Origin of the sequence: Pasteurella sp. XG20 (assembly GCF_018968665.1) — a bacterium.
GTDB lineage: Bacteria > Pseudomonadota > Gammaproteobacteria > Enterobacterales > Pasteurellaceae > Pasteurella > Pasteurella multocida.
In genome coordinates, this window is the sequence record NZ_CP076656.1 from 1,095,758 (window position 1) to 1,153,428 (window position 57,671).

The 57,671-nt window shown below is 39.1% G+C and carries 57 protein-coding genes, 4 tRNA genes and 3 rRNA genes (2 of these 64 running past the window's edge); 10 read left to right on the forward strand and 54 right to left on the reverse strand.

Translation table 11 applies throughout. The features are described 5' to 3' along the window. The 11 genes from recD to KPF51_RS05040 all read right to left on the reverse strand — a co-directional run. Positions 1–1,378, reverse strand: partial view of an exodeoxyribonuclease V subunit alpha gene (gene recD / locus KPF51_RS04990; RefSeq protein ID WP_061405998.1) — the 5' portion only. Its footprint begins 596 nt before the window's first position; the window shows 1,378 of its 1,974 coding nt (coding positions 1–1,378); the start codon lies at positions 1,376–1,378; its stop codon lies beyond the left edge, outside the window. Next, positions 1,378–5,067, reverse strand: coding sequence for an exodeoxyribonuclease V subunit beta (recB, locus tag KPF51_RS04995; protein ID WP_005726285.1), 3,690 nt, complete (start codon positions 5,065–5,067; stop codon positions 1,378–1,380). Before recB ends, recD begins: the two co-directional genes overlap by 1 nt. 63 nt (positions 5,068–5,130) lie before the next feature. Continuing rightward, positions 5,131–5,487: a DsrE/DsrF/TusD sulfur relay family protein gene (locus KPF51_RS05000; protein ID WP_005726284.1), complete on the reverse strand. Its 357-nt coding sequence runs from the start codon at positions 5,485–5,487 to the stop codon at positions 5,131–5,133. Between the two features lie 2 nt (positions 5,488–5,489). Then, positions 5,490–6,800, reverse strand: coding sequence for an NCS2 family permease (locus KPF51_RS05005; protein ID WP_005751392.1), 1,311 nt, complete (start codon positions 6,798–6,800; stop codon positions 5,490–5,492). A 172-nt stretch (positions 6,801–6,972) separates the two neighbouring features. Then, the gene (locus KPF51_RS05010) at positions 6,973–8,067 is read right to left on the reverse strand and encodes a lytic murein transglycosylase (RefSeq protein WP_005751391.1); all 1,095 of its coding nucleotides are present in this window, start codon (positions 8,065–8,067) and stop codon (positions 6,973–6,975) included. A gap of 10 nt (positions 8,068–8,077) precedes the next feature. After that, positions 8,078–8,878 (reverse strand): glycosyltransferase, encoded by an 801-nt coding sequence (locus KPF51_RS05015; RefSeq protein WP_061405997.1) that lies wholly within the window; start codon positions 8,876–8,878, stop codon positions 8,078–8,080. Further along, positions 8,878–9,762 carry a glycosyltransferase family 2 protein gene (locus KPF51_RS05020; RefSeq protein WP_014391000.1) on the reverse strand — a complete coding sequence of 295 codons (885 nt, stop codon included), beginning with the start codon at positions 9,760–9,762 and terminating at the stop codon, positions 8,878–8,880. Before KPF51_RS05020 ends, KPF51_RS05015 begins: the two co-directional genes overlap by 1 nt. Then, positions 9,762–10,949, reverse strand: coding sequence for a hypothetical protein (locus KPF51_RS05025; RefSeq protein WP_061405996.1), 1,188 nt, complete (start codon positions 10,947–10,949; stop codon positions 9,762–9,764). Before KPF51_RS05025 ends, KPF51_RS05020 begins: the two co-directional genes overlap by 1 nt. A 9-nt stretch (positions 10,950–10,958) precedes the next feature. Continuing rightward, positions 10,959–11,744: a glycosyltransferase family 25 protein gene (locus tag KPF51_RS05030; RefSeq protein WP_061405995.1), complete on the reverse strand. Its 786-nt coding sequence runs from the start codon at positions 11,742–11,744 to the stop codon at positions 10,959–10,961. A gap of 1 nt (position 11,745) precedes the next feature. After that, positions 11,746–12,672 carry a glycosyltransferase family 52 protein gene (locus KPF51_RS05035; protein ID WP_005726268.1) on the reverse strand — a complete coding sequence of 309 codons (927 nt, stop codon included), beginning with the start codon at positions 12,670–12,672 and terminating at the stop codon, positions 11,746–11,748. 1 nt (position 12,673) lies between these two features. Continuing rightward, complete coding sequence (locus KPF51_RS05040) at positions 12,674–13,873, reverse strand: flippase (RefSeq protein ID WP_005753890.1); 1,200 nt, start codon at positions 13,871–13,873, stop codon at positions 12,674–12,676. A 117-nt stretch (positions 13,874–13,990) separates the two neighbouring features. On the opposite strand from KPF51_RS05040, the gene KPF51_RS05045 reads away from it, so the two are divergent. Next, positions 13,991–14,734, forward strand: a complete 744-nt coding sequence (locus tag KPF51_RS05045) for a YdcF family protein (protein WP_005753889.1) — start codon at positions 13,991–13,993, stop codon at positions 14,732–14,734. Between the two features lie 80 nt (positions 14,735–14,814). Here the strand turns inward: KPF51_RS05045 and KPF51_RS05050 are convergent, their stop codons facing one another. The 19 genes from KPF51_RS05050 to KPF51_RS05135 all read right to left on the reverse strand — a co-directional run bounded on the left by KPF51_RS05050 (position 14,815) and on the right by KPF51_RS05135 (position 27,473). Continuing rightward, a complete protein-coding gene (locus KPF51_RS05050) occupies positions 14,815–15,237 on the reverse strand; it encodes a DUF5376 domain-containing protein (protein ID WP_061405994.1) in 423 nt (140 codons plus the stop codon). A gap of 138 nt (positions 15,238–15,375) precedes the next feature. Next, the gene (locus tag KPF51_RS05055) at positions 15,376–15,807 is read right to left on the reverse strand and encodes a DUF5376 domain-containing protein (RefSeq protein ID WP_061405993.1); all 432 of its coding nucleotides are present in this window, start codon (positions 15,805–15,807) and stop codon (positions 15,376–15,378) included. Between the two features lie 8 nt (positions 15,808–15,815). Beyond that, complete coding sequence (locus tag KPF51_RS05060) at positions 15,816–16,172, reverse strand: EndoU domain-containing protein (protein WP_061406428.1); 357 nt, start codon at positions 16,170–16,172, stop codon at positions 15,816–15,818. Positions 16,173–16,278: 106 nt separating this feature from the next. Further along, the gene (locus KPF51_RS05065) at positions 16,279–16,686 is read right to left on the reverse strand and encodes a hypothetical protein (protein WP_032851655.1); all 408 of its coding nucleotides are present in this window, start codon (positions 16,684–16,686) and stop codon (positions 16,279–16,281) included. Positions 16,687–16,864: 178 nt separating this feature from the next. Continuing rightward, positions 16,865–17,308, reverse strand: coding sequence for a hypothetical protein (locus KPF51_RS05070; protein ID WP_064661121.1), 444 nt, complete (start codon positions 17,306–17,308; stop codon positions 16,865–16,867). A gap of 436 nt (positions 17,309–17,744) precedes the next feature. Further along, positions 17,745–18,131 (reverse strand): Imm41 family immunity protein, encoded by a 387-nt coding sequence (locus tag KPF51_RS05075; RefSeq protein ID WP_014325945.1) that lies wholly within the window; start codon positions 18,129–18,131, stop codon positions 17,745–17,747. A gap of 248 nt (positions 18,132–18,379) precedes the next feature. Then, positions 18,380–18,892 carry an SMI1/KNR4 family protein gene (locus KPF51_RS05080; protein WP_061405992.1) on the reverse strand — a complete coding sequence of 171 codons (513 nt, stop codon included), beginning with the start codon at positions 18,890–18,892 and terminating at the stop codon, positions 18,380–18,382. Between the two features lie 110 nt (positions 18,893–19,002). Beyond that, positions 19,003–19,359: a hypothetical protein gene (locus KPF51_RS05085; protein WP_231102465.1), complete on the reverse strand. Its 357-nt coding sequence runs from the start codon at positions 19,357–19,359 to the stop codon at positions 19,003–19,005. 201 nt (positions 19,360–19,560) lie between these two features. Then, the gene (locus KPF51_RS05090) at positions 19,561–20,037 is read right to left on the reverse strand and encodes a hypothetical protein (RefSeq protein WP_061405990.1); all 477 of its coding nucleotides are present in this window, start codon (positions 20,035–20,037) and stop codon (positions 19,561–19,563) included. 261 nt (positions 20,038–20,298) lie between these two features. Next, positions 20,299–20,805, reverse strand: a complete 507-nt coding sequence (locus KPF51_RS05095; protein WP_061405989.1) for a contact-dependent growth inhibition system immunity protein — start codon at positions 20,803–20,805, stop codon at positions 20,299–20,301. 2 nt (positions 20,806–20,807) lie between these two features. Further along, positions 20,808–20,936: a hypothetical protein gene (locus KPF51_RS10885; RefSeq protein ID WP_324624142.1), complete on the reverse strand. Its 129-nt coding sequence runs from the start codon at positions 20,934–20,936 to the stop codon at positions 20,808–20,810. A 52-nt stretch (positions 20,937–20,988) separates the two neighbouring features. Continuing rightward, on the reverse strand, positions 20,989–21,495 hold the full coding sequence (locus KPF51_RS05100; RefSeq protein ID WP_061405988.1) for a contact-dependent growth inhibition system immunity protein: 507 nt from the start codon (positions 21,493–21,495) through the stop codon (positions 20,989–20,991). Positions 21,496–21,497: 2 nt separating this feature from the next. Beyond that, positions 21,498–22,463 carry a hypothetical protein gene (locus KPF51_RS05105; protein WP_064661084.1) on the reverse strand — a complete coding sequence of 322 codons (966 nt, stop codon included), beginning with the start codon at positions 22,461–22,463 and terminating at the stop codon, positions 21,498–21,500. Position 22,464: 1 nt separating this feature from the next. Then, positions 22,465–22,599, reverse strand: a complete 135-nt coding sequence (locus tag KPF51_RS05110; protein ID WP_111759143.1) for an EndoU domain-containing protein — start codon at positions 22,597–22,599, stop codon at positions 22,465–22,467. 678 nt (positions 22,600–23,277) lie between these two features. Then, positions 23,278–23,709: a DUF5376 domain-containing protein gene (locus KPF51_RS05115; protein ID WP_061405985.1), complete on the reverse strand. Its 432-nt coding sequence runs from the start codon at positions 23,707–23,709 to the stop codon at positions 23,278–23,280. An 8-nt stretch (positions 23,710–23,717) separates the two neighbouring features. Further along, positions 23,718–24,047 (reverse strand): EndoU domain-containing protein, encoded by a 330-nt coding sequence (locus KPF51_RS05120; RefSeq protein WP_081106264.1) that lies wholly within the window; start codon positions 24,045–24,047, stop codon positions 23,718–23,720. A gap of 690 nt (positions 24,048–24,737) precedes the next feature. Then, on the reverse strand, positions 24,738–25,103 hold the full coding sequence (locus tag KPF51_RS05125) for a hypothetical protein (RefSeq protein ID WP_061405983.1): 366 nt from the start codon (positions 25,101–25,103) through the stop codon (positions 24,738–24,740). Positions 25,104–25,691: 588 nt separating this feature from the next. Continuing rightward, positions 25,692–26,213 carry an SMI1/KNR4 family protein gene (locus KPF51_RS05130; protein ID WP_061405982.1) on the reverse strand — a complete coding sequence of 174 codons (522 nt, stop codon included), beginning with the start codon at positions 26,211–26,213 and terminating at the stop codon, positions 25,692–25,694. 285 nt (positions 26,214–26,498) lie between these two features. Next, the gene (locus KPF51_RS05135) at positions 26,499–27,473 is read right to left on the reverse strand and encodes an oxidoreductase (RefSeq protein WP_005726233.1); all 975 of its coding nucleotides are present in this window, start codon (positions 27,471–27,473) and stop codon (positions 26,499–26,501) included. Between the two features lie 56 nt (positions 27,474–27,529). Here KPF51_RS05135 and ybaK point away from each other — a divergent pair, with 56 nt between their 5' ends. Beyond that, a complete protein-coding gene (ybaK, locus tag KPF51_RS05140; protein WP_005721833.1) occupies positions 27,530–28,006 on the forward strand; it encodes a Cys-tRNA(Pro) deacylase in 477 nt (158 codons plus the stop codon). A gap of 68 nt (positions 28,007–28,074) precedes the next feature. On the opposite strand, the gene fabA is transcribed toward ybaK, so the two are convergent. Both fabA and KPF51_RS05150 read right to left on the reverse strand, forming a co-directional pair. Further along, complete coding sequence (gene fabA, locus KPF51_RS05145; protein WP_005721830.1) at positions 28,075–28,605, reverse strand: bifunctional 3-hydroxydecanoyl-ACP dehydratase/trans-2-decenoyl-ACP isomerase; 531 nt, start codon at positions 28,603–28,605, stop codon at positions 28,075–28,077. Positions 28,606–28,722: 117 nt separating this feature from the next. Further along, positions 28,723–30,513: a Lon protease family protein gene (locus KPF51_RS05150; RefSeq protein WP_061405981.1), complete on the reverse strand. Its 1,791-nt coding sequence runs from the start codon at positions 30,511–30,513 to the stop codon at positions 28,723–28,725. Between the two features lie 164 nt (positions 30,514–30,677). Between KPF51_RS05150 and matP the strand changes: the two genes are divergently transcribed. Continuing rightward, the gene (gene matP, locus KPF51_RS05155; protein ID WP_005726229.1) at positions 30,678–31,124 is read left to right on the forward strand and encodes a macrodomain Ter protein MatP; all 447 of its coding nucleotides are present in this window, start codon (positions 30,678–30,680) and stop codon (positions 31,122–31,124) included. Positions 31,125–31,193: 69 nt separating this feature from the next. On the opposite strand, the gene cspD is transcribed toward matP, so the two are convergent. From cspD to KPF51_RS05170, 4 genes are all read right to left on the reverse strand, one after another. Continuing rightward, on the reverse strand, positions 31,194–31,403 hold the full coding sequence (cspD, locus tag KPF51_RS05160; protein ID WP_005753860.1) for a cold shock domain-containing protein CspD: 210 nt from the start codon (positions 31,401–31,403) through the stop codon (positions 31,194–31,196). Positions 31,404–31,608: 205 nt separating this feature from the next. Continuing rightward, positions 31,609–31,773: a YoaH family protein gene (locus KPF51_RS10825; RefSeq protein WP_005726226.1), complete on the reverse strand. Its 165-nt coding sequence runs from the start codon at positions 31,771–31,773 to the stop codon at positions 31,609–31,611. A 39-nt stretch (positions 31,774–31,812) separates the two neighbouring features. Further along, positions 31,813–32,544 carry a tRNA pseudouridine(65) synthase TruC gene (gene truC / locus KPF51_RS05165; RefSeq protein ID WP_005721821.1) on the reverse strand — a complete coding sequence of 244 codons (732 nt, stop codon included), beginning with the start codon at positions 32,542–32,544 and terminating at the stop codon, positions 31,813–31,815. A 3-nt stretch (positions 32,545–32,547) separates the two neighbouring features. Continuing rightward, positions 32,548–32,859 carry a YqcC family protein gene (locus KPF51_RS05170; RefSeq protein ID WP_005726224.1) on the reverse strand — a complete coding sequence of 104 codons (312 nt, stop codon included), beginning with the start codon at positions 32,857–32,859 and terminating at the stop codon, positions 32,548–32,550. A gap of 136 nt (positions 32,860–32,995) precedes the next feature. Between KPF51_RS05170 and KPF51_RS05175 the strand changes: the two genes are divergently transcribed. Genes KPF51_RS05175 through ppnN form a run of 3 tightly spaced genes read left to right on the forward strand, consistent with a single transcriptional unit; the run spans position 32,996 to position 36,040 of the window. Then, the gene (locus KPF51_RS05175) at positions 32,996–33,781 is read left to right on the forward strand and encodes a Zn-ribbon-containing protein (protein ID WP_005726223.1); all 786 of its coding nucleotides are present in this window, start codon (positions 32,996–32,998) and stop codon (positions 33,779–33,781) included. Positions 33,782–33,824: 43 nt separating this feature from the next. Next, a complete protein-coding gene (gene queF, locus KPF51_RS05180) occupies positions 33,825–34,664 on the forward strand; it encodes an NADPH-dependent 7-cyano-7-deazaguanine reductase QueF (RefSeq protein ID WP_130562011.1) in 840 nt (279 codons plus the stop codon). Positions 34,665–34,672: 8 nt separating this feature from the next. Next, positions 34,673–36,040, forward strand: coding sequence for a nucleotide 5'-monophosphate nucleosidase PpnN (ppnN, locus tag KPF51_RS05185; RefSeq protein WP_005753854.1), 1,368 nt, complete (start codon positions 34,673–34,675; stop codon positions 36,038–36,040). A 70-nt stretch (positions 36,041–36,110) separates the two neighbouring features. Here the strand turns inward: ppnN and KPF51_RS05190 are convergent, their stop codons facing one another. The 9 genes from KPF51_RS05190 to KPF51_RS05230 form a co-directional block, all read right to left on the reverse strand. After that, a complete protein-coding gene (locus tag KPF51_RS05190) occupies positions 36,111–36,533 on the reverse strand; it encodes a universal stress protein (RefSeq protein ID WP_005721812.1) in 423 nt (140 codons plus the stop codon). 9 nt (positions 36,534–36,542) lie between these two features. Continuing rightward, positions 36,543–39,173, reverse strand: a complete 2,631-nt coding sequence (locus tag KPF51_RS05195; protein WP_061405980.1) for a TRAP transporter permease — start codon at positions 39,171–39,173, stop codon at positions 36,543–36,545. 64 nt (positions 39,174–39,237) lie between these two features. Further along, positions 39,238–40,197, reverse strand: a complete 960-nt coding sequence (locus KPF51_RS05200) for a TAXI family TRAP transporter solute-binding subunit (RefSeq protein WP_064661082.1) — start codon at positions 40,195–40,197, stop codon at positions 39,238–39,240. Positions 40,198–40,356: 159 nt separating this feature from the next. Then, entirely contained in the window at positions 40,357–41,124 is a 768-nt protein-coding gene (locus KPF51_RS05205; protein ID WP_005753849.1) for an ABC transporter permease, read from the reverse strand. Further along, positions 41,121–42,059 carry an ABC transporter ATP-binding protein gene (locus tag KPF51_RS05210; RefSeq protein WP_061405979.1) on the reverse strand — a complete coding sequence of 313 codons (939 nt, stop codon included), beginning with the start codon at positions 42,057–42,059 and terminating at the stop codon, positions 41,121–41,123. The genes KPF51_RS05205 and KPF51_RS05210 overlap by 4 nt, the downstream gene beginning before the upstream one ends. Positions 42,060–42,072: 13 nt before the next feature. After that, positions 42,073–42,609 (reverse strand): elongation factor P hydroxylase, encoded by a 537-nt coding sequence (locus KPF51_RS05215; RefSeq protein WP_211599583.1) that lies wholly within the window; start codon positions 42,607–42,609, stop codon positions 42,073–42,075. Between the two features lie 94 nt (positions 42,610–42,703). After that, positions 42,704–43,564, reverse strand: coding sequence for a protease HtpX (gene htpX / locus KPF51_RS05220; protein ID WP_005756315.1), 861 nt, complete (start codon positions 43,562–43,564; stop codon positions 42,704–42,706). A gap of 86 nt (positions 43,565–43,650) precedes the next feature. Beyond that, the gene (gene dinB, locus KPF51_RS05225; RefSeq protein ID WP_005756313.1) at positions 43,651–44,727 is read right to left on the reverse strand and encodes a DNA polymerase IV; all 1,077 of its coding nucleotides are present in this window, start codon (positions 44,725–44,727) and stop codon (positions 43,651–43,653) included. A gap of 78 nt (positions 44,728–44,805) precedes the next feature. Beyond that, positions 44,806–46,368 carry an ATP-dependent endonuclease gene (locus KPF51_RS05230; RefSeq protein ID WP_061405977.1) on the reverse strand — a complete coding sequence of 521 codons (1,563 nt, stop codon included), beginning with the start codon at positions 46,366–46,368 and terminating at the stop codon, positions 44,806–44,808. A gap of 68 nt (positions 46,369–46,436) precedes the next feature. On the opposite strand from KPF51_RS05230, the gene KPF51_RS05235 reads away from it, so the two are divergent. Together KPF51_RS05235 and KPF51_RS05240 are read left to right on the forward strand one after the other, a co-directional pair. After that, positions 46,437–47,345, forward strand: coding sequence for a lysine exporter LysO family protein (locus KPF51_RS05235; RefSeq protein ID WP_005756310.1), 909 nt, complete (start codon positions 46,437–46,439; stop codon positions 47,343–47,345). 397 nt (positions 47,346–47,742) lie between these two features. Next, positions 47,743–47,925 carry a hypothetical protein gene (locus tag KPF51_RS05240; RefSeq protein WP_231113975.1) on the forward strand — a complete coding sequence of 61 codons (183 nt, stop codon included), beginning with the start codon at positions 47,743–47,745 and terminating at the stop codon, positions 47,923–47,925. 247 nt (positions 47,926–48,172) lie between these two features. On the opposite strand, the gene rrf is transcribed toward KPF51_RS05240, so the two are convergent. The 9 genes from rrf to wecA all read right to left on the reverse strand — a co-directional run bounded on the left by rrf (position 48,173) and on the right by wecA (position 55,788). Further along, a 5S ribosomal RNA gene (gene rrf, locus KPF51_RS05245) occupies positions 48,173–48,288 on the reverse strand. A 164-nt stretch (positions 48,289–48,452) separates the two neighbouring features. Further along, a 23S ribosomal RNA gene (locus KPF51_RS05250) occupies positions 48,453–51,352 on the reverse strand. Positions 51,353–51,577: 225 nt separating this feature from the next. Next, positions 51,578–51,653: transfer RNA gene (locus tag KPF51_RS05255), tRNA-Glu, on the reverse strand. 93 nt (positions 51,654–51,746) lie between these two features. Beyond that, positions 51,747–53,287, reverse strand: a 16S ribosomal RNA gene (locus tag KPF51_RS05260). The 16S, 23S and 5S rRNA genes sit together here with 4 tRNA genes alongside, the layout of an rRNA operon. Before the next feature lie 172 nt (positions 53,288–53,459). Then, positions 53,460–53,536, reverse strand: a tRNA-Pro gene (locus KPF51_RS05265). A 14-nt stretch (positions 53,537–53,550) separates the two neighbouring features. Continuing rightward, positions 53,551–53,626: transfer RNA gene (locus KPF51_RS05270), tRNA-His, on the reverse strand. A 35-nt stretch (positions 53,627–53,661) separates the two neighbouring features. After that, positions 53,662–53,738 (reverse strand) — tRNA-Arg (locus KPF51_RS05275). A 137-nt stretch (positions 53,739–53,875) separates the two neighbouring features. Beyond that, entirely contained in the window at positions 53,876–54,709 is an 834-nt protein-coding gene (locus KPF51_RS05280) for an LPS O-antigen chain length determinant protein WzzB (protein WP_005726193.1), read from the reverse strand. A gap of 5 nt (positions 54,710–54,714) precedes the next feature. After that, on the reverse strand, positions 54,715–55,788 hold the full coding sequence (gene wecA / locus KPF51_RS05285; protein WP_005751351.1) for a UDP-N-acetylglucosamine--undecaprenyl-phosphate N-acetylglucosaminephosphotransferase: 1,074 nt from the start codon (positions 55,786–55,788) through the stop codon (positions 54,715–54,717). Positions 55,789–55,920: 132 nt separating this feature from the next. On the opposite strand from wecA, the gene hemL reads away from it, so the two are divergent. Continuing rightward, a complete protein-coding gene (hemL, locus tag KPF51_RS05290; RefSeq protein ID WP_061405976.1) occupies positions 55,921–57,204 on the forward strand; it encodes a glutamate-1-semialdehyde 2,1-aminomutase in 1,284 nt (427 codons plus the stop codon). A 9-nt stretch (positions 57,205–57,213) separates the two neighbouring features. Then, positions 57,214–57,671, forward strand: the 5' portion of a protein-coding gene (locus KPF51_RS05295) for a DMT family transporter (protein WP_005726183.1). The gene runs 403 nt beyond the window's last position; only the first 458 of its 861 coding nucleotides appear in the window; its start codon is at positions 57,214–57,216; its stop codon lies off the right edge, out of view.

Below are 57,671 nucleotides of genomic sequence, written 5' to 3' on the forward strand. Positions count from 1 at the left end.
TCACTAAATAATCTGTGTATTTTTCAACCGCACTTTTTACCACTAACGCTACACACGCTTGGCTATATAAACTCGGGTTATCTCCTTTTAATAAGGTAACCTGATCAAAATCCACCATTTCGATATCATTAAAATGGGTAAATGCGTTCCAACTTACCTCAACATTGCCTTGATTAATCGCCTGCGCTAATTGTCCAATCCCAGAATCCCCCGAAAAACGATGACTATGATGCAAACGGCATAAATGATCACGCAACGGGGAACCTTGATCTGACGAAATTAACTCAATATCCGCCACTGCTTTTAAATACTGGGTTAACGTAGGACTATAGGCGTGTTGAGAAAATTCAGACAACGCTCCCAACATTTCCCCTGCTTCCACAGGAGACAATTGATTTTCATCTCCAAGCAAAATTAATTTGGTATTCGGTTTGAGTGCCTGTAATAATTTCGCCATTAATGGCAAGTCAATCATAGACGCCTCATCGACCACCAACACATCCAATGGCAATGGATTGTTTGGATGAAAGGTGGGTGTTTCTTCAAAAAAACGTATGCCCAATAAACGATGTAAGGTCTGTGCTGTAGTCGGAATAGAGGCAATTAAATCGGCACTGATCGCCATATTTTCTTGTGCTAAACGCGTTAACGCACCATTAATTGACTCCGTCAAGCGTGCTGCCGCTTTGCCTGTAGGTGCAACTAACTTAATCTTAAGCTGACACGCAGAAAGTGTCTGTAACGCCAAGAGTAAACGTGCGACAGTAGTGGTTTTCCCTGTTCCTGGACCACCTGTAATCAAACAAAATGGTTGTTTTAACGCGGTCGCTACTGCTACTTTTTGCCAATTCACCCCTTCTATTTGCTGTACCGCAGGAAAATAGTGCATTAAGATCGCGTTGATTTGCTCATAAGCAATAGGCGCTGTCTCAGCCCCCCGCTGTACTGCACGTTGAAGATAATGAGCAACTCGGTATTCATCTTGCCAGATACGATAAAAATAAAGCGCATTAAACTGAAACACTAAAGGGGCGACTTTTTCCAGCGGCGTTGCTGTAAACGCTATATGATCCGCCAAGCTTGATTGCCAACATTCAATCGGTAGAAAAGCAATTTTTTCTTGAATAATATGGAGATAATGCTGCTCTGCTGTTCGATAAGCCAAATTAAAATAATTAGATTCCAGCCCTTTCTCTAGAAATAAGCAAGTATTGCCTTGTTGATAGCTGTAACTACAAAGTGCGGCAAGCAATATGGCTAAATTTTTCTGTTCCCGCGACAGTTCATCTGGTTGCTTACCCGCGATCAATTGCGCAAAGTAGTAATCTCCTTCACTGATCACCTTGTGTTGTTTTAATTCTTTTAAGGTAGCAAGCATTAAAAAAGCTCCTCTAATTCTTGAATCAAATTAGCATCTGGCTTATGAAAAGAGATCCCCTGTTGATCCTTTCCATTCATGCCACGTAAAAAGGTGTACAAGACACCACCAAAATGGGTTGCATACTGATAATGAGGATCACGCAAGGTTAAATAACGATGTAGCGCCAAAGTATAAAATAAATACTGCCAGTCATAATGTTGTTCCAGCATGACCTGCTGTAAATGCGCAGGTGCATAGTCCGAAGGAGAAGTTCCCAATTTATTCGATTTATAATCCAACAGATAATACTGTCCATCATAGCGGAAAACCAGATCAATAAAGCCACGCAACAACCCTTTTATACCTTGTTTAAGGGTGTGTAATTGTAATGGTGCTGAAATAAAACGGTATTTTTGTAACAACTGATTAAATTTATGTGCTTGAAATTCATGTTCAAATTTCAAATAAAATTCCATTTCTTTTATGCAATCCTGTGCACTGAGAGCAGATAAAGTTACTGGGTGTTCGCGTAATAATGGCGTGTTTAAAATGGTTGTGAACCATGTCTGCAAGGGTTCAAGCCATGTCTCCTCTAATTGCAACGCCTGACACATTTGAGCCACCGCTGCCCTGTCCACGGGTTGATCTAAAGGGAACTTTTCAAAATAACGATGCAGTACTTTACCAACCATTGTACCTGCTGGAAAATCAAAAGGCGTATAGCCTTTGCTATACCCCGCCATCTCCGCCACAGGTGCGAGTGCAACATTGCGTCCTAACGAAACATCATAATCTTTATGATCGAGCAAGAATGACACATCCGGCGTTTTTTCTTCTTCTGCCTGTGTAAGTAACTGCATTGTTTTTTCATGCAATGCACTGATCGCGCTAAAGCTAGTCACTTGCCAATTACGTTCAATATTACCATGAAATTCTGCACATTGTAGCACCTGATCCGCGCTATTCTCTTTTATGCTAGTGCTCAGATGAATCGGTAATGCCTCAAATTCCTCCACCTGAATCTTAACATCGGGATAGACAACACGTTGCTGGAATGCAGTCAGTGCCGCACGGACATCAGTTTGTGTCATTGCGCCTTGGGTTAACACATATTGTAAGCAATTCCAATGACTGACAAAGGTTTCAGGTAGCGCCATAACAACTTGGTATTTTGCGCGAGTTAAGGCAACATAAAACAAACGCATAGCTTCCGCACGTTGTTCTTGTTCAATCTCAGTTTGATGTGTTTCGTTGAGATCCCAAAGTACCTGTCGTTTTTCGTGATGGTAATAAGTATCAAGCAACGCGCGATTCGGTTTTGGTGCATCCGCAATAAATGGCAACCAGACTAAATCATATTCCAACCCTTTCGACTTATGGATCGTCACAATTTTGACAAGCTGACGCTCACTTTCCAAGCGAATTTGTTGCTCTTCTTGGCGATTTTCACCTTGAATTTGCTTCTCAAACCAGCGCAATAAACTCGCCGCACTTTCATTCAAAGTACTCGCTTCTTGCAACAATTCGGCAAGATGCAATAAATCCGTTGTTTGACGCTCACCGCCTACTTGACTTAACAATTTTTCCATGATTTTTTCATCTAGGAAAAGGCGATGTAACATCACTAAAATCCCTTGCCATTGCCAAATCCGTTGGTAATTCACAAATCGCTCAACGACCTGTGTCCAACGTTGCTCATCTTGTTTAATCTCACTGATTTCACGTGTGGTTAAGGCAAAAATACGCGTCGCAATGGCGTTTAAAATATTGCGCTCACTAAAAGGATGTAAACATGCGGTTAAAATCAAGGCTAATTCTTGAGCCTCATGGCAATCAAATACGTTACTTTTATCCGATAAATAAACCGACGCAATACCTACTTTTTGTAACGCCTCGCTGACAAATGACGCTTCTTTCCAATCTTTTACCAACACTGCAATTTTTTCCGCGCGCAAAGGTTGTCTTTTTTCTTCCTCTTGTTTTGCCTCGGCAGAATAAAAAATTGCGTCATGTTGAACCGCACTTTGTAACCACTGTTGAATCGAACGAGCACAAATCGTCGCTAACGTTTGCTTTTGGGCTGAAGTCAGGTTCCCACTGGCTTTTTTGGCAACCCCAACATCCCCCACATAACAACGGAATGGAGGTTCTTGTTGCCCATTTAACCAGAATGTTGGTTTATTTTGGCAAGCTGCGACAGGCAGAAATTGAATTTGCGGATATAAAAAAGGTAAGCCTTGTTCAAACTGAAATAAACTGTTGACGGCATTCACTAAACGTTGTTCCGAACGCCAGTTCGTGCCTAATGTAAATCGTGCATCCGCTTGTTCAGCCGCTTGAAAATAAGTGAAAATATCCGCACCACGGAATTTGTAAATGGCCTGCTTAGGATCGCCAATCATAATGAAACCATTTTCTGTGGTTTGTTGGTGCAAGTAAATCTTGGAGAAAATGTGATATTGCTGAGCATCGGTGTCTTGGAACTCATCGATCATCGCAAAGGGATACTGCACGCGAATAAACTGTGCAAGTTCTTCGCCTTGCGCTGAATAAAGTGCGTCACGTAACAAACGCAATAAATCGTCAAAATTTTTCTCTGTATGCTGCGCTTTATACGCAATCAAGGTCTGTTGCACACCACGTAAATAATAATAGCGTAATAATTTCGCGTAAAAAGGCTGAACGTCAAGTTGTGCATTGACTTCTTCGACTAACGCAAAAACAGGATGGCTCAACGGTGTTGCCCCTTCTTCTGCGTAAGTATTTAACGCACTTTGGCTAAAATATTTACTTAACTTATCATTTAATCCACTGACCAATGGCGAGGTTGCCCACTCATGAATGACCTTAAACCAATTGAGGACATTTGGCTTTTTAAAAGTGGTACGTTTGAGTCTTTTCTTTTCCCCTTTCGGATAGGTTTTCTCTAACTCCGCCAATATCAATGCTTGAATTTCTGCTTCCTGTGCAAGCCATTGTTGTTTTAATCGCTGGATATTTTGTTGTTGTGGTGCGATATGTTGTTGTAAAAAATCTTGCAATGGCATCGCCAGCCACGCTTGATATGCCGGTTCAACCTGTAAATCTTGTGCAATATATTGGCGTAGCTCAGAAAATACTGCTTGGGGGGAACCTAGCGTTTGGTGAATATAATTGGCAACCAAAAACGGCTGTGAATAAAAATGTTCACGCCAAAACGCTTTAAACAAACGCTCAAGTAACGCTGTTTCATCTTTGTTTAAAGTAAGATTGAAATGAACTCGCGAATGAAAGGCATATTGCATCAACATACGACGACAAAAACCATGAATCGTATAAATCGCCGCAAGATCCATGGTCTGTTCTGCGATAGTTAAACGTTGAATCGCTAGATCAAGATCGGAAATTGAAGCAAGACATGCTAACAGAAAAGGATCATCTTGCAAGGCTTGTTCACCTTGCTCTTGATACGCGATCAAGGCTTTTTTGGCTTGATGAATACGCTCTCGAATTCGCCCTTTCAGTTCTTCCGTCGCGGCTTCCGTGAAAGTGACCACTAAAATCTGTTCAACCGTTAACGGCTGGGAAAAGCTGTTTTCCCCGGCTTGCAATAATAAGCGCAAATAAAGCGAACCAATCGTATAAGTTTTCCCTGTCCCTGCGGAAGCTTCAATCAAACACACTTTATTTAACGGTAGAGTTACGGGGTTGAGAACAGCTGTATCCATCATATTTTCTCGCTATCAATCAAAGATAAGAAAAGTGCGGTCTAGTTTACCGCACTTTTTCACTTAAAAGTTTAAGACGTTATCCGCCGCAAAGGTCCAATCTGCAAGCTCAGATAAGGTACCAATTTCTACTCCTTCGGCTAAAGGGAGTTCCGAGATCCCCCTCGTATTAGTACAAGTTTTACACAACTTCACTTGTGCACCTTGTGCTGTGAGAATTTCCAACGCTTGTTGTAAATGGTAGCCTTCTGCTGGATTTTGTTTTGCCAGACCTCCAGTTACCGCATCGGACATTAAAAATAATTTAATCTCAACCGCACTTTTGTGTTGCTCTTGTAACTGTAAGGCTAAACGTAAGGCACTAAAAAAATTTTCATTGCCATAAGGGGCAGCACTAATAATAAAAAGGAATTTTTTCATCATTAACCTACCCAAATAAATTTAATCAAAAACAGTAAAGATACCACCCAAACTGGCGCATTGATTTCTTTCACACGACCGGTACAGGCTTTCATGACACAATAGCTAATAAAACCAAATGCAATCCCTTCTGTAATCGAATAGGTAAACGGCATCATGGCAGCCGTAATAAAAGCAGGCGTCGCTTCTGTTAAATCTTCCCATTTAACACGAATCAGGCTAGATGCCATTAAAATTCCAACATACACCAATGCCCCTGCTGTAGCATAAGCTGGCACCACACTGGCTAAAGGCGAAAAGAAAATGGTTAATAAAAATAATACGCCAACGGTAATTGCAGTTAATCCGGTACGTCCTCCGACTGACACACCGGCGCCACTTTCAATATAAGTACTGATGGCGGAAGTCCCCATATAAGACCCTGCTACAGCACTTACACTATCCACATAAAGCGCTTGTTTCATTTTAGGGAAACGCCCACGTTCATCACTAAAGCCCGCTTTATCGGTTACACCGAGTAATGTGCCTGATGAGTCAAATAAATTGACCAGCAAGAAAGAGAAAATAATGCCCAGTAACGCTGTATCTAATGCTCCCGCAATATCCACTTTACCAACGACCGTACTTAAACTTGGTGGCATAGACATGATCCCATTAAATGTCACATTAGGGTCAATAAAAAAGGCTAAACCGGTCACAACCGCAATCGACACTAACACACCAGAATAAATATTACGTGCAGCTAAGACCACGATAATAAAGAAACCTAAAATACCGAGAAGGACTTTAGGATCATGTAAATGACCTAATGCAACTAATGTGACAGGGTTAGCGATCACCAGTCCCATATTTTTAAAACCAATCAGAGCAATGAATAAACCAATTCCTGCACCAATTCCCACACGCAATCCCAACGGAATCGATGCCATGAGCCAATAACGAATTTGGAAAATAGTTAATACCAATAGACCGAGCGATCCCCAAAAAATAGTACCCATACCAATTTGCCAAGAATAGCCTAATTTTCCCACAACAACATAAGCAAAAAATGCATTTAAGCCCATGGCGGGTGCGAGTGCAATAGGAAGATTGCTAAACAATCCCATAGCAATAGTACCCAATGCGGCAATTAAACAGGTCGTGACAAATACGACTTGTTTATCCATGCCTGCGTCGCCCAAAATAGACGGGTTAACAAAAACAATATACACCATAGTAAAAAAGGTGGTGATACCGGCAATAATTTCTGTTTTTAAGGTTGTTTTTTTCTCAGTCAATTTAAAAAAACGATGAAGAAAAGATTGATTTTCCATTATGATTCCTAAGTGATGATGAAAATGAAATGCTGAAAAACAGGATAAAATGAGAGGTGTTTTTCCACCGAATTTTAACAAAAGAAAAGCCTTGATGCATTGTTTTTTCACTCAAAAATCAACACATCAAAGCAAATGATGACGGGGAGGCAATCGTTTTACATCAATCGCGTTACAAACCTAACTGATGTTTAATGCGATCAGCAAACATGCCAATACTCACCGCAAAATAATTTGAGCGATTCCAATCGAGTAATGTGCGGTAATTATTTGACACTAAAAAGGCGCGCCCTACTTCACGATCAGGTTGCACAAGCCATAAATCTGCACCAGAAAGTGCACTCAGCTTTTCTTGATTTTGAAGGCTATTTGACTTGAGTGCGACGCCTAAATGTTGCCAAGCTGTTAAGGGGCGTTTTTTCTGATGCTCAATACCAGACAAGGCGATATCGAGAGGTTTGGTCAACTGCACTTCTACCCCCCATGGTAATTGTTTATCCCAACCCACTGTACTCAAATAACTGGCAATTGAGGCAAACACATCATCGTGATTTTTCCAAATGTCTTTTTCGCCGTCGTGATTACCATCGGCGGCATAGCGTAAATAAGAACTTGGCATAAATTGAGTTTGTCCCATCGCTCCCGCCCATGAGCCTAACATTTTCTGGCGAGGGATATCACGACGTTCTAACATTTTCATGGCAGAAACAAATTCACGGCTAAACAAGCTTTCTCGGCGTCCTTCAAAAGCTAAAGTAGCCAATACAGACAGTACATCATATTGCCCTTGATAATGCCCAAAACTGCTTTCCATACCCCATAAAGACATGAGGTATTCTTTTTGCACACCAAAACGTTGACTTGCCTTTTCTAATTGGGCTTGTTGTTCCCAATAACGTGAGGTCGCCACATCCACTTTACGTTGTGTTAACACCCGATTAAGATAATGCGTTGTGCCATGTGGATTAGAACGAACGGGCGCATTAGGATCACGTTTTTGAACACGACCTGCTTGTTGTCTATCAAGCTCAATCGCTCTGGAAATATACTGGATATCATTATGATCATTGAGCGTTTGCTCAGAGACGCCTTCAGCACGCGCTTTGCGTTTTAAAAAGAGCACATAATCTGAAAAGTTTTCTACCTGACGCGCTTTTTGGAATTGGCTTCCTGCCGCTAATGGCGTAATAGGCGGCTTATTTGCACAACCAACTAAGATAAGGCTCATCAATAATGCACTGAGGCGAAACCATGATTTAACTAACACAATACCTGTCCTACTTTCTTAAAAATTGATAAATGATACGTAACAATGAAGTGGGCAATAAGCGTGGTAATGCCCGTAATAAAAAGGTGAATAAGCCTGATAACATACCCTGTAACTTTACGCGATATTTCAACTTAAATAAGCGCCATTCCGCTTGTGCTTGAGCAAGCCCCCGGCGACGCCCCACCATGCCATTTCCGACACGAGCATAAACCAAAATATCAGGTAAGTTCGCCACATTGTGACCACTTGCCACTAATTTAATCCACAAATAATAATCTTCTTGCAGATCTTCATAACCACCACAAGCTAAGACAGCCTGTTTTTGATAAGCCACTGTCATATGATTAAATGGACAGCGCTTTCGGGTAAATTGCACAATATCGGCTTTGCTAAGTGGCACGTTTCGATAACTGACAATCTCATCAAGCGACTGCCCAAATTCGGCAATTTGTCCACCCACAATGATTACATCGGGATGTTGCTGGATATAGCCTACCTGTTTTTCAAAACGAGTCGGCACACAAATATCATCGGTGTCCATGCGAAATACCCAATCATAAGAACAATGCAATAAGCCTTCATTTAACGCCTTACCCAAGCCACGATTTTGTGTCAATTTCACTGTTTTAATCGGTAAGCGCATTTCAAACTGCTGTACAACCGCTTCTAATTCTTCACTGACCGGACCGTCAAACACTAATACAATTTCATCTGCGGGTAAAGTTTGCTGTTGTAAGCTCTCGAAACATTCCCTTAAATACAAGGGATTTTCTTTCACATACAAAGACATCAAAACAGAAAATTTCATTAAATAAACCTTTTCATCTGAATAACCAATTTAGGCGAAAGACAAGTGAGTAACGCCAATATGCCATATTTAAGTTGCCCACTTTTGCGAAACATGCCGGCGTAATAACGTGCAGCACCCCGTGATAAATTCATCATATATGGATACGCCAGCATATATAACGCATTTAACTCAAACGCTTGTGCTTGTTGTGTCGTTTTAACATAACGTGCTTTAATTTCTTCAATCGCCTGTTCCGTATGTGAAGTATTGGTGGATACACTGGCACGTTTAGTATGAAAAGTACAACGTGTCAATGCTTGCTCCACATATAAAGGTTGGAAATCCTCATCAGACACCAGCTTTAACAAAAATTCATAGTCTTCCAATGCCCTTAAATAAGAAGATAACCCGCCAACTTTTAAAAAAAGCGATTTTTTCACCGCAATCATCGGCATCCCACCAATTTTATTGGCACGGAGCAAATTCTCTAAGGTTAATAACGCAGGGTCTGCATAAGGGTGGGTCTGGTAAGTAAACCCTTCATTAACCATCACACAGTATGCTGGATGATAGATAAAGTTCACTTCCGGATGCTGAGCGATAGCTTGAGCTAAAACAGCACATTTTTCCGCTAAAAACCGATCATCATCATCTAAAAAAAGCAACCAGTCATAACGTGCTTGTCTTGCCCCCACATTACGACTTTCTGCCGCCCCTAAATTTTGCGGATTGCGGATGACTGTGCAAGGGAAAGCATATTCTTGATTGAGCTCAACCGGTTCACGGGAACAATCATCGACAATAATCACTTCAAAATGCGTTACGGTTTGCTGATGCAAACTTTCCAACAACGCAGGGATTTCCGCTTTTCGATTGTAAGACGGCACAATAATACTAAACATTATGCCACCTCCCGTGTTTGACAGAAAATACGGTATTTTCCCGTCGTGCCAAATAAAGATAAAAACATCAGTAAAACCAGCATAATACCGGGAAAGGCATAGGTGTCAGCTTTAACATGTAATACACTTAAAATAAATACGGTGGACAGCATAAAGCGCCAACTACCGTCAAACCAATTATCCGCCACACGTTTGACGAAATAGACAGTAAACAAAAAACACACTACTAAATAACCTATGCCACCATACAAGACTTGACGAATAAAACCTGAATCTGTACCGCCATAATATTTGCCGTCTGGCGTGTAATAGTAACCATCGCCTATTAAGAATTGTTTAACTGTTGGGATAAATAAATGATTTTTGATCAAATTCTCACTCGATGAACTGATTCTTGCTACATCTTGATGTGACAGTAAATTAATCACTGGTTCTAACGCATGTGCGACATATTTATGTTGTGGGAAATTCAGGGCGAAGAACAACACAAGACCAGCAAACAAGAACAAGACTGGTAAATAACGCCATTTAAAATAAATCAAAATACTAACAACAGACAACATAAAGAAGGTTCGGCCTGAAATTAAGCCAATAAACAGCAATAAAAACACAAATATTGGCGATATTTGATTCGTTTTTACATTATAGGCCAATAAAAAATGTAACAGCATCAAATAGAAAATACTGAGCTGGAAAAACGCGGAAGAAGTGAGATTGTATAAACGGTATTCTTGCTCTGACTGATAAAAGCGAGGTAATAGCGTATTCGTTGATAACGCAAAATCAATCATAAAAGCCACGCCCATAAGTGCAACGATACCCACGACGGTTTGTACCACAATCCCGATTTTTAAATCACGTATCAACTGTGTTTTGCCTTGATGATGGCAATAAAATACATGATAAATCGCCACTCCAAACAAAAACAGTAACAAAGTTTTGACATACATTTTGGCGACAGCAAACTCGTTTGTCCCGTTTATCAGCGTCGGTATGAGACTCAATAAAATCAACGCAAGAATCACGCCAATACTGTCTAGCGGAAGCAAAATACCTTGTGGTAACTGTTTTTGATATACCCGATAAGCTAACACCACACAGGCAATCACACCGCTAAAAAAGGCCATGCGAAAAACATGCGCTAACCAAGGATCGTACAAATAAAAGAAATTCAATAATGCTGACATACCCTGTACCTAACCTTTAATCTGAAAATTACGTTGAATTGCTAACCATTTTTTCAACGGATATTTCAGCCATTTCTGCCATAAATGATGTGAAACCGAGCCTCGATTCGCCTCTAAATTACTGACTAATGCGGGGTTTTCAATCGCCAATAATGGGCGCACGACCATGATGTCCAAGCAAAAATCGCGACCAAATAAGATAAAATCATCCGCTAACCAGAATGGACGTTGTCCTTGTTGTGGTTGTTCAATAAATACTCGAGCCGCAGATTTCTTAATCAAATACGCCACGGTTCCTGCAAAGTAATTTTTATAAGGATATGCGTAATAAAATGACGAATGGGCAATTTTCTTTGCACAACACGCAAATGTCGTCGGATAATTAATTTCGAGCTCGCTTGACTCAAAGTGATCAATTTTTGATTGTCCAACTAAAATGACATCTGCCTGCGGTTTTTGTGTCAGTAACGTCTCAAGATGTCGCTGAAAACCTTGATTAAACAGCACATCGTCTTCACAGACTAAAAAATAGTCATTTTCTGATATCGTGGCATCGCCTACGATCTGTTGGTACACTGCAAGATGACTGAGCGTACACCCCACTTCCCCTTTAGTCACCGCTCGCCCATAATATTGTTGAAAACGGTTAAGATCAAAAAGTGCGGTCAAATTTTCCCAACTTTCCTGCATGGTATTCATTGCAGAAAAGACAGTGAAGTCCGCCGTATCTGGTTGAGCAAAAAAATGCTCACGACGCGCGTGATCTTTTTCTAATGAAATAAGCCATTTCTGCATATTACTCTCTTATATCAATAACGTTAACGCCTAGCTCATCAAACAAATCATAACAAGCATCATAGGCGGGATTTTCTGTGTCAATTTTTAATGCTACCACTTCAATATTGTCACTTTTATTCATGATATTAATAATGGCGCTACTAAAATATGTATAAACACAGTATTTGTGGGTTTGACATTGCTGAAGAATATAATCTTCAAAGATCAATTCCGTATCAATGTAATTGACTTGGGCTAAACGATACTTTTCGCGTGGATGAGGCAAATAATAATGAATATTAAATTGTTTGATCACGCGTTCCGCTAAGGCAATATTGCGTTCATCTTCAGCAAAAACGGGTTGCCCAAGCAATACGTTAATCACCGCTGAAGTGACTTTTTCACTGTTATCTGCTGCGACCAATTCAATCGGCTTTACCCGTTCAATAATATTCTTGAAGCCTTTATAAATAGTGTAGTGTGTATGGGATAAAGCGCGTAATGATTGAATACTGTATTTATTACCTAACAGCACATTAATCAGTTTTCGCTGCAACGTGGCAGGGTCATCTTGGTAAAAAAGACTATTCGGTACAATATTAATTGTGCCGTCATCAAAGGTATTTAACAGATTAAAGTCAATGGCACTTAATAAAAACTGAATTTGTAAGTCATTAATGTTTGCCACAAAAACCTGATCAAAGTGCTTACCCGAAAATGTTCGTTTTAAATACAGAATTTCTTTTAATAGATTGAAGCGATCCTTATGCTGCACCATGGAAAAAAAACCTTGGCACTGTTGCGCAAGCCGCTTTGCATAAAAATCAAATTTTTTATTACTGACTGTTGAAAGCATGACACCATAAAATGGCGTATGCGGAAATTTAGCGATAATTTTTTCTGCAATCAACACCTGTAACGGTGTACAACAAATAATCAAATTCATTTTACTTTCCTACTTTAGCCGTCATCCAATACAACACCGGTAAAATGCTGACTGCACCAATAATACTGGCTAATGGCACAAACTGGATCTCGGTGAGGGTCAAACCCAATAAGCTGATCACATAAATCAATGTGGTTAACACAGAACAAATCGAAATTGACTTATTCTGACCATGATAAAACAGATAATTCACTAAAATCAGATAAGGCACCACGAGGGTCGTGGCAATCAAAAAAAGCACAATATAGTATTTAGTACCAACAAATTGGCTCCCTAATAACCAAACAACAAATGGCTCTGGAATAAACCACATGATCAAAGCAGGGATCGGCACCAATAACAAACTGTATCTTGCCCATCGTTGTACCTGTACTAATGTGATGCGTTGCTGTTTTAAGCCCTCAAAAAAATAAGGGACTAAGGCTTTATTTAACACTTGAATCAGAATCATCACAATTGCTGCAATTTGTGCGCCCATCGCGTACAGCCCCAGTTCCGCTTCACTAAAGGCATGATAAATAAAAATCCGGTCTAACTGTCCACGTAAAAATAGACTGACATTATGAAAGATTAATGGCAAGCCAAAGCCCAATAGATAATAAAGTGCGGTCTTATACTGACGAAAATTAAACGATTTTATCCGTGTTTTTTGGCGATATAAAAGATAAGCAAACAGAAAAACTAACAAATTACTGAATAAAATCGCCAAAATCCGCTTTTCTACCAACTCGGTTTGATACATTTCTAACATGAAAACGGTGATACCTGCGGATAAACTTGCTGAAAGAAATTGGATGACAGAATACGCCACAGCCTGTTTCTGACATTGCCGAACACTTAATTGGACCGCTAAGAAAGATTGAAAAATCGCAGAAAGAGCTAAATACGCCAACATCTCTGCCTTAAAGAAGAAGCAAAATGCTAAGATCACGCTACCAATAGACAAGGTATAAGCGTATCCCGCATTTACCACTAAATTTAAGGCGCGTTTACCATAAACGTAAAAAAAACGCGCAATGGCACCTTCTTGGCTTAACCCAACTATAATCAGAAATAAGGCAAGATAAGTTTGATAGTAAGACAGTTCACCAAAGCCCTCTACCCCTAATTTACGGGACAAATACGGTAATAAAAGGAAAGGCACCGATCTGGAAATCAACTCTCCGAATAAATAAATTGCACTGTCTTTAATGGCTTTCATGCTGTGCTCTAGGTCAAATAACTAAGGCGCCATTTTAACAACAATACAATTTTAAACAATAGACAACCAAGGGGAGATCATGAATAATAGTACACCTTTTACTTATCTTTACTTAACATGTTCGGACTCACAAAACTCATTACTGTCGTTATTCTTCCGCCATTTAATGTGCTGATTCTTTGGCTATTGTCTTTGCTCTTTTCTGTCTTACATTACAAAAAACTCAGCCGTTTATGTGCACTCCTAGGTCTCACGATCCTCTATATTTTTAGTTTGCCTTATACTTCACATAAGATTGAAGATAGCTTAGTCATTGAAGACAAGTTAAGCCTAGCTGATTATCAACAAGCCCAGGCGATTGTATTACTTGGAGGCGGATTACGTGATAGCAAAGAGTTATACGACAAGCTGACGGTGAGTGCGATCCCGCTAGAGCGCGTTCGTTATGCTGCTTATTTACAAAAGCAAACCCAACTTCCATTATTGATTACAGGTAGTTCACCAAAAGGAATTTCAGAAGCGCAAATCATGGCAAATGAACTCAATGCTTTCTTTTCTGTTCCAACAACATGGGTAGAGGGTAAGGCAAGAACTACCAAAGAGAATGCTTTGTTTAGTCGTGAGATTCTCGAAAAAGAAGGCATTAAACGCGTTATTGTCGTAACAAACCAATGGCATATGCAACGTGCTAAACTGCTTTTTGAACAACAAGGATTCGAGGTTTTACCTGCTAGTGTAGGGCACGGTATTTCACCCCAAAGTTATGGACTTAATGTGATGTATTTTATCCCACAAGCGGGTGCCCTGAACAAAAATATGTTGCTGTTAAAAGAATGGCTCGGTTATTGGAAAGAAAAGTAAATCACGTTTTCGCTCTCTTATTGTTCGCTTAATTAAATATCAGGCATAAAAGAACAGAGGATGTTTTCTCAAGCTGATTATCAATATGCGTCCTTAGTATCGATAATTTCTTGGTAATTTATATCAGTAATAGGTCTTTGGTAAAAAGCGATCCATTTTTCCAGTAAATAGGCAAATTCTTTACGGGGGATGAAACGGGGATCGGTATCTCTTTCGTCAACATCATCAGGGATGTCCTCTTCTTCCATATCATCTAACAGATAGAACCCCACTTTTATTTGATCATGCTCTATCAAGGCATCAAATGCCTGAGAACTAATCCAATCCCGAGTAATCGTTGGGTCTCGAAGCTTCTCTAATACTTCACTCATCCAGCTTAACCAGTTTAACGTGCTAAGATAATCAGTAATCACCCCATCATTTTCCTCGTTATCACTTTCATAAACACCACAGGTTTGATAGATACCACCCTGAAATTCCCAATATCTAAAACGTACTTTCATTTTATACCTCATTGCTCTATTGTTGGATAACCTGTTGAAACATTATTATTTTTATCAAAATGTTATATCACTTCAACACCTGATTTTATTATTCTTTTATCACCTTGCCTAAGGTGGAATGTCCACCCACAATCACGGTCATAAATACGCCTCCTTAGTGTCAATAATTTCTTGGTAATTTATATCAGTAATGGGTCTGTGGTAAAAATCCAGCCATTTTTCCAGTAAATAGGCAAATTCTTTACGGGGGATGAAACGGGGATCGGTATCTCTTTCGTCAACATCATCAGGGATGTCCTCTTCTTCCATATCATCTAACAGATAGAAACCCACTTTTATTTGATCATGCTCTATCAAGGCTTCAAATGCCTGTGAATCAATCCATTCCCGAGTAATCGTTGGATCTTTGACTGCTGCTAAAACTTTAAACCCACGATCTGCATAAGAACCTGGAATAGTACTAAGATAATCAGTAATCACCCCATCATTTTCCCGATTATCACTTTCATAAACACCACAGGTTTTATAGATACCACCCTGAAATTCGTAATACGCAAAAATTACTTTCATTTTATACCTCATTGTTTTTCTGTTGGATAAACTGTTGATAAATAACCGTCTTTATTAATAACCCATTCTACTTTCACCCCTGATTTTGTTGTCCCTTCCCACTTGTTCTTAGTATCTGCTACTCTAGACCTGTTCCTAAACGCATGCTCCAACTCCACTTTCAACCTATCCTCTGTCCATGTTCTTGGAAACATCGTGGATACACCTTTATTTCCCCTTTTCTCCAAAAATTTCGGTGCATCAGGATCAGTTTTGGCTTTCGGATTAGGGATCAACACCCTCGCTTCATAAACCCCATTTGGGTATTCCTTAATCACCTTATCTACGATTACATTGCCTAAGGTGGTGTGTCTTAACGCTCCCATGTAAAAAATGGTCAATTTTTCAAAGTAAAACGTTTTCAAAATTGACCGCACTTTAATACTTAAATTAAATCTGATTAGAAAATACACTTATCATTGCCTTCCTTTGCTACTCCAAACAATAAGTCATCTTTTTCTCATAATCTATTCTAAATTCTGGTTTTTCTGCGATCAAAAAACCACTTTCTCCTTGACAAAAAAGATGAAGACTCGGTTTTGATGTTTTATTTTTTGAATCAAATCCCATCTCTTTAATTTTTTCTAAAATCTTAATGCGGTTTTCTATATCTGAATAATGAGGAAAAAAAACAGTCAAAATAAACCCATCCATTATCCGCCCCCCCGATTGTTTATACTCACCCTCCATATGAGTAATTTCTGTCGTTAAAGTGCGATAAATACGCCTTGTTTCTGCTTCTATGGCGAATTGTTTTTTAGCTGGTCCACCAAGAAACACATACCCATTACCTAATATAATCAAGACAATAAGTAGGATTTTAAAACGAGTTATTTCCATTATTCACCACCTAATGTTCCTATTTTAAATGTTTTTTCTTGATTTATGCTCCCTCTACTAACGTCAATCCTGAGAGCCATTTCTCTATCAAATCTCCCACAGCTGGATCTCGCCTTTGACAAGTGCTTTAATCAAACCGCACTTGTGTGAACACGAGAGCGTTCCCAATCCTAAATTATTAAATAAAAATGCTAATCTGGGATAATTCATTAGATTCATTAAATTCGAAATGAATATTTCTTCCATTATAAGAATATCTTACCCAGCCACTACCTTTAAAATTTGGCTCCCCTAAAAACCTTATAATATCCTCTATTGAGAATCCGTGTTTAAGATCACATATTAATTCATGAATAAATGGGCATGGAAAATAATTATCAACCTCTGCCAAGAAAAAGAAAACCGAATATAAGACATACTCTTCATCTATTCTTTTAAAACAAAATTCAACACCCCTCTTATAAAACAAATAATATATCTCGTATTCATCTTTATGACTTAGTTCATCCACTTCAAAATCTGAAGAAACTATTTCTACTAATTTTAAAATATCTTTACTACTTTCGTTTTTACCTAATGCCGATATAAACGAGTTAATATTTCCCTCTAAATATTTTATCATTCTGTTATTCCTAATATTTTATTTATTCCTACTACCTTTTATTATATGTTACATTTTCACTTAATGGTTTATTTTTTGGCATTCATACCTTTTACCATATTTATATATAAAATAATGAAACATAGCACAATAAAAATAAAGGTAGTAAAAAAACGCCTCCTTAAAATAAAATTTTAAAACAAATACATCATAATAAAAAACATATAATGATATTGAAAATCCTAACCAAGAAATATAAAATTTATTTTTTATCACTTTGATTCCCCATTGAATATTTAGTCTTTTCTTGCATATCAACAATACTATCCTTAACTTTTTATAATCACCAAGACACTCTGCCTACAGCTAGCACTCGTGTGGACTCAAGCACGATCTCAAAGAAAAAATACAAGCGAGACTTTTATTATTTCTACAAATTAGCTTACTTTTAATTTTTCTATTCGTTATAAAATACATCATCATTCTTTTCTGTATATGAAAAGCCATCTAGTCTAACATCTTTATTATTGAAAAGTATTGAAATTATATATTTAAATCGTTCATATCTATCATAAATATCAACACTTTCTGAATTAGATATTATAAAACTATTCCAGTTAGGTATCATTAATAATTCAATGATACGCATAACCCCTATTAAAATATCTGGAAAAACTTCATTAGTAGTTCTATACATTTGAGCAATTTTCAGTAAATCTTTCTCTAATTTCCAATATTCTTTATCATTCCATTCCGAGTAATCAAGCCATCTTCCTATGAATGAGTTTTCATCATATTCTTCAAAAAAAGTTATATTTCTATAAAAGTCCAATAGTTCATTCATGATTAGTCCCTCACCGCTAGCGCTCGTCTTTGACGAGTACTTCAATCAAACCACACGCCAGTTAACACAAGCAGGATATAAATTGCCTACATCATATCCATGATACAAAAACGGTCAATTTCTCAAAACAAAACTTTTTTGAAATTGACCGCACTTTAGAGTTGATAAATAAAGCCCCTCGCTACCAAAAGAAATCTTATATTCGTTCAGATAGTATCTCCGTCCCTATTAGAGATCAATGAAAGACATTACGAATACTTCTCCAGCATTTCATCAAATGATTTCAAACCATTTAAAAATGCTTCAAAATTTTCTGCCACAGGAAATAATAAACGCTTGCCTGTTTTTTCATCATATTCATCATGAATCACAAGACAAATTTTAGGTTCACTGCCTTTTGGATCATCACGGTAATCAAAACAAACAAAGTCGCCACATCCACTGCGACCAAAAGAATACACATGTTCATAACCATATATTTCATCATCATAAAGATATTGTGCAAAAATATTTTCTGGCGGTTCATATTTATTACTTTCCGTTTCAAATCCCTCAAAGCCAAAGGAAGAATATTCGTCTTCATTTCTATATGAATCATAATAATCAAAATAAGATTGTATAATACCTGGTGCATTATGCTTAGTGATTAATTCAATATACAATTTTGGTAATTTAATGCCAAACGTTCCCTCAAAGTCTGAAATAATTTCTTGGGAAACCATGCCATAATCATCATAAATATCTAAATTTCTAAACTTCATTTAACCTTCCTATACTTAAAGAACCTTCGACACAACTAGCGCTCGTCTTTAACGAGTGCTTTAATAAAATCGCACTCGTTAAAGACGAGCGCGATCTCAGAGGTTAGAAGCTAATTGACATTTGATATATTTAATCGAGCGACAAATACATCTACCATTTTATTATCTAAGTACCCATAATCATATAAGTCATCTATTGGAAAGAAAATCAGAGAGTCTATACCACCTTTTTCAATATTTAAAACACCTGTTATTTTATATTGATATCCTGATATTCTTTTTATACCTACTTTCTTTTCATTAGATATAAAGATATCAAATTCATCATACAGCTCTATATCTAGAAACATCTCATCCCCTATATCACCGAATAGACCCGCATTAGCAAAACAGAGCAAATCAACATTATTTATTCTTACAACAATATCACTCTCGTTATTTTCTTTTATAATGCATTTATAAATCATAAAAACTACTCCCCAAAACCTAGCTCTCATCTCTGACGAGTACTTTAATCAAACAATGTATCTTTTAAAAAAGCAATATATCAATTACTTACATCACATCCATCGTACAAAAACGGTCAATTTTTCAAAGTAAAACTTTTTTAAAATTGACCGCACTTTAGGAATAATAAGAACAATATTTCTAATATTCTAGCAATAATATCAATTAATAAACTCTACGAGTATAGCCTGTGCAATATTATTTATTTCATAAAGTTCAAATACACTTTCCCCATCTCTTACTTTATGAAAAGTAAAAGTAGAAAACCTACCCACATCATCATTTTGAAAGGTAATTATGACTACACACTTAATATCTGGATATATCTTCATCCATTTTCTCTTAAACTCACCTAAAAACAAAATAGATTGACATAAAATATTATTACTCACATAATCGTCGATATGGAATCTATTTATAGATAGTTCATAACCTGATAAATCTAAGAATTGTCTAGAAACATCATTTAAATCAACTGTAGAAATGTTATTTTCTATTTTTTGGAACTTAAAAAATAGACATCCATCAACATTAACAAAATCCAATAAATCTAGCAAATCACTGGATATCACACTTCTTTTAATATTATTCTTTTCTTTATTTATCTCATTTTCCATAAGTTGGTTAATATAGATCATTTATCTCCTCAACAAATACTCAAAACATTTACTCACACCCTTCCTTATCTTAAAATAATTTAATAAATCCGGAATATTTTCTAGGTGCTTACTTACCATTATGAATTTTTCTATACAAAATTTATCATATATATTTATACATAATTAACACTATGAAAATTAGATTATCCTTCAGGAAATATTTTATCTTTATTCATTTCTAATTCTAATACATCAATAATCTATGTATAAAAGAGTGTTATTAAAACGATATCCAATTTGTTATTTTTTCTTATAAATACTCGTACAATATTTAAACCCTTCCATCACGACTTTTCCTAATTCTTCATCAGATATATCTATTGGATGTTCAAATTTAACCCACTTTCCTTTTTCATCTTTTATAGCCGTATAGCCATTAAGAGAATCCTGATGCAAAGGAGTTATTATAACTTTCTTATCTAGAATACTCACAGACAAAAAGTCCATATTTTTATAAATTTCTTTTCTATTCTTATATAAAAACTCTTCTTTTATTCTTTTTTCCATAGATTGTAAAAATTCCTTTGGCTTATCGGATGAAATTATTAAATTAAATTCATTAAATTCAATTTTTCTACTTTTTAATAAATTTTCTTTTATATCCTTCCCTAAAGAAGAGTAGGTTATATTTGGTGGTAGTAGATTAATTACCTGCTCAGGATCTAATACACTAATCAGCCCCTCTAATAAATAATTAATTAAAATAAATTTATCTGTTTTTCTTATTATAACGCTATGTACAATCATTATTATTTAACCTCTTTTACTATAATTTTAACACCTTGCGATTTTGCATAGTCAATTGACCTATTTATCGCTTCCCATTGCGATTTAGTTGTTGAGTGAGGTATTGCTAAATACATCTCTTTACTCTTAATTTGCTCCTTTCTTTAAGGATAAAAGTGCCTCAATAGAGCTATATCCAATTTCTTATTTTTTCTTATAAATACTCGTAGAATATTCAAATGCATCCATCACCGCTTTCCCCAGTTCTTCATCGGATAAATCAATTGGATATGTAAATTCAATTGCTTTACCATAGCGATCTCGAGCAGTACCAAATGTGCCTAATCCATCTTGATGAGATGGGGTTATATATAGAATATTATTATTTATACTGACACTTAAGAACAGAGTATCTTTACAGATCTGTCTATAATTTTTATATCCATATATTCTCATAACATCTTTATTTAAATTTTCCTGAAAAGAAGAAAATAGATCATCATTATTCCAATAATACTCAAATTCTTTTCCAGATATCTCCCTGCTATTTTCCAACTCCAAATAAATAGCTTCACCTAATTTCTTTAGACTGGTAGTTGTATCTAAAAAAACAGGAGACTTATTTATATTAGTCATACTTACTCTTCCTATTAAATAGCTTTGAATGGAAATATATTTACTAGTTTTTTCTACAATCACATCTTTCTTCATTATTACTTAACCTCTTTTAAGATAATTCTCACACCTCGTGATTTAGCATAATCCATAGATTTATTAATTGCTTGTATTTGCTCTATTGAAGTACCATACGGAATGGCTAAATACATCTCTTTATTAGATATATCTCTCTCAGTAATACGTTTTCCACCTTTCTTACCATCCCCAGTGAAATTAACCATATCATCCACATACTTATTTAATTGATAAGTAATACGTTTCGGATTTTGATAGATTTTTGAACCAACAGTATCCATGGTTTTTGCACTAATCGCCGTACCATCTGGCAGCAATCTATCAAATGTTTTAAAGTTAGGTTTTATATCATTAAGATCAATCGTTCCCTTTGGTAAAATTTTCTGTAAATATTCCTCCCAAGCTTTACCTTGTTTTTCAATACCTTTTCCCCACTCTATCTTGACTTCTTTATTTAATAAAACCCCTTCCTTGATTGCTAATTTACCAACATTTCTTATACCTGAATGGATTAATCCAGAAACACTAGAAAAAGCACCAATTGCGATTATTTCATTGGATAAATATACCTTCATACGAATTAAATCAGCTTCATCTCGGTAGCCCGCTGCTTCTAATTCATCCGCTTGTTTTAATTCTATTCGGGTAGTTTCTGATATAGTATCAATTGGTGACAATGCCGCTTTCTTTATTTCATTCCCAATTTGCCTTAATTGAGCTTTAGCTGTTTCATCACCTTTCAATGCATCTATTGTGATTCGGGTTAATGTTACTGCATTTTCAACAGGTTCATGAGTAGAAATGTCCAATAAGGCTTGCTTAGCCAGATGTTCCATTCTTCGACTTTGAGCTTCACCATATAACTCCTCCACCTCTTTAAAATCAGAATATACAACAGAGTCATAGTGGTTCTGAGGCTTATAATCTTTAAAACTTTTATGTGCTTCCGATAGTGTAACCAACTCTTTTGCACAGGTTGGGGTCATTTTATATCCACATCGCGGGAAACATTAGCATTTCGCCGTTGTTGGTTTTGGCAATATATTGATTGGTATCGCTATCCCATACGGAAATTTGTGCAATATACACGCCATTTTTATAGGTTTTTAATACTCGGTCCACCCGAATATTGCCTAAGGTGGTGTGCCTTCACTCTCTCATGTAAAAAACGGTCAATGTTTCAAAGATAAAACTTTTTCAAAATTGACCGAGCTTTTGAGATAAATAAAATCTCAGAAAATCATACTATTAGATGGTAGTAGATAATATTTTATTTCTATTATATTTTCTCTTAATCATTTCTTTTTTGGCATTCAAACTTTTTACCATATTTATATATAAATTGGTGAGAAGTTAAGTATCTATTTTTAATAGAATATAACTACTTAGCGTCAAAATCTAAAAAAGGAAAAAGAACACCAGATAAAATGGATACAATAACCACTATTAAAAAATCATAGCGATCTATAACAAAAGGTAAAATATCCCTCATATCGCCCCCCCAAAAAAAGACCATAAATGATAAGATAAATACTCTTCAAAAAGATTAAAAAAAACATCACTAAGGTGGAAAACAAAAAATAATATATAAAAGAAGCTATATATCTAGAAAATTTATTTCTTCTCATCTTTTTTCCTCTAAAATTAAATCATAAATATCATCTAATTGTCTTTTTATATTCTATTTTTCCATAAATGCCCCTGTGTTCTCTTTCCCCCCACTGCTAGCACTCGTTTAGATATATCTAGGCTTTTCTCAAAAAATATTGCCTAAGGTGGAATGTCCACCCACAATCACGGTCATAAATACGCCTCCTTGGTGTCAATAATTTCTTGGTAATTCATATCAGTAATGGGTCTGTGGTAAAAATCCAGCCATTTTTCCAGTAAATAGGCAAATTCTTTACGGGGGATGAAACGGGGATCGGTATCTCTTTCGTCAACATCATCAGGGATGTCCTCTTCTTCCATATCATCTAACAGATAGAAACCCACTTTTATTTGATCATGCTCTATCAAGGCTTCAAATGCCTGTGAATCAATCCATTCCCGAGTAATCGTTGGATCTTTGACTGCTGCTAAAACTTTAAACCCACAATCTGCATAAGAACCTGGAATAGTACTAAGATAATCAGTAATCACCCCATCATTTTCCTCGTTATCACTTTCATAAACACCACAGGTTTTATGTATACTACCCTGAAATTCCCAATATCTAAAACGTACTTTCATTTTATACCTCATTGCTCTATTGTTGGATAAACTGTTGATAAATAACCCTCTTTATTAATAGTCCATTCTACTTTCACCCCTGATTTTGTTGTGCCTGACCACTTGTTCTTAGTATCTGGTACTCTAGACCTGTTCCTAAACGCATGCTCCAACTCCACTTTCAACCTATCCTCTGTCCATGTTCTTGGAAACATCATAGAAGCACTGTCTTGATTTTTTCCCCTTTTCTCCAAAAACTTCGGGGCGGTAGGATCGGTTTGGGCTTTCGGGTTAGAGATCAACACCCTCGCTTCATAAACCCCATTTGGGTATTCCTTAATCACCTTATCCACAATCACATTGCCTAAGGTGGTATGCCTTTACTCTCTCATGTAAAAAAACGGTCAATTTTTCAAAGTAAAACGTTTTCAAAATTGACCGCGCTTTAGAAATGAATAAGGAAAAGCTAAAGCTTGCACTATTAAGAGAAAAAATAAATTGTTATATATCAGGAAGAGAAGCGATTAACTTATGAATATAACCCATATCTAATTCAATTTTGGATACAGTACCCTGAAAATAAAACACTAAAATATCTTTCTCTTTTCCTATAAAACACTCTATACCTACATTCGTAACGGAATTAATTATTTTAAATAATCAATGCCCAATCCTCCATCATCATTTAGAAAAACGCCAATTGATGTTTTTTATTTACACAAATAGTTGCCTCTAACCTTTTGTTATCTATAAATTTAGATTTTTCCCATAAAAATGTCACTTTCATATTTTACTCCTTCATAAGCGGATAAACTGTTACAGTTGGTTCTAAGAAACCTTTAACATTTACACCACTAAGCGTTGTTCCAATCCAAATTTCTCGTCCTTTATCCATAATTATTTTTTTGTTTTATATGCTTCATTTACTTCAACCTTAATTCGAGCTGCTGACTAAGAGTCTGGAAACATTGTAGCTCTCTTGCTCAAGAGTTTTCCTGTATTAGGATCTTTAAAGCCAATTTTAGCTTTATAAACGCCCAATGAATCATTCATTTAATCTCTCTATTATTTAGCACTAAATTTAGATCATAAAGAAAGTCTTCTTTTTCTTCTTTTCCCAAATCTTTTAATAAGTGATTTAAATCATGTTCTGACAATATTTTCTGTATATTATCTAACAAAAAAATATGAACATCTTTAAATCGTCCTGCATTGCAAATAATCTCAACAGTAAAAAGCATTAATTTTTCAATTGTAGAATCATAAGCGTTTTCCCAGTCGTAATTTGCACCAGACCATTCAAGACTTGGCTCAACCTCTCTATGGACTTCACCATGATAGAACTTTCTTTTACACCAGTCATAACCACTTTCTAAATAATAAGCTTTAATATTTTTATATGATTCTCTATCCATATTACTCTCCTCTTCTATTTGGATTTAATATTTTCTCATTCTCATTACTTATAATATTTAATTTAACATTAGGATATCTTTGTTCAAACTGTTTAATCACACCTAAACAACTTACACATGCTTGGCCGTCGCCTCTATCGCCCCCCAAATCGCATGAGCAAGGGTGTTCGCAATTTTGTCAGTTTCCCCTTTGTCATTGGTCATTGGTCGTTGCCTCTTTAATCCATTGATTCACTTCCGGTGAAATCAGCTGGGTCGCAATGCCCCCTGCCGTTTGCTTAGCCAGTATCCCCGTCAATAATGTCGTCAGCCTCTCCGCTGTCCGTTTATATTCCCCTTTATCTCCCCCACTTCGCTTGCGCTTCTTCTGCCGCGAAAAGAGCGGTTTGTTTTTGTGTAATTTCAGCCTGATTCCCTGTTTACTTTACCATCAGAGAGTACACACGTCTTAGTCTATATCCTCAACTTACTTCCATAAAAAAAGGCGACCAATTCGTCAAAGCCCAAAACTTTTTCAAAATTGACCGCACTTAAAATGTTAGTTGTAAATAATGCTTAAAAAATACAACACATTATTTAAACAAATACCTATTCATAACCATTCGGATAGCGTTCATCAAAATCGTAAAGCATATCTAAAAATGCCTCAAAATTTTCCGCCACAGGAAATAATAAATGCTTACCTGTTTCTTCATCATATTCATCATGAATCACTATACAAATTTTGGGTTCATCACCTTTTGGATCATCCCGGTAATCAAAACAGATAAAATGTCCCTCTCCTGTACTACCAAAAGAATACACATGCTCATAACCATAGATTGGATCATCATAAATATATTGTCGACGAATATCTTGGGGATCTGGATTTAGCTCTGTTTCAAAACTATCAAAACCAATTCCAACTATTCCCTCCTCGTTGTTACTATCATAATAGCTAATATAACTTGGTTCTACAGATACACTATTATGTTTTGACATCAATTCTATATACAATTGAGGAAACCTAATATTAAAAATACGTTCAACATCTTTAATAATTTTAAGATCAACCTCGCCACTATCATATAATATTTCTAAGTTTCTGAATTTTATATTATCGTTCTTCACTCAAAATCCCCTCCTCGATATGTTGGATTACGTCATGAATATTTCTAGGTATTGATTGCGTATTATTAAGTACAGTTTATGCATTATGGCGCCAACTAAAACTATCAATAGGTTTATTGCCTCGATTAATAACATTCAGTTGCTTTTGTATAAATTGATTCTTATCAATGACTCCGCTATTCATTCACTGTCTTTCAAACGAATGTTTTAACAAAAACGCACTCGTCAAAAACGAGTGCGCTCTCAAAGTTCAAGATAAAAATATCGTGCAAAAACACATTTAAATTAATAACCTTGCGAGTAAATTAACTCTGCAAGCGTAACACTCAATAAAGCAAGATTAAAGCGCTGTTCATCTGCAACCGACCAAAATTGTAGACCATTTTCCACCGCACTTAACCCACTTATATGTAATTTTGCTGCTTGCTCTTCTGCCATTTCCTGTTCGCCATTCGTCACTGGGGTGCAATATTTTTCTGCATGATAAGTCATCAACGGATTGTCAGCCCAGCTCGCTAAGCAAGATTGAGGATCTAATGCATAATCCGATAATACGCTCACCATTTGTCCCATCCCGTAGAAAACGGGCACTTGGATAGAATGAAATACGACATTATCTAATTGTGGAAAGATCTTGTGAATTTGTGTATTTAAATGCGATGCGGGCGTAGGGAAAACATCAAAAGCTAAACGTTGTTCACCTTCATCAAGTGGAATGCCATTTAACAATCGCGCTGTTTGTCCCGCTAATTTACTTACCGTTTCTCCGTTAGTATAAGATGCAGGCAATAACGAGGTTACGGCAATGTCTTTGATTTCGTGATTTGACATCAACGGGACGATGGCTAATGCAAGTTGTGTCACTTGTGGATCGGCTAAGGACACAATATTACGCTGACGTAAATCCACCAATTTTTCCTGATTTACTCCCGGTATCACCACAGGGACGTCTTGCAAGCTGGCACAAATCCCTTTCATATCAATCACCACGCAGCCCATTTCTGCGGCTTTCGCGAGATGAGCGACTTGCTGAATATCGCCAGCAAAGAAAAGATAATGGATTGATGACCATTCCACCTCTTCTGGTTTAAGTTGTACCACACTTTTATTATGAAAACGTATCCCTTGTTCTTCATTGAAAGGATAAATTTCAACAATTGATAATTGACTAATATTTAATTGACTTTGTTCTAGTGTTTCAGCAATTTTCTCGCTTAATTCGAATTCTGCCGCAATAGCGACATTTAAGGTTGCGTTCATTTTTCTCTCCGCAGTAAAATAATGGGCTCATTTTACTGGAACAAGAAGAAAAGACAATGACACCAGCAATTGATTTACTGAAAAAACATAAGATTGCCTTTGTGCTACATCATTATGATCATGATCCAAATAACACCCATTTTGGTGATGAGGCTGTGGAGAAATTAGGGATTGATCCCAACCAGTCGTTTAAAACACTGTTAGTAGCAGAAAATGGTGATCAGAAAAAATTAGCCTGTTTTGTGTTACCGACTGCGAATATGCTGAATTTAAAGAAAGCCGCAAAAGCGATCGCTGTGAAAAAAGTGGAAATGGCAGATAAAGAATTTGCCCAGAAAAGTACCGGTTATTTAGTCGGTGGAATCAGCCCATTAGGACAAAAGCGTGTCTTAAAAACCGTGATTGCTCAGTCTGCGCTAGCCTTTGAACATATTTTTGTTTCTGGTGGAAAACGAGGCTTGAGTGTGGAATTAGCACCGCAAGACTTAGCCAAACTGCTCAATGCTGAATTTGCGGATATTGTGGACGAATAAGCCTGAAAAAAGATTACCAGCCTAATAAGCTGGTAATTTTGTTATTTCTATTTAAGTCGATAAAATCACTAGAACGCGCTCGTATCTTGAAATAGCCCGACTTTGAGGTCTGTTGCGGTATAAATCACGCGACCATCCACTTCCACTTCACCATCCGCCATGCCCATCACAAGTTTACGATTAATAACACGTTTCATGTGAATACGATATACCACTTTTTTCGCGCTTGGCAAAATTTGTCCTGTGAACTTCACTTCGCCTACCCCTAGCGCTCTACCTTTGCCTTTGCCGCCAATCCAACCGAGATAAAAACCAACCAGTTGCCACATAGCGTCCAAACCTAAGCACCCCGGCATCACAGGATCGCCTATAAAGTGACAGCCAAAAAACGGTAAATCCGGCTTAATATCGAGTTCTGCTTCGATATAACCTTTATTAAATTGCCCACCAGTTTCGTTCATTTCGACAATGCGATCCATCATCAGCATGGTTGGTGCTGGCAGTTGCGGCCCGTCTTCGCCAAATAATTCGCCACGACCCGATGCGAGTAAATCTTCGTAGCTGTAGCTACTCTTTTTATTTGGTGTACAACTGTTCATTATTTTAAACTCTCCTCAGTTTTAGGATATACAAGCAAATTCTGCTTGTCGGCATTCTAACAGAGTCGAGTAAAAATAAAAATAGCTAACACTTGTAAGCTTAACTTATCGGAGCAGTTATCGTTTACGCAGCAACCAATCCCAAACACTCGTTTTATACAATTGCTGCTCTGCCCGTTGTTCTATTCGTATTGCGATCAAGCGAGAAAGCGGCAAGTCCACTTCGCTGTAAACTTTTCCCGTTTCCTCAACCAAATCCCGTTGAAATAAAATATGACAAGCTTGATACACATCTTCAACAGGATAAATAAAGAACTGTCCAGCCTTCACAGCATTGACGACTTCTTCACTTAAACTCAGTTGATGAATCACCGTGCTCGGTACCATCACGCCTTGCTGTCCAGTTAAACCACGACGTGCGCAGATAGAGAAGAATCCTTCAATTTTGGCATTCACGCCCCCTACTGAATGGACTAGCCCGAATTGATCGATCGCTCCTGTAATAGCGATAGATTGGGGTAATGGATAATCCGCTAATGCACTGGCTAAAACACAAAAACTTGCTAAAGATGCGCTATCGCCATCAATTTCGCCATAGGATTGCTCAAAGACCAAAGAAGCAGAAAAAGGCAATTGAGAAGGGAAACCCAAAGTATGTGCTAAACAGGCTTGTGCAATCATAATACTTTTGCCGTGAATATTGCCCGCCAATTCACTTTTACGTTCAACATCCACCACCTCACCATCCCCAAATTGGACAATACAACTAATACGAGAAGGCTCACCAAATGCCATTGGTGTACCGGGATATTCAATTACGGAAAGCCCATTAATTTGCCCTACGATATCCCCTTCGGTGGCAACATACACTTGTTCATGCAAAATATCCGAATAGGTATGTTCTTTTAAAAAGCTTTGTTGCATTTCTTTCTGTTGAAAAAATTGCTCAAAATCCACCGCACTTAACAACGCATTGGTGTCTTTTTGTTTTAAAATCGCGCTACCTGATAAAATGGCTTTTAATTTCAATGGAGAGATAGAAACAAATGCGCGATCTTCGCTTTCACGCACTAAGAGTTGATAAAGCTTGTTCAGACCGTCTAAGGTTAATTGGGGTAATTGGTGATAGCTCGCCATTGATTGCACATATTCTGCCCATTTCATGCGTTGTTCAGCACTTTCAATAGCATAATAGCTTTCAATTTCAGAATAATCTGCCAGATCATACAAATCTGCATCCAATTCTGCCAATGTCGCTAATTCTTCTCGGTTACCGAGTAAAATCACTTTTAATGACAAAGGATAACTTGGAATATCACAAGGTAAAGCTTTAAATGGATGTGCGGAATACCAATCAAAACGCTGTGTTAAAAGCAGTTGTTTTAAACGAATCCACAAATCAAATTGGTTGATAAGGGAACCAACACCTAAAATTAACACTCCCCCATTGAGTTGATGCACTAAGCCGGGATTTAACTGAATTTCTTGCGAACTCGGATGAATACGTATTGATCCCAGTAATTGAAATTGGTCAACGTATAACGCACTCGCAACCTTTCTTTTGGCGGCAAAATTATCATTCTGATTTTGTGCAACTTCCATAAAAATGCGTGGAAATGAAAAAGAGTCACCTTGCTCAACAAGGTATTGCACACCATGTATTTTGTCGTCATGTTGTTGCTGACTGGCGACAAACTGTTCCAGTAAATGCGCATATTCCCCTTGCTCATCAGCTTTTAACACGCATAGGTGGCGATGAGGATTGTGTAAAAATTGATTCACAGCAGCACTTGCTCGCTGCTGCAAAGCAAAGAAATCTAATGATGAATGGGGTAATTCAGTTAATTGAAGTTCTGGACGTAGTTCTTGCCAGGAAAGGGCTTTTTCAGCTAAAAAAGATGGATTCACACGTATTCTCTTCGTTATTTTAAGTGGTTTTAAACCGTTTAATTTATTCGCTCGGCATTATCTCACATTTCCCTGAATAGTAAAAATCTGCTAGAAAAAATGCCTAAAACAGAGTATATTGACGGAGTTACCACGTCACGAATAAGCCAAAGTGAGAGCATACCATGAAATATCAAAAACTTGAGAATCAAGAAGCGCATTGGAAATGGTTGTATTTAATCAAAAAGCACCGTGAAGGTGAAAACATTACACGCTATGAAGAACGCAGTTTAAGTGAAGACAAGGTAAAACAACTCCTCTCTCAGCAAAATCAGCCCCAAGCAATTGAGACCTGGATCAAAGCCCACCTATCGCCTCACTTGATGATCAAACTTGATCAAGCGATTCGTGCACGTCGTAAACGTTTCTTTAATGGTGAAAAACAATCCACCAAGAAAAAATCCATTGACTTAGAATATGCTGTCTGGCTTAGACTTTCACGTTATTCACGTAAAATGAAAATGACGCTTTCTGAAACCATTACTTACATGATCGATGAACGAGAAAGCAAAGCCCAATATGAACACCAAATTTCTGCCATGAAAGCAGGGCTCAAAGACTTATTAAAATGAACCGAGAAAAAAAGACAAGGTTACATCCTTGTCTTTTTTGTTACGATGACTAAATGTTAAGAGAAAACCTTATTCAACGATTGGAATAATTTTCGTCGCATGTGATCCTTTATCGCCATGTACGACTTCAAATTGTACTTTTTGACCCGCTTTTAATGAACGGTAGCCTTCCATTTCGATGACTGAGTAATGCGCAAAAATATCTGCGTCTGTTCCTTCTGCAGAAATGAATCCAAATCCTTTCGCGTTATTGAACCATTTAACTACACCAACTTCCATAATTAAAACCTCTAATCGTCTAACGACTTTAACTATTTTTATTTTAATAAGACAAGATTGTCTTACCACCCAAATTTTATTCAGGGTAATCTTCTAGGAATTTTCTCTTTTTGGCAATTAAAAATAGTTTAAAATCAAACCGAGATCACAAAATTTTTGCATTTTGGAAACGTTTTCTCAATTCGCCTCACTTAATCATAACGAGTTAAGAATGTGTATTATTTAATTTTTGTTGTTTTTGTCGTAATTCTTGTGCCACAAATGCAATGGCTTCTCCTGAACTCATCCCCTCAGCCATGAGCTGTTGTATTTTCTCAACTGCCTCTTGTTGTTGCTCATGCGTTAAACCTAATAGTGCATTATCTAACATTTCATTTCACCTAGAAAAAACAAATTCAGTTACCCATACTTAATGTATGGAATTTAAATCCCAATCAAAAATATTAATCAAATCGAGCCATTGTTGATCGACACCCGCACAGATCGTGATCTGTTGCTGTGTTATCGGGTGTGTAAAGATCAATCGTTCTGCATGTAACATTAAACGTTGCACGCCCGTATGAGTGGTTAATGCACGATTTTGGTGTAAATCACCATATTGTGTATCTCCCAAAATAGGGTGAAAAAGGTGTTTCATGTGACGACGCAGCTGATGTTTTCGCCCCGTATGCGGAATTAAACGCACAAGCGAATAACGCGTTGTTGGGTACTTTTTCACACAATACGGCATTTCAACTTTAGCTAACCCAAGATAATCTGTCACCGCTTCTTGTGGCGCCTTGTCATCTTGGGCAAACTTATCCGCAATTTTGTCTAATTGAACTTTCAGTGGATAATCAATCCGCCCCTCACCGACTAAATATCCTCGAACAATCGCTAAATAACTTTTTTGCACTTGCTTATTTTCAAACTGAAGACACAATAAATTTGCCACTTCGCTACTTAATGCGAAAAGTAAAACACCTGAAGTCGGTCGATCTAAACGGTGAATAGGATAAACATGCTGCCCTATTTGATCGCGTAATGTTTGCATGACAAATTGTGTTTCATGTCGATCTAACCAACTACGATGGACTAACATACCTGCTGGTTTATTTACAGCAATCAAATATGGATCTTGATATAAAATCTCTAATGTCATGACTTATTTCTGCAGCAATTTTTCAATTTCGCTGATCGGACTTAATAAATCAGCCAATCCATCCATTTCTTTCAGCGCCTCCTCAAGATAAGGCGTAATTGAGATTTTATTTGGCAATCCTGCCTCACTTTCGATTAATGCATACATACGAGGAATAAAGATCCATTGTAACCATTCTGTTGGGCTCATGGTGTCTAGCGCAAAAGGTTGTTCACTTAAAAAAGCGCTTTCTGGTGGTGGTGTCATTTGCCATAAACCTAATGACTGCATATTCAACTGTAGCTGTTGTAAATGCATTTTTGTTTGTTGATACATGTGCATTCCTTCCTTTAAAAATGAGCCGCTATTTTAGGGGATTTTCCTCTTTTAAGCCAATCACGTAAAAAAATAGGCGGCAATTTTACAAAAATTGATTAAAATGAATCACTTTTTATGATTATCCTATGCCACTATGTACCTTATCGAAGCATTTTTTCGCTATACCCCAGCAGATGATGTCACACAAGATCCCGTTTATTTGCTCAATCAACTCATTGATCAATGGCGCTATAACGGACAGATTATTGGGCGTGAAATTCCGTTATATATTGCCAATCTAGAAGAGCAACAGGGCTTGGCTATCCGCTTGATCTGTCCTGAACAGCAAAGCTTATTGCCGGAATACAATAATCAAACAGTAGAAAATGCACTTACTCACGCAACCAAGTGCGGTCTCTTTTTCGATAGTTTTCAAGTGATTGCCGACGATCTCAACGCGGATCAAACCAGTCAACACGAAAAAGTGAGTTGGCAGGTATTATATACCACCCACTTACAATCTTGCTCACCACTGCATAGCGGTGAAGATATGTGCCCAATCCCGTTGTATCGTGTTTTAAAAGACATTCCGCATCTGAGTATGGATGTGATTAAATGGCAAGAGAATTGGCAGGCGTGTGATCAACTGCAAATGAATGGCAGTATATTAGAACAATATGCTTTAGCAGAGATTTCAGAACCTAAGAGTACCTTATCAAAACACGGACGCTATTTGGTCAACGAAATCGAACGGCATACCGGTATCCCGACTTACTATTATTTATACCGTATTGGTGGCAACAGCTTAGCGCAAGAACAACAACGTTGTTGTCCGCAATGTCAGAAAAAATGGCAATTAGCCCAACCACTTTTTGACTTGTTTTATTTTAAATGTGATGATTGTCGCCTTGTTTCCAATTTATCATGGCATTGGCAATGAATTAAATGATGAGCGCTCAATTATTCGTATGAAGGAAGGTAAGATGCAGTATCAACACGATAGCTTAGACAAACTCAAACTGGGTCAACAAACACAATATGCTTCAAATTATGACCGCACTTTATTACAACCCGTCCCACGTCACTTAAATCGGGATACACTCGGCATCACGCATACACAGCCCTTTCATTTTGGTGCCGATATTTGGACGGCTTATGAAATTTCTTGGCTAAACTTAAATGGGCTCCCACAAGTCGCCATTGCTGATGTCGTGATTGATTTCCAGAGTGAAAACTTAATCGAATCAAAAAGCTTTAAATTGTATTTAAACAGTTTCAACCAAAGCAAATTTGCCACATTCGAGGAAGTACAGCAGCATTTAACGCAAGATCTCAGCAATTGTGCTAAAGGGAAAGTCAGCGTCAAATTGCACCCGTTGTCAAAGTATTGTCATGAACCCATTGTAGAATTAGCCGGTGAATGTATCGATCAACAAGACATTGAAATTAACGACTATCAGTTTAATCCCGAGATCTTAACAAATTGCACTCATGATCAAATGGTGAAAGAATCACTCGTCAGTCATCTACTGAAATCCAACTGTTTAATCACCAATCAACCGGATTGGGGCACGCTCCAGATTCGTTATGAAGGCAAACAAATTGATCGTGAGAAACTATTACGTTACATTATTTCTTTCCGTCAACATAATGAATTTCATGAACAATGCGTTGAACGGATTTTTTGTGATCTCATGCAATTTGCTAAACCAGACAAGCTCACTGTTTATGCACGTTATACTCGACGAGGGGGATTAGATATCAATCCTTTCCGTTCTAACTTTGAAGCGGTTCCAGACAATCAGCGTTTGGCTCGTCAATAGGAGAAATTATGGATAAAAATATTTATTATGTGAATCCACGCGGAAGCATGGATCAGCTCTCTCATTTAGAGGTCGAGCTACTCACCAAAAAAGCCAAAAGTCAACTTTATACCCTTTATCGTAATTGTTCACTGGCGGTCTTAAACTCTGGTGCCGTGACGGATGATAGCCGTGCATTGCTCAATAAATACCCTGATTTTGATATTCATCTGGTAGCAAGAGAACGTGGTGTTTCCCTTGAGCTACATAATCCTCCCAAAGAAGCATTTGTTGATGATCGCATTATTCGCAGTATTCAATATCATTTGTTTGCTGTACTGCGTGACATTTTATTTGTCAATGTGATGAGCCAACGTTTAAACCCTGACAATATTCAAGACAGTAAACACATCACAAATTTGGTGTTTGCTATCTTGCGTAACGCTAAAGCCTTACCGATTGGTGAACATCCAAATCTTGTCGTGTGTTGGGGAGGGCATTCGATTAATCAAGTAGAATATCAATATTGTCGTGCGGTAGGCACTGAGCTGGGTCATCGTGAACTGAATATTATTACTGGTTGTGGACCGGGTGTCATGGAAGCCCCGATGAAAGGGGCGGCAATTGGTCATGCGAACCAACGCTATAAGCATAGCCGATTTATCGGGATTACGGAGCCATCAATTATTGCTTCCGAGCCACCTAATCCGATCGTTAATGAATTAATTATTATGCCTGATATTGAAAAACGTCTTGAAGCATTCGTGCGTATGGGACATGGCATTGTGATTTTCCCAGGGGGACCGGGTACTTTTGAGGAATTACTTTATATTCTTGGCATCAAATTAGCAGAAGAAAATAAAGGCAAAACATTACCTTTAATTTTAACAGGTCCAAAAGAAAGTGCGGATTATTTCGCGACGATTGACCGCTTTATTGGTGATACATTAGGTAAAGAAGCTCAAGCATTATATGACATCATTATCGATGACCCTGTAAAAGTGGCAAGAAAAATGAGCCAAACGATGCATGACGTCAAAATGGAACGCTATCAAACCGGCGATGCTTATGGCTTTAATTGGTCACTGAAAATTCCAACGGATTTCCAACAACCATTTATTCCTACCCATGAAAATATGGCAAATCTTGATCTCCACCGTAATCAATCTACACTGGGTCTGATCGCCAATTTACGCCGTGCCTTCTCAGGTATCGTGGCAGGCAATATCAAACCAGAAACACAAGATGCGATTGAAGAATACGGGGTATTTAAATTACATGGGGATGCAGAACTCTTGGATAAAATCGATCAGGTTTTACAAGATTTTATTGTTCAACATCGCATGAAATTACCTGACGGAAATGATTATGTGCCTTGCTATGAATTAGTCAAATAGTAAAAAAAGACCGTACTTTTGAGAAAAAAATAGCTTGTTTTTCAACAAGCTATTTTCTTTTGAGGGTTCGTTAGCGTAAGATCAACACCGGTTTGTCACTATAACGCGCTACTTTGACAGTATTCGAGCTCAATCCTTCTTTATTATCACGTACTGCCATCATAATAATCAGATCAATATTTTTCTCTTTCGCAATCCGAATAATTTCTTCATAAACAGGACCGTGCGCCAAAATATGTTGGACTTTCGCCCCTTCAGGAAAATGCTTTTTAGTAAACGCGTGTAAGGCTTTATTGGCTTCACTCAGAACATCTTGATCGAAGTTTTTCGGCAAAAAAGAGGACACAAAACTGCTACCAAAAGGTGGCACCACACTCATCACACGATACACCGTATCAGGATTATTTTGTGTCATTTCTAGGGCGGTTTTCACCGCCTTTTCTGCATCTTCTAAATGACCTAAATCCGCAGTAATTAAAATTTTCTTAAACATAGTTTTTCCTTACGCTGGCTGACGACGACGTTGATAAATTGCTAACATGAACAATAACAGTAATGTTGGAATAAATAACCATTCTTTAGCAAGGGCATCTTTGACAGGTACCGAACCTTCTAACACCACTTGATCCCAGTTCAATCCTGCTTTTGCTGCAATTGAATCAATCTCCACAGCATCAATCAGTAATTGTTTCCCTTCTGGTTTTTCTTGTTCAAATAAGGTCAAGCCCATTTTTTGTAAACGTTCCTCACCGCTTTGTCCTTCTGCAATTGGCAATTGCGCATAGAATTCAATTTGCTTGCCGTAAGGATTTAAGCCCGACACTTTAATTGTCAAATTATCACCCACCGAAGCTTGTTGTACTTCTTGCGTTAATTTTGCTGGTTCAAAATAACGCTGTGTTGGTGAAATATGTTCCATGAAGAAACCAGGACGGAATAAAGCAAAAGCTAATACAAACAAAGCGAGGCTTTCCCATAATTTATTACGACGGAAGAAATAGCCGACAGCACCTGCTGTAAAGGCGAGAATACCAATCGTGGCTGTAATAAAGACGAGAATGCCTTTCGAGAAACTCACATCAATTAACAGTAAGTCAGTATTAAAAATAAACAAGAACGGTAAAATAGCAGTACGTAAACTATAAGAGAAAGCCGTTAATCCCGTTTTAATCGGATCTCCCCCTGATACTGCCGATGCAGCAAAGGAAGCTAAACCAACAGGTGGCGTGACATCTGCCATAATACCAAAATAGAACACAAACAAATGCACCGCAATTAACGGCACAATGAAACCATTTTGGCGTCCGACCTCAATAATCACGACTGCCATTAAAGAAGACACCACAATGTAGTTTGCTGTGGTTGGCAAGCCCATCCCCAGAATCAAACTAAAACCAGCGACCAATAATAACATTAAGAAAATGTTACCCATTGAAAGCGTTTCAATAATCGTTGCAAGCTGTACACCAAAACCGGTTAATGACACGACCCCAACAATAATCCCTGCCGTTGCAGTAGCGATCCCGATTCCGATCATATTTCTGGCACCGGCTTCGAGTCCCTCCACCAAATCGTTCCAACCGAGTTTAAACTCTCGACGGAAAGTAGTCTGTTTTCTGAAATAGGCTAATAATGGGCGTTGTGTTAATAAAATCACAATAAGGAATAAGGCGCCCCAGAATGCCGATAAGCCCGGAGATAAGCGCTCTACCATTAAACACCAGATCAAAATAATCACAGGTAATAAGAAATGTAAGCCCGCATTAATCGTTGGTCTAACAGACGGCAATTTCACCACAGGTGAATGCGGATCATCAATTTCAAGATCTGGGAATGTCGCGACACGGCGCAATAATAAAAGATAAATGACAGCCAGTAAGGCAATCACAATACTGAATGCATAATGTGGTGTGACGACTTTTAACCAGCCTAGCCCAAACTCAACCGCAAAATACAGCACACAAAGAAAAATAAAGGTACCTAATGCACGAAGTAAGGTGTTTAAAAAAGGTTTTGGTTCATCCGTACGTGGTAACCCTTGTAAATTCATCTTACAGGCTTCAAGGTGCACAATATAAACCAGTGCAATATATGAAATCACCGCCGGTAAAAAAGCATGCGTAATCAACTGGCTATATGGCATGTTGACATATTCAATCATTAAAAAGGCGGCTGCTCCCATAACAGGTGGCATAATTTGCCCATTAACTGAAGAGGCCACTTCTACCGCACCCGCTTTCTCCGCGGAAAAACCGACGCGTTTCATCATAGGAATGGTGAATGTACCTGTTGTGACCACATTGGCAATAGAAGAACCTGAAATTAAGCCAGTTAAACCGGATGCCACCACCGCAGCTTTTGCTGGACCTCCACGCAAATGCCCTAAATAAGCAAACGCACTTTTAATGAAGTAATTTCCAGCACCCGCTTTATCCAATAACGCCCCAAAGAGAACAAACAGGAACACATATTTAGTGGACACCCCTAATGCCACACCAAACACCCCTTCTGTAGTAATCCATTGTTGATTAATAATATGAGAAAGTGAACCTGTACGATGACTAATGATCCAATCTGTTGGTAAATATTGCCCAAAATAGTTATACGTTAAAAAAACACTCGCAATAATCACCAGAGGTAAACCTAGGCTACGGCGTGTCGCTTCAAGTAATAAGACAATGCCAATACAACCCGCAATAATATCTTGTAAGTTTGGGGCGCCAAAACGTGTCACTAAGCCATCATAAAAGAACAGGTAGTACGAGCCTAAGAACGCTCCCGCGGTAGCAAAGATCCAATCCGTTAACGGGATACGATGCTTCGGCGAAAATTTAAAGGCGGGGTAAGACAAATAAGCTAAAAATAAAGCAAAGGCAAGATGAACAGAACGGGCTTTTGTATCATCGAAAACGACATTGAGATTGACCCCAATACTACGCAAAAACTCTTGCAACCAAAATGGCGCAGGAGAAGCATAATACAGTTGAAAAAGTGACCATAAGATCGCGACACCAGCAATTAATTTTTTCGGGAAACCGTCAGGATCACGACCTCCTGTGTCACTTGATGCGACGATATCTTGTAAATCATCATAATCGATATTTTTTGTTGACACGCTAAAACTCCTCGTCATCTAAAAATAAAAAACGGAAAAAGGCAGGAAACTTGCCTGCCTTAAAAATGGAGAGGTAAAAAGATTACAACCAACCTCTTTCTTTATAGTAACGCACCGCGCCATCATGTAATGGAGCAGAAAGTGCGTTTTTAATCATTTCTTCTTCTTTTAAGTTTGAGAATGCTGGGTGTAAACGTTTAAAACGATCGAAGTTATCGAAAACTGCTTTCACAATCGCATAAACACTGTCAGCATCCACATCAGAAGAGGTTACTAAAGTCGCATATACACCAAACGTCTCTGTTGGGTTATCGCTACCTTTATATAAACCGCCTGGAATCGTTGCTTTCGCATAATATGGGTGTTCTGCCACTAATTTATCAATTTCAGGTCCTGTAATTGGCACTAGATGTGCATCACAAGATGCTGCTGCTTCTTTTAGTGCACCATTTGGGTGACCTACGTTATAAGTAATCGCATCTAAGTTGTTATCACACATAACAGACGCCATTTCAGCAGGTTTTAATTCTGACGCCACTTTAAAGGCTGATGCATCCCAACCTTTTGCACCTAGAATCACATTCATAGTCGCACGCGTACCAGACCCAGGATCACCGACGTTAACACGTTTACCTTTTAAATCATCAAATCCTTTAATATTTGCATCTGTACGTGCCATTAAGGTAAATGGTTCTGGATGGATAGAAAATACCGCTCTTAATTTCTCATTTTTTTTGCCTTCAAACGAGCTTGAACCATTATAAGCGTGATATTGCCAGTCTGATTGCGCAATACCGAGTTCCATCTGATGACTTGCAATTGAGTTAAGGTTTGCAACGGAACCACCTGTTGATGGCGCATTACATTTTACGCCAGTTTTCGCGGAATCACGATTGACTAATTGACAAACAGATTGACCGACAACATAGTACACCCCTGTTTGACCACCGGTACCAATGGTCACGATTTTATCAGCAGCAAAGACTGCGTTTGAGCAAAGCATTAATGCTGCAGTGATTGAAAGCTTTAGAGACTTTTTCATAGCGTCATTTTCCTTATTGATTTTGTTGGTTTGCCAGAAACTCACTTCTGTTAGCGGACTTACAAATAGCAAAGATTTTACGTTTTTGCAACAATTTATTTTACCGCCTGTCAAATCTGTGTGACACATCACATCCTGCAAGTGGTATAAAAAGCAATCTTAACTTCTTAAGCCAATTCCGCGACTAATTAAATAATAAGCGAGCGTATATAAACAGACCATAAAAGCAATTAACACACCAAATGTATAGCCTACTGTGACGTCTGAGATACCTAAAAAGCCATAACGAAAGCCATTAATCATATACACAATGGGATTTAATTTTGACACCCACTGCCAAAAGGGCGGTAAAAGTGTCAGCGAATAAAAAACGCCCCCTAAATAGGTCAGTGGTGTTAAGACAAACGTGGGGATAATACTGATATCATCAAAAGAGCGCGCAAATACGGCATTAATCAAGCCACCCAGCGCAAATGTCGCCGTCGTCATACACAATGTGAGTACAATAATAAACCAAGAATGAACCTCAAAGGCGACAAAGGATAAGGCGACCATAGTGACTAATATACCAACACATAACCCTCGAGCCATCCCTCCAGTCACATAACCTAAAATGATAATATGTGGTGAAGTTGGTGAGATTAATAATTCTTCAACATTTTTCGCAAATTTGGTGCTATAAAAGGACGACGCCACATTTGCAAAGGCATTGGTGAGTGAAGACATCATAATTAAACCGGGCACAATAAATTGCATATAACTGACCCCGCCCATCTCCCCAATACGACTGCCGATTAATTGACCAAAAATCACAAAATACAAAGTCATAGTAATCACCGGTGGTACCAAAGTTTGTACCCAAATCCGCGTAAAACGGCGAATTTCTTTCATCACAATCGTCTGAAATGCAACCCATGCTAATTTCATTTATCCCCTTCCTGTTCAGACTGTTTTCCTTTATTTAACGACATCGATACAAAAAGCTCTTCTAAACGATTGGCTTTATTACGCATACTTAATACTTGAATACCTTGTGTAGATAATTGTGCAAAAAGCGAATTTAGTCCCTGTTCACGTCGAATTTCTACTTCTAAACTATTCTCTGTCACGCTCAACACCTGATAGCCTTCAATGCGAGGCAGCGGACAGTTGGGTGCCAGATCGAGAACAAAGGTTTCTGTTTCTAACTTCGCTAACAAGGCTTTCATCGGCATATCAATCACCAATTTACCTTGTTGAATAATCCCAATATGACGACAGAGCATTTCTGCCTCTTCTAAATAATGGGTGGTCAGAATAATGGTTGTACCTTGTTGGTTTAGCTCACGTAAAAACGTCCACATAGTTCGGCGTAATTCAATATCCACGCCAGCTGTTGGCTCATCCAAAATCAATAACCGTGGACGATGCATTAACGCGCGAGCAATCATTAAACGGCGTTTCATCCCTCCAGATAAACGAATGGCTTGCTGTGTTCTTTTCTCCCACAAATCTAATTTTTTTAACCAGATCTCTGCCCGTTTTATTGCTTCATGGCGAGGGATACCATAATAGCCAGCTTGATTGACTAAAATATCAATGACTCGCTCAAATTGATGAAAATTAAACTCTTGAGGAACTAAGCCAATACATTGTTTTAACGCACTTAAATCCCGATCTAAGTCATAACCAAAGACGTTGACTTCACCACTGCTTTTATTCACTAACGAGCTGATGATGCCAATCAGGGTTGATTTGCCTGCACCATTGTGACCAAGCAACGCATAAAAATCCCCTTCTTGCACCCTCAGATCAACGCCATGTAAGGCTTTTACACCATTTTTATATACTTTACGGAGTTGCTTAATCTCTAATGCTAACATGATTCATTCTGTCCTAAATTCGGCTTACATCAAACCTTGTCAAATCAATTTGATCTGGTGTGCCATAAAATGCACATAAGGCTTTACGTAGTGTTTCTGCCCGTTTTGGCAACCCTTTCTCAACATACCATTTGACTTGCTCATATACTGCTTGTTTAAACGGTTGGGTATCACCAGGCTCACCACTTAAATTATCGACACTAGCAAAATAACGAAAGCCAGCAGCATCGGACAAAATCCACTCGATTGCTTGTGGTTTGCCCTCAACTTGTTCAAATAAACGCTGTTGTGCAGTGCTTCTACCATCTGGTTCATACCAATAACCAAAATCTTCTAATTGACGACGTGCTTTCCCTGCCACTAGCCAATGAGCAATTTCATGTAAACCACTACTGTAAAAGCCTCGAGCAAAGTAAATGACATGGTGTGGGCAGTTTTCATTTGCGGGGACATAAAGCGGTTCATCACCACCTTTAACTAAAATCGTATTATATTCTTGTTCAAAACATTGATTAAAAATCGCTATCAAATCGGAAAGTTGATGTTCCATAGATACCCTAATTGAAAAGTTTCTGAAAATCGACCGCACTTTAAAAAAGAAAAAGAGGCAAGATCATGCCTCTTTCTTCAATAAATTACCAGTGTTATTTAAAACTATCTAATTGTTGTAATGCCGCAATACGTTTTTCTAATGGCGGATGGCTCATAAATAAAGCGGCTAAACCACCACGTTTACCGTTAATCGCAAAAGCGGCAAGCTGCCCTTCTAACTCTTGTGGTTCATGTAAACGTTGCAAACGTTGTAACGCGGCAATCATTTTGTGTTTACCGACTAACTCTGCAGACCCTGCATCCGCACGAAATTCTCGATAGCGAGAGAACCACATGGCGATCATGCTGGCTAAGAAACCAAATAAGATTTCCAAGACCATAGACACAAGAAAATAAATCCCTGTGCTACTTTCACCATCTCGATTGCTTGACACGACTTTCGCGATCATGCGTGACACAAAAATCACGAATGTGTTCAATACACCTTGTAATAAGGTCATGGTCACCATATCACCATTTTTAATATGTGCCACTTCATGCGCAAGTACTGCTTCTGCTTCATCTTGTGTCATGGCACGTAATAAGCCAGTACTCACGGCCACTAAGGAATTATTTTTACTTGGTCCTGTCGCAAACGCATTCACATCTTCAGAGTGATAAATCGCGACATCAGGCATCGGTAAATTCGCGCGTTCAGCTTGCGAACGAACTGTATTCACTAACCAACGTTCCATGTCATTACGTGGCTGTTTGATCACTTCCGCCCCCACAGCGCGTAGAGCCATGGTTTTAGATAAAAACAGAGAAATTAAAGAACCAGAAAAACCAAATAATGCCGCCATGAGCAATAGCCCTGTCGCATCTTGCGCTTGGATCCCCGTCAAACTTAAAATAATGTTAAAAACAACTAAAACTGCCATGTTCGTGGCAAGAAATAGCAAAATTCGCATCATAAGTAAAATCCTTATCGTTAGGTTAAGTATTCAGTGTTGTAATATAGTAACAAAATCGTTAAATTCAATAGCAAGCCGAAGAAATTTTACCACAAACTCATCTGTACTTGTGTCTTAGACTCCGTTGTTTCAGGCAAATTCACATGTAAACCAATTAAACGGATTTCTCTCCCCGCTGCACGTTGCCAAATTTGTGTAAGCAGTAATTCAAACGAGTTAAGTGTAATCAGCATGCCACGTTTTTCTAAGGTCGTCACATGAAAATCTGCAAACTTCAGTTTCACACCAACTTTATGCAACATAGAAAAAGACAATGTTGGACAATGAGTTTTAAGACGCTGAATCAACAATGCATAAAGTTCAGCCAAAATGACATAAGCTTGCGCTAATTCATCAATGTTGTGCTGTAATGTTCGCTCAACGCCGACCGACTTCAAGATCCGATGTGGTTCAACATGGCGTTCATCAACCCCATGACTAAAAGCCCAAATCCGCTGTCCAAGTTTACCAAATTGTTCTAATAATCGCGCTTTATTCATGTGCTGAATATCCGCACAAGTATTTAGCCCCATTGCCATTAAGCGCTGTGCCGTCACTTTACCCACTCCGGGGATTTTTTTTAGTGGCAAGTTGGCTATAAAATGCTCAATTTGTTCTGGTTTAATCACAAATTGACCGTTCGGTTTATTCTGTTCCGATGCAATTTTAGCCAAAAATTTTAATGGCGCAATGCCTGCAGATGCAGTCAAACCCAGTTCATTAAAAATAGCCTGACGAATTTCTGTTGCTATCCAAGTTGCTGAGCCTGAACAGGCTGTAGAATCTGTCACATCTAAATAGGCTTCATCTAAAGATAGCGGTTCAATCACATCGGTATAACGTCGAAAAATCTGGTGAATCTGCTGTGATACTTGTTTATATAAAGGCATATTCACCGGTAATAAGATTAAATTAGGACATAATTTAAAGGCTTGTGCTGTTGACATGGCACTATGTAAGCCAAATTTGCGAGCCTCATAATTACAAGTGGCGAGAACACCACGGTGTTTCGCCTCTCCTCCTACGGCAATGGGTTTTCCGATCAGAGTTGGATTATCTCGCATCTCAATTGCGGCATAGAAACAATCCATATCCACATGAATGATCTTTCGAATCGGCGCCATAACAAACGTATCCATAAGTCAGCTAAATTTCTTAAAATTTTACCGCACTTTAACACAAGATACTGTATAAATAAACAGCTATGTTCGCGCTAAACTTAATACTTTGGAAAACAAGCGTTTAAACAACAACGGAATAGCTTGACTACCACGCTTTTTTATCTCATTAGATAATGCTATCGCCAGATCGGGCTTTGAGGTACGTTGAATCGCGCGTTGAATAATTTTACTCATAGGATAGGAATGGGATTTAATTTGCCACTGTGCGAGGCGAATGAAAACATCCGCAAAGCCATTAGCATAAAAAAAGTGTTCAATATCACGTTTGGGTAAAATGGTAATTCTATCTGCTCTGACCATTTCTTCATCAAGCATATCTTCGACGATTTCACCGTATTTTTTCCCCGCCTCGTCACCGTCTGTTAACACATACCATTGAATGCCCATCGCTTGTACATATTTTAATAACGGTTTTAAACCACTTTGGGCAAATTCAACAATCCGAATGCCCTCCATTTCAAGATTAATCTCTAATAATTTGGCTAACTCGGATAAAATCCAAACCTCACTTTCTCCTTCAACTAAAATCCACATGCGTGAAAATAACGCTAAACTGCGATTATGATGAATATGGAAAGTTAACCGTCTAAAATCTTCTTTCCCTAGATCTTTTCGGCGTAATTGAAAACAATTGATTTTTTCTGGTGTACGCACTAAACGGCAAATCGCATTTAAATTGACTTGTGAAAGTAATTCAACCGAATTCGTGGTTGTAATCCGTTGTACCGGCAAATAACTGACAAGCTCCCACATAATCGCTACCATTCTTGGGTGCAATCTCGCATCGGGATCTTCAAAGAGGATAATCGGACGCGTAAAACGACCGAAATGAATACGTTGATTGCGAACAAATAAACTGGCTAACGAAAAAAACAGCTTCTTGCGTAGCCGATGCGTTTCATCTTGTTTTAATTTAGTGCACAGTGACTTCGCTTTATGCCAGAGTAACGTCGTATCCTGTTTAATTTCCGTCATATTTTTATGATTCAAGAAGTAATAGCATAACAGATCAGAAACCGCACGAATTTCATCTTGAGTCTCATCTTGGACTTCAGTACGAATAAATCGGAAGGAATGATGTGCGCGATTTAATCGAGCATCACGGAAACGGTAAACAGGATGACGAGCAATTAATGAAAATACCAAGTTATTGATATCATCAACCACAATTGGCTCGCCCTTTTCATTAAGAAATGCATAAGTCGTATTCACTTCATTGTTTGCATTGATCTGTCCTTCAACCCGTAAATAAAGGCGTTGATAACCATCTGGATGGTCGACGAGCAAATGATGTTGTAAATAAGGTAAGTGATACTCCATACTGTCTTCGTTTTTTTCACTTTCCGCAAAAGTAAATAATAAGATAAGGTGGCGTACCGGCTCAGTTTGTTCAGCTGGAATATGAAAATCACGCAATGTAAATTGATAAAGTGCTTTTTCTGGGTTAAAAATCAAACTTAATGCAGAGAGTAAACTGGATTTTCCCCACATATTTTCACCGATTAACACCATATCCGCACTAAAATGGATAGATAAACGGTGAATACCTCGAAATCCCAACACGTCTAATTGCCGTAAATGCATAAACACCTCTTGTTTTTTTCCTTGCCTTACCTAGAATGGAGAAAGCGTTTTAGTTAAGGAAAATTTATATGTACGAAGGGCTTCTCATTGTTTTATGTCCACTTTTTGTCGGTTATCTCATAAAAACACAAAACAAAATACTCTTAACCTCAATTAATCACATCCTGATGATACTACTTTATATTATTTTATTCATCATGGGATTTTCATTAGGACAATTAGATGATCTGGCAAAAAAGTTACCTGTCATTGCGATTTCCGCCGCTACTTTTGCCATTTTTATCCAATCATTCAATTTAGTAGGACTCATCGCTTATGATCGGTTTTCCCCTAAACCATTAAAAAAAGTCACAGGTGAGATGCCCTCTCGTTGGAAACTCTTATTTGATTCAGGAAAACTTTGTGCGATGGTACTTCTTGGTGCCTTCATCGGCTATGTAATAAAAGGTAAATTCAGTCTACCTGAACACGCCAGTACTTACGTCTTAGTTTGTCTTATTTTTTCCGTTGGCATCCAATTAAGGAATAATGGCATTGCTTTACGTGATGTACTTTTCAATAAGCGAGGATTGATAACTGGGGTAATTTTCATTATCACATCCTTACTGGGTGGGCTACTCGCTGCAATACTATTAAAATTACCCCTCACCCAAGGTCTGGCAATTGCGTCTGGGTTTGGTTGGTACTCTCTGTCCAGTGTCCTCATTAACGATGCATGGGGACCAATGTTTGGTAGTATCGCCTTTTTTAACGACCTCTCACGTGAAATCGTTAGCTTATTTCTCATCCCATTTTTAATGCAAAATCACCGCTCTTCTGCAGTCGGCATTTCAGGCGCGACAGCTTTAGATTGTACATTACCGATCATCCAAAAAGCAGGGGGGATTGAAGTTGTCCCATTGGCGATCAGTTTTGGCTTTATAACAAATATCTTACCGCCAATTCTCTTGGTCTTTTTTTCCTCTTTTCCAATTTAGCTTGGGATGTAGCCATGCTGTATTCACATTATTTTTCATTTCATATAAGCACATACTATGCTTACTCTAATGACAACAAAAGAATCTAAGAAACAAACGAGAATATTTAGATAGGAAATATGTTAGTAATAAAATCATCAAGATATAAATGCATTAACTACTTAAAGTGCGGTCAATATTCAATGTTTTTTATGTCATGATAAATCGGAAAGAGAATCACATCAAACTCATTCTGAGCTAAAAAACTGGTTCTATCATTGTATTAAACATTTCATATAAAAATTAATCATAGCCATTCTTTAACAGAAACAGTGTTTCTGCTCAAAGCTCGCGCGATAAACAGTGATATTTAAATATTCAAACAAGCGATAAATTAGCAAAAAATATCCGTGACTTTATGGATAGAGAATATCTCTCTGACCTCGCATTAAGCCTAACACTCAAGATAAATAATGATACAAATCAAGCTCTGGATGTCACCTTCATTTCCGCCTATGTGAATGATTCCCCTGTTGATTTCTTACCCCTCACCTTTAAACAAGGGGAAAGTATTGAAGTGAAATTGTCTAATGCTTCATGAGATATGCTTTGGCAATATGAAGCATCACCAAGTGTAAGTGTGATGACAAAAGGCTTTGAGCTTGATGACATTCTAAAATAAATCTAGCAGCACTCAATGGGTCATCGTGCATGTAATCACAGCATAGCGCCCCTGAGGTTTCCTCATTTCCATGCTTTTTATACGAATGACACTCTCCCCATATCCTCACTCTCCCCAAACACAAAAAAACCTCAAGTATCTCTACTTGAGGTTTCTTCTCATTCAGACCTGGCGGTGTCCTACTCTCACATGGGGAAGCCCCACACTACCATCGGCGTTACAGCGTTTCACTTCTAAGTTCGGCATGGAGTTAGGTGGGTCCACTGCACTATCGCCGCCAAGATATTCGGTTGATGTCTTCTCTTGTCTTCTCTATTCTTCTGTTCTTCCTTCGTGCTTTCTTCACTCTCGCACTTTAATCAAAAACAAGCTGTCTAAAGTAATTTTCTCTTCTTCGTCTTTTCGTCTAACGTCTCACTCAACACCCAAAAACACTTGAGCGTTGTATAGTTAAGCCTCTCGGGCAATTAGTATTGGTTAGCTCAATGTATCACTACACTTACACACCCAACCTATCTACGTCGTAGTCTACAACAACCCTTACTGACTTAAAGTCAGGGATGACTCATCTCTTGGCAAGTTTCGTGCTTAGATGCTTTCAGCACTTATCTCTTCCGCATTTAGCTACCCAGCAATGCCTCTGGCGAGACAACTGGAACACCAGTGATGCGTCCACTCCGGTCCTCTCGTACTAGGAGCAGCCCCAATCAATCATCCAACGCCCACGGCAGATAGGGACCGAACTGTCTCACGACGTTCTAAACCCAGCTCGCGTACCACTTTAAATGGCGAACAGCCATACCCTTGGGACCTACTTCAGCCCCAGGATGTGATGAGCCGACATCGAGGTGCCAAACACCGCCGTCGATATGAACTCTTGGGCGGTATCAGCCTGTTATCCCCGGAGTACCTTTTATCCGTTGAGCGATGGCCCTTCCATTCAGAACCACCGGATCACTATGACCTGCTTTCGCACCTGCTCGACTTGTCTGTCTCGCAGTTAAGCTTGCTTATACCATTGCACTAACCTGACGATGTCCGACCGTCATTAGCAAACCTTCGTGCTCCTCCGTTACGCTTTGGGAGGAGACCGCCCCAGTCAAACTACCCACCAGACACTGTCCGAGTACCCGTTTCAGGCACTTCGTTAGAACATCAAACGTTAAAGGGTGGTATTTCAAGGTCGCCTCCACAATGACTGGCGTCACTGCTTCAAAGGCTCCCACCTATCCTACACATCAAAATTCAATGTTCAGTGTCAAGCTATAGTAAAGGTTCACGGGGTCTTTCCGTCTAGCCGCGGGTACACCGCATCTTCACGGCGATTTCAATTTCACTGAGTCTCGGGTGGAGACAGCCTGGCCATCATTATGCCATTCGTGCAGGTCGGAACTTACCCGACAAGGAATTTCGCTACCTTAGGACCGTTATAGTTACGGCCGCCGTTTACTGGGGCTTCGATCAGGAGCTTCTCTTTCGATAACACCATCAATTAACCTTCCAGCACCGGGCAGGCATCACACCCTATACGTCCACTTTCGTGTTTGCAGAGTGCTGTGTTTTTAATAAACAGTTGCAGCCAGCTGGTATCTTCGACTTACTTCACCTTCATCCGCAAGGGACTACAATTACTGTAAGCGCACCTTCTCCCGAAGTTACGGTGCTATTTTGCCTAGTTCCTTCACCCGAGTTCTCTCAAGCGCCTGAGTATTCTCTACCTGACCACCTGTGTCGGTTTTCAGTACGGTTTAGATAAACCTGAAGCTTAGTGGCTTTTCCTGGAAGCAGGGTATCAGTTACTTCAGTCCCTTAAGACCTCGTCATCAGCTCTCAGTGTTTATAAAGACCCGGATTTGCCTAAGTCTTCCACCTACCACCTTAAACAGACATCCAACAGTCTGCTAACCTAACCTTCTCCGTCCCCACATCGCAGTTTATCCAAGTACGGGAATATTAACCCGTTTCCCATCGACTACGCTTTTCAGCCTCGCCTTAGGGGCCGACTCACCCTGCCCCGATTAACGTTGGACAGGAACCCTTGGTCTTCCGGCGAACGAGTTTTTCACTCGTTTTATCGTTACTTATGTCAGCATTCGCACTTGTGATACGTCCAGCAACCCTCTCGAGCCACCTTCATCCGCTTACACAACGCTCCCCTACCCAACAGAATAAATTCTGATGCCGCAGCTTCGGTGCTATATTTGAGCCCCGTTACATCTTCCGCGCAGGCCGACTCGACTAGTGAGCTATTACGCTTTCTTTAAATGATGGCTGCTTCTAAGCCAACATCCTAGCTGTCTAAGCCTTCCCACTTCGTTTCCCACTTAATATAGACTTTGGGACCTTAGCTGGCGGTCTGGGTTGTTTCCCTCTCCACGACGAACGTTAGCACCCGCCGTGTGTCTCCTGAGTATCACTCTTCGGTATTCGCAGTTTGCATCGGGTTGGTAATCCGGGATGGACCCCTAGCCGAAACAGTGCTCTACCCCCGAAGGTGTCCGCTCAAGGCTCTACCTAAATAGATTTCGGGGAGAACCAGCTATCTCCCGGTTTGATTGGCCTTTCACCCCCAGCCACAAGTCATCCGCTAATTTTTCAACATTAGTCGGTTCGGTCCTCCAGTTAGTGTTACCCAACCTTCAACCTGCCCATGGCTAGATCACCGGGTTTCGGGTCTATACCTTGCAACTCAACGCCCAGTTAAGACTCGGTTTCCCTTCGGCTCCCTTATTCAGTTAACCTCGCTACAAAATATAAGTCGCTGACCCATTATACAAAAGGTACGCAGTCACAAGGTTGCCCTCGCTCCTACTGCTTGTACGTACAGGGTTTCAGGTTCTATTTCACTCCCCTCACCGGGGTTCTTTTCGCCTTTCCTTCACAGTACTGGTTCACTATCGGTCAATCAGGAGTATTTAGCCTTGGAGGATGGTCCCCCCATCTTCAAACAGGATTTCTCGTGTCCCGCCTTACTTATCGTAAGCTTAGTTCCACTAACATACTTTCGAGTACGGGATTATCACCCTCTTTGATTTGGCTTCCCAGCCAATTCCTCTAATATGCTAGCTAAAACTTACTGGCTCTTCCGCTTTCGCTCGCCGCTACTCACAGAATCTCGGTTGATTTCTTTTCCTCGGGGTACTTAGATGTTTCAGTTCTCCCGGTTCGCCTCAATAAACTATGTATTCATTTATTGATAGTAGATTCTTCATCTACTGGGTTTCCCCATTCGGATATCTTGGATTAAACGCCTCTTATCGACTCATCCAAGCTTTTCGCAGATTAGCACGTCCTTCATCGCCTCTGATTGCCAAGGCATCCGCCCTGTACGCTTAGTCACTTAACCATACAACCTCAAGTATTCTTACTTAATCTCAATTAATCCATTAACCTTTGCTAATGCATTAATCAAGTTTCATCACCTTGATGTTGTGTTTAAACGCTAAACACTTGCATGCCTTTTTTCATGCAAGATTTTTCTACTCAGACTTTCTTTCGAAAATCTCTTCAGTTTTTCAGCTTGTTTCCAATTTTTTAAAGAACAGTAAAGACAACAAAAGTCATCTTTAAATGGCGTCCCCACGGGGATTCGAACCCCGGTTACCGCCGTGAAAGGGCGATGTCCTAGGCCTCTAGACGATGGGGACAACATGTAAAGATGCTCTCCACTTTGCCATATGTTTTATTCATACAATCTACCAAACAATCTGTGTGAACACTTGCAGTCGCTTCATTTTAGGTAAGGAGGTGATCCAACCGCAGGTTCCCCTACGGTTACCTTGTTACGACTTCACCCCAGTCATGAATCATACCGTGGTAAACGCCCCCCCGAAGGTTAAGCTATCTACTTCTGGTACAACCCACTCCCATGGTGTGACGGGCGGTGTGTACAAGGCCCGGGAACGTATTCACCGCAACATTCTGATTTGCGATTACTAGCGATTCCGACTTCATGGAGTCGAGTTGCAGACTCCAATCCGGACTTAGATGCACTTTCTGAGATTCGCTCAAGCTCGCACTCTCGCTGCCCTCTGTATGCACCATTGTAGCACGTGTGTAGCCCTACTCGTAAGGGCCATGATGACTTGACGTCATCCCCACCTTCCTCCAGTTTGTCACTGGCAGTCTCCTTTGAGTTCCCGACCGAATCGCTGCAACAAAGGATAAGGGTTGCGCTCGTTGCGGGACTTAACCCAACATTTCACAACACGAGCTGACGACAGCCATGCAGCACCTGTCTCTAAGTTCCCGAAGGCACAAGCTCATCTCTGAGCTCTTCTTAGGATGTCAAGAGTAGGTAAGGTTCTTCGCGTTGCATCGAATTAAACCACATGCTCCACCGCTTGTGCGGGCCCCCGTCAATTCATTTGAGTTTTAACCTTGCGGCCGTACTCCCCAGGCGGTCGATTTATCACGTTAGCTTCGGGCACCAAGCATATAGCCCAATCCCCAAATCGACAGCGTTTACAGCGTGGACTACCAGGGTATCTAATCCTGTTTGCTCCCCACGCTTTCGCACATGAGCGTCAGTACATTCCCAAGGGGCTGCCTTCGCCTTCGGTATTCCTCCACATCTCTACGCATTTCACCGCTACACGTGGAATTCTACCCCTCCCTAAAGTACTCTAGACTCCCAGTCTGAAATGCAGTTCCCAAGTTAAGCTCGGGGATTTCACATCTCACTTAAAAGTCCGCCTGCGTGCCCTTTACGCCCAGTTATTCCGATTAACGCTCGCACCCTCCGTATTACCGCGGCTGCTGGCACGGAGTTAGCCGGTGCTTCTTCTGTAATTAACGTCAATGATGCTATCTATTTAACAACATCCCTTCCTCATTACCGAAAGAACTTTACAACCCGAAGGCCTTCTTCATTCACGCGGCATGGCTGCGTCAGGGTTCCCCCCATTGCGCAATATTCCCCACTGCTGCCTCCCGTAGGAGTCTGGACCGTGTCTCAGTTCCAGTGTGGCTGGTCATCCTCTCAGACCAGCTAGAGATCGCAGGCTTGGTAGGCCTTTACCCCACCAACTACCTAATCCCACTTGGGCTCATCTTATGGCAGGTGGCCCTAAGGTCCCACCCTTTCCTCCTCAGAGAATACGCGGTATTAGCTGCAGTTTCCCACAGTTATCCCCCTCCATAAGCCAGATTCCCAAGCATTACTCACCCGTCCGCCACTCGTCAGCAAAGAAAGCAAGCTTTCTTCCTGCTACCGTTCGACTTGCATGTGTTAAGCCTGCCGCCAGCGTTCAATCTGAGCCATGATCAAACTCTTCAATTCAAAGTTCAATCGCTCAATAAACTGCTTAGCTAAAAGTTTACATTTACTTCAAAAGTATCATGAATTTTCAGTATTAAGCACCTATTAAGACTTCAATTTTAAAATTTTTTAAATGAAATCAATCAACAAGTGCCCACACAGATTGTCTGTTAGATTGTTAAAGAACAAAAAATGGTCGGCGAGATAGGATTTGAACCTACGACCCACTGGTCCCAAACCAGTTGCGCTACCAAGCTGCGCTACTCGCCGACTGTAAAAAAATTTGGGGTGGCTAATGGGACTTGAACCCACGACAACCGGAATCACAATCCGGGGCTCTACCAACTGAGCTATAGCCACCATTGATTTATTCAGTTTACATCACATTGACTCTCTGGCGCGCTCGACAGGATTTGAACCTGCGACCTTTGGCTCCGGAGGCCAACGCTCTATCCAACTGAGCTACGAGCGCTCATCGCGTCGTTGCGGGGCGTATATTAATGACTTCACATAAACTTGTCTAGTACTTTTTTGAAAAAAAAAGTTATTAGATAGTTTTTTGTTCAAATTGGACATAAAGTAGTAAATATACGCCTGTTTTTTATTGATTTAAAGGGTATTAATTAATTTTTTACGGGAATTAAATAGCGATAACATGAAAAAAGACAAGATAAAGCCAATCAATGCCCCCACGCTAGCCCAACATTTGCGATTAGGCGAACGTTGCATAATCGGCTGTGTTGGTTTTTTTAAATAACGATATGCACTGAATTGTTCATCTAAAGGTGAAACCGAGCGCATCATTTGTAGTTTCCCGTTCCAATCTTCTAATACCAATGCTGATTGAGCATTCTTACCTAAGTTAAATTCTGTCGCTTTCTTTACTTGTTCGAATAAAACTTTCCATTGGCTAATTAGATTGCTATAAACAATTTTACGTGTTTCAACGTTAACCTGATCAATAAAAGAAGAAAGTAGTTCTGTGGCTAATTTCGGATTCTCGAGTGTTAGACTCACACTATCCGCTACATCAAGCGTTTGTGCTGATTTAAATTTAATAGCTTTGGTTAACTTTTCTAATAATGCAAGATCAATGTGATCTTCCCCTGTTTGCTTTTGTTTATAATACTCTGTATTTTCCCAAAAACGGCGAATCATTTCTTCTGACATCAGTTGTTTCAAAAATTCTTGATAAACTATTTCTGTCTCTTGGTGTTGATTCTCTTTATTTTTGATAAATTGGTAAGTCGAAGATAATGCATAATAATTACCAAGTAACGCGATATCTGGCGCGCTCACATGAGCTTCTGCAAGCCAAGTTTTACTTTTTAAGTAACTGCCACCATAAGCCACTATCACGCCAAGCAACGTAGTCCCCAATATTATACTGATTGAGCTTAGAAAAGTGCGGTGTGTTTTTTGTGTATTTTCTACTTGCGTCATGCTGTTTAACCCTTATTATGAATACGTTTTGCGCGTCTTCTCATTCGTCTAATCCAACGTGTAATACGCCACGCACGTGTAATTGAATAAGAATACATAAAAAATAATAGAATAAATCCGGCAAACATCAGCCATTCATTAATATAAAAAATCTCTCCTAAAATACCAATCGTGGCACAAATTGCCGCTGCGAAAGTAATTAATAAGAAAGCTTGACGAGATGTTAAACCGGCACGCATCATTAAATGATGTACATGTAAACGGTCTGGACGGAATGGGCTTTTGCCTTTACGTAAACGGCGATACATAATCGCAATCATATCAATAAGTGGGATCGCGATTATCCATAATGCTGTCACAGGATTCATTGGATGCCCTTTACCTTGCGTACTGAGCAGTAAAATCCAAATAATCGTAAAGCCAATTAAAGTACTGCCCGCATCGCCCATAAATACTTTAAATTTCTGCCCAAAAGGAATGCCTAAATTCATCATAAAATAAGGCAGAATGGCAATAATTAAAGCAAAGCTCCAATAAGCCAAGTCAAGCTGATTATCCTTAATTAATAAAATGCCAATAGACACAAAAGCCACACTCGATAATCCACCTAGTAAACCATCAATCCCATCAATCATATTAAAGGCATTAATTGCAGCTATAGTGGCTAGTACCGTAATAATTAAGCCAATGGATCCAAGTGTCAGCTGAAATGGACCGAGAATTTGCCCCAAATGATCTAAATAAAGATTACCGAGATCAATCATTAATATAGCTAATATTGCTTGAATACCGGCACGCAAAAAAGGGCTGATGTCAAAACGGTCATCAATCATACCGATCACAAGCAACACAAAAATACTAAATAAATAAAGTGTTGGTAAGCGCATTTGTTCCCACTCTAATAAATAGAAACAGAGATTCCCAACAAACAACGACACACCACCAATTAGAGGAATCGCACCCTGATGGCGCTTACGAAAATTCGGTTTATCCACTAAACCTATTTTTTGGGCAATCGGGCGCATAAATAATAATGTCAGAAATGCCCCCAAAAATGTCACAATTAAACTCAATAGCATTGGAATTTCCCTTTGAATTTGAATGCTCGAAGAATACCACAAAGCATTTTTTGTTCCATAAATATTTTTATCTATTTCCGCTTTTTTACAGTAGAATGGTGCTCATTTCTATCACAAAATTAGGATACGATTATGACAACCTCTTTATCTCTTTTTCAACGTGCACAACATCGAATTCCCGGCGGTGTAAACTCACCAGTACGTGCCTTTAAGGGAGTAGGTGGCACGCCGATTTTTATCGAAAAAGCCCAAGGTGCTTATCTTTATGATACTGAAGGCAATCAATATATTGATTATGTGGGATCTTGGGGACCGATGATTTTAGGGCATAACCACCCTACCATCTTAGATGCGGTCATCAGCACCGCTCAAAATGGGTTAAGTTTTGGCGCACCAACTGCGTTAGAAATTGAATTAGCAGAATTAGTTTGTTCATTAGTCCCCTCAATAGACATGGTACGTATGGTCAGTTCTGGGACAGAAGCGACTATGTCGGCTATTCGCTTAGCTCGTGGATACACTAAACGAGATAAAATCATTAAATTTGAAGGCTGTTACCATGGTCATGCTGATTCTTTGCTAGTAAAAGCTGGCTCGGGCGCGCTAACTTTAGGGCAACCAAGCTCACCCGGTGTACCTGCAGATTTTGCCAAACATACGTTAACCTGTACATATAATGACCTAGATTCAGTCAAGCACGCTTTTGAACAATATCCTAATGAGATTGCGTGTCTGATTGTCGAGCCTGTGGCCGGTAACATGAACTGTATTCCACCTCAAGAGGGCTTTTTACAAGGCTTACGTGCACTCTGTGATCAATATGGTGCCGTCTTTATTATTGATGAAGTGATGACCGGTTTCCGTGTCGCATTAGGTGGTGCACAAACTTATTATGGCGTCACGCCGGACTTAACTTGTTTAGGCAAAGTGATTGGCGGCGGGATGCCTGTTGGTGCATTTGGCGGTAAAAAAGCCATTATGCAACACATTGCTCCACTAGGTCCGGTTTATCAAGCGGGAACATTATCAGGCAACCCGATTGCCATGGCAGCCGGTCTTGCTTGCCTTACGGAGTTGAAAAAAGCGGGAAATGCACAATGTTTAGCCCAACAAACCGAGAAATTAGCACTTGGCTTAAAAGCCTTAGCAGACAAACATCATGTCCCGTTTGTAGTGAATTATGTTGGTGGGATGTTTGGCATTTTCTTTACTGAACAAAAAACTGTTTCTTCTTATCAAGCGGTGATGGCTTGTGATACAGAAAAATTCAACCGTTTTTTCCATGCTATGTTAGCACAAGGTATTTATCTTGCCCCTTCGGCGTTTGAAGCAGGCTTTATGTCACTCGCCCATTCTGATCAAGATATTGAGCGCACTTTGCAAGCTGCCGATCAAGTTTTCTCTCAGTTAGCTTAAAGGCAGTGTATGGCGATAATTAAGGATAATTACAGCTTAGCATTGCTTAAGGTACACGGCACCGCAGTGTTATTTGGTGCCTCTGGTGTTTTTGGCGCATTAGCCACCACAGGTGCAGAAATGATTGTCTTAGGGCGTGTCTTAATTGCCTTTGCTGCGCTTTCACTTTTTTTCTTACTCCGTCGGCAAAAACTGATCCCCATGCAAGGGCGTGAAATCGCCAGCCAGTGTCTTTCTGGGGTGTTATTAGGTGTACATTGGGTGAGTTTTTACCAAGGGATAAAAATAGGTGGTGTGGCGATTGGTACTTTAGGCTTTGCCAGTTTCCCCGCCTTCGTTGCTTTGTTTGAAATGCTGTTCTTTAAAGAGCGGTTAAAAACAAAAGAATATTTTTTGCTGATCGCGATTTCGCTTGGGCTGATTTTGATTACCCCTGCCTTTGAGTTTGGTCATCAAGCTACACAAGG

Excerpts from the sequence above, each read along its gene's own strand:
- recB (WP_005726285.1), bottom strand. The coding sequence starts at position 5,067 with ATGGATACAGCTGTTCTCAACCCCGTAACTCTACCGTTAAATAAAGTG.
- KPF51_RS05000 (WP_005726284.1), bottom strand. The coding sequence starts at position 5,487 with ATGAAAAAATTCCTTTTTATTATTAGTGCTGCCCCTTATGGCAATGAA.
- KPF51_RS05005 (WP_005751392.1), bottom strand. The coding sequence starts at position 6,800 with ATGGAAAATCAATCTTTTCTTCATCGTTTTTTTAAATTGACTGAGAAA.
- KPF51_RS05015 (WP_061405997.1), bottom strand. The coding sequence starts at position 8,878 with ATGAAATTTTCTGTTTTGATGTCTTTGTATGTGAAAGAAAATCCCTTG.
- KPF51_RS05020 (WP_014391000.1), bottom strand. The coding sequence starts at position 9,762 with ATGTTTAGTATTATTGTGCCGTCTTACAATCGAAAAGCGGAAATCCCT.
- KPF51_RS05025 (WP_061405996.1), bottom strand. The coding sequence starts at position 10,949 with ATGTCAGCATTATTGAATTTCTTTTATTTGTACGATCCTTGGTTAGCG.
- KPF51_RS05030 (WP_061405995.1), bottom strand. The coding sequence starts at position 11,744 with ATGCAGAAATGGCTTATTTCATTAGAAAAAGATCACGCGCGTCGTGAG.
- KPF51_RS05035 (WP_005726268.1), bottom strand. The coding sequence starts at position 12,672 with ATGAATTTGATTATTTGTTGTACACCGTTACAGGTGTTGATTGCAGAA.
- KPF51_RS05040 (WP_005753890.1), bottom strand. The coding sequence starts at position 13,873 with ATGAAAGCCATTAAAGACAGTGCAATTTATTTATTCGGAGAGTTGATT.
- KPF51_RS05045 (WP_005753889.1), top strand. The coding sequence starts at position 13,991 with ATGTTCGGACTCACAAAACTCATTACTGTCGTTATTCTTCCGCCATTT.
- KPF51_RS05050 (WP_061405994.1), bottom strand. The coding sequence starts at position 15,237 with ATGAAAGTACGTTTTAGATATTGGGAATTTCAGGGTGGTATCTATCAA.
- KPF51_RS05055 (WP_061405993.1), bottom strand. The coding sequence starts at position 15,807 with ATGAAAGTAATTTTTGCGTATTACGAATTTCAGGGTGGTATCTATAAA.
- KPF51_RS05060 (WP_061406428.1), bottom strand. The coding sequence starts at position 16,172 with ATGGGAGCGTTAAGACACACCACCTTAGGCAATGTAATCGTAGATAAG.
- KPF51_RS05065 (WP_032851655.1), bottom strand. The coding sequence starts at position 16,686 with ATGGAAATAACTCGTTTTAAAATCCTACTTATTGTCTTGATTATATTA.
- KPF51_RS05070 (WP_064661121.1), bottom strand. The coding sequence starts at position 17,308 with ATGATAAAATATTTAGAGGGAAATATTAACTCGTTTATATCGGCATTA.
- KPF51_RS05075 (WP_014325945.1), bottom strand. The coding sequence starts at position 18,131 with ATGAATGAACTATTGGACTTTTATAGAAATATAACTTTTTTTGAAGAA.
- KPF51_RS05080 (WP_061405992.1), bottom strand. The coding sequence starts at position 18,892 with ATGAAGTTTAGAAATTTAGATATTTATGATGATTATGGCATGGTTTCC.
- KPF51_RS05085 (WP_231102465.1), bottom strand. The coding sequence starts at position 19,359 with ATGATTTATAAATGCATTATAAAAGAAAATAACGAGAGTGATATTGTT.
- KPF51_RS05090 (WP_061405990.1), bottom strand. The coding sequence starts at position 20,037 with ATGATCTATATTAACCAACTTATGGAAAATGAGATAAATAAAGAAAAG.
- KPF51_RS05095 (WP_061405989.1), bottom strand. The coding sequence starts at position 20,805 with ATGATTGTACATAGCGTTATAATAAGAAAAACAGATAAATTTATTTTA.
- KPF51_RS05100 (WP_061405988.1), bottom strand. The coding sequence starts at position 21,495 with ATGAAGAAAGATGTGATTGTAGAAAAAACTAGTAAATATATTTCCATT.
- KPF51_RS05105 (WP_064661084.1), bottom strand. The coding sequence starts at position 22,463 with ATGACCCCAACCTGTGCAAAAGAGTTGGTTACACTATCGGAAGCACAT.
- KPF51_RS05115 (WP_061405985.1), bottom strand. The coding sequence starts at position 23,709 with ATGAAAGTACGTTTTAGATATTGGGAATTTCAGGGTAGTATACATAAA.
- KPF51_RS05125 (WP_061405983.1), bottom strand. The coding sequence starts at position 25,103 with ATGGATAGAGAATCATATAAAAATATTAAAGCTTATTATTTAGAAAGT.
- KPF51_RS05135 (WP_005726233.1), bottom strand. The coding sequence starts at position 27,473 with ATGAACGCAACCTTAAATGTCGCTATTGCGGCAGAATTCGAATTAAGC.
- ybaK (WP_005721833.1), top strand. The coding sequence starts at position 27,530 with ATGACACCAGCAATTGATTTACTGAAAAAACATAAGATTGCCTTTGTG.
- fabA (WP_005721830.1), bottom strand. The coding sequence starts at position 28,605 with ATGAACAGTTGTACACCAAATAAAAAGAGTAGCTACAGCTACGAAGAT.
- matP (WP_005726229.1), top strand. The coding sequence starts at position 30,678 with ATGAAATATCAAAAACTTGAGAATCAAGAAGCGCATTGGAAATGGTTG.
- cspD (WP_005753860.1), bottom strand. The coding sequence starts at position 31,403 with ATGGAAGTTGGTGTAGTTAAATGGTTCAATAACGCGAAAGGATTTGGA.
- KPF51_RS10825 (WP_005726226.1), bottom strand. The coding sequence starts at position 31,773 with ATGTTAGATAATGCACTATTAGGTTTAACGCATGAGCAACAACAAGAG.
- truC (WP_005721821.1), bottom strand. The coding sequence starts at position 32,544 with ATGACATTAGAGATTTTATATCAAGATCCATATTTGATTGCTGTAAAT.
- KPF51_RS05170 (WP_005726224.1), bottom strand. The coding sequence starts at position 32,859 with ATGTATCAACAAACAAAAATGCATTTACAACAGCTACAGTTGAATATG.
- KPF51_RS05175 (WP_005726223.1), top strand. The coding sequence starts at position 32,996 with ATGTACCTTATCGAAGCATTTTTTCGCTATACCCCAGCAGATGATGTC.
- queF (WP_130562011.1), top strand. The coding sequence starts at position 33,825 with ATGCAGTATCAACACGATAGCTTAGACAAACTCAAACTGGGTCAACAA.
- ppnN (WP_005753854.1), top strand. The coding sequence starts at position 34,673 with ATGGATAAAAATATTTATTATGTGAATCCACGCGGAAGCATGGATCAG.
- KPF51_RS05190 (WP_005721812.1), bottom strand. The coding sequence starts at position 36,533 with ATGTTTAAGAAAATTTTAATTACTGCGGATTTAGGTCATTTAGAAGAT.
- KPF51_RS05195 (WP_061405980.1), bottom strand. The coding sequence starts at position 39,173 with ATGACGAGGAGTTTTAGCGTGTCAACAAAAAATATCGATTATGATGAT.
- KPF51_RS05200 (WP_064661082.1), bottom strand. The coding sequence starts at position 40,197 with ATGAAAAAGTCTCTAAAGCTTTCAATCACTGCAGCATTAATGCTTTGC.
- KPF51_RS05205 (WP_005753849.1), bottom strand. The coding sequence starts at position 41,124 with ATGAAATTAGCATGGGTTGCATTTCAGACGATTGTGATGAAAGAAATT.
- KPF51_RS05210 (WP_061405979.1), bottom strand. The coding sequence starts at position 42,059 with ATGTTAGCATTAGAGATTAAGCAACTCCGTAAAGTATATAAAAATGGT.
- KPF51_RS05215 (WP_211599583.1), bottom strand. The coding sequence starts at position 42,609 with ATGGAACATCAACTTTCCGATTTGATAGCGATTTTTAATCAATGTTTT.
- htpX (WP_005756315.1), bottom strand. The coding sequence starts at position 43,564 with ATGATGCGAATTTTGCTATTTCTTGCCACGAACATGGCAGTTTTAGTT.
- dinB (WP_005756313.1), bottom strand. The coding sequence starts at position 44,727 with ATGGCGCCGATTCGAAAGATCATTCATGTGGATATGGATTGTTTCTAT.
- KPF51_RS05230 (WP_061405977.1), bottom strand. The coding sequence starts at position 46,368 with ATGCATTTACGGCAATTAGACGTGTTGGGATTTCGAGGTATTCACCGT.
- KPF51_RS05235 (WP_005756310.1), top strand. The coding sequence starts at position 46,437 with ATGTACGAAGGGCTTCTCATTGTTTTATGTCCACTTTTTGTCGGTTAT.
- KPF51_RS05240 (WP_231113975.1), top strand. The coding sequence starts at position 47,743 with ATGGATAGAGAATATCTCTCTGACCTCGCATTAAGCCTAACACTCAAG.
- KPF51_RS05280 (WP_005726193.1), bottom strand. The coding sequence starts at position 54,709 with ATGACGCAAGTAGAAAATACACAAAAAACACACCGCACTTTTCTAAGC.
- wecA (WP_005751351.1), bottom strand. The coding sequence starts at position 55,788 with ATGCTATTGAGTTTAATTGTGACATTTTTGGGGGCATTTCTGACATTA.
- hemL (WP_061405976.1), top strand. The coding sequence starts at position 55,921 with ATGACAACCTCTTTATCTCTTTTTCAACGTGCACAACATCGAATTCCC.